Raw genomic sequence first — 57,671 nt, 5'->3', positions numbered from 1 at the left:
ATCGAACGGCGGGTTCGGCTTCGTTACGCGTACTGTTGCTTCTGCAATCAATGCATATTGCTCCAATAGGACGGCTGCAATACGTTCTGTCAATGCTTCGACAAGCTGATAGGACTCTTCTTCAACAATCTGCTTCACTGTATTATAGATTTCGGCATAATTGATCGAATGCTCAAGCTGATCAGATTCGCCAGCCGTGCGCAGATCTATTTGCAAGTCAAGATCGACAATCCAGCGCTGACCCAATCTCCGTTCCTCTTCGAATACACCATGCCGCCCGAACAATTCAATCCGATGCAACTGCATACGGTCAGGTTTCGATACTTTCGTATTCACCATGAATATACTCCCCTTCTATTCCAAAATAGGGTAATGTCACACCATTACTTCTCTGCGGCTCCATTTCGTTCTCTTGGATATAGCATAGCATCACACATCCGAACGGTCTGAACGATTTCCGATACATCGTGTACCCGCACAATTTGGCAGCCTTGGGCTACTCCCAACACAACCGTAGCGGCCGTCCCTTGAATAAGAGCATCTACTGGAAGCTGCAGTGTCTCACGGATGAACCGCTTGCGTGAAGTTCCCAGCAATACCGGGTACCCAAGCTCAACAAGCTCATCCAAATGATGCATGAGTTCCAAGTTATCCTCGTAGTCCTTGGCAAAACCAATCCCCGGATCCAGCCAAATATTTCGTTCTTCGACACCTGATGCCTTGGCAATCGCCACACTCTCCAGCAAATCCCGCTTCACATCATCCACATACTGCTCATAAATCGGTTCAGGACGGTTATGCATTAAAATGATGGGACAGTCATAGGAAGCTGCGACACGTGCCATCTCCGGATCCCGCTTGCAGCCCCAAATATCATTCAAAATATGAGCTCCCGCTTCTAACGCTTGTCTACCGACTTCCGCCTTGTACGTATCGATGGACAATGGGATATGAGGCATTGCCTCATGAAGCGCCTCTATAACGGGAATAACGCGGCGCAGTTCCTCTGCTTCTCCGACCGGTTCATGACCAGGGCGCGTTGACTCTCCGCCTATATCGATAATGTCTACTCCTTGCGCGACCATTTCCTTGGCATGCTCGATTGCACGATCAATCCGATCATAACATCCACCGTCGGAGAAGGAGTCCGGCGTAACATTCAATATCCCTTGCACCAAGGTACGGTTGCCTAGTATTAATTCTGCTTGATTCCATTTATACGTGTGCTTCCAAAATGTTGGCTGCAACATATACGCATCCCCCTCCCTGCCATCGTAGCCGATCCAACTTAAAATTTCTTATACCGTCATTACCTGGCATAACGGAACTTACTATTCGCAAGTTTCATGCACTCTCTAAATCAATCTCGTTAACCTACATCCTGTGAACTGTAGAGGTGCGATACAGATTCAGCAGCTCGCGCGTACAAGCACCTATCCGTCCGTCGCCCACCTGTCTCTTCTCACCTTCTGCATCGACAAGAGTCGTCACCGGTACAAGTTCCTGAATGGAGGTTGTCAGGAATACTTCATCTGCCTTCCATAGCTGTCCCCAACCATACTTACCTTCCTCCACATGCATACCTGCCTGGTCGGCCAGCTCCATGACCCACTGCCTTGTAATACCAAGCAGAATGCCGGTCGATACATCTGGTGTGTACAGACAACCATCCTGAACAAAAAACAAATTGCTCACGATGCCTTCGGATAAATGTCCATTGCAATCCAACATGAGCCCCTCAGCTCCTAATGCGGATGAATCCATTTGTGATAACTCCCGCTTAGCGACGATATTATTCATGTATTGTCCCGACTTAAAGCGCACGTCTGCCTCGGGCCCACTCCGCCGTGTACGAAGCAGCTGCAATGGCTTGCCGCATTCATACAGCTCTTCCTGCAATGTAGGCAGCGACTTCACAAGCACTAGCACATTCGGATGTGTATACGCTTCCTGTGGCAGGCCGAATCCATTCTCGCCCGCACTTACGGTGTAACGAATATACGCCTCCATCAGGCCGTTCGCATCCATTACTTCTCGAATATGACGTTCAACCTGCCCCATATCCACTACATAGTCGATACCAAGCACTCTGCAAGCCGATGTCAACCGCTCCATATGCCGCTCTAACAAGAAGGGCTTCCCTCCGTAGGTGCGCATCGTTTCAAACAAGGTCATGCCGTATAAAAAGCCGTGGTCCATGACAGAAACCGCGGCTTGATCAACAGGTACTACCTTCCCATTCCAACCGATAACATCCATTATACGCTCGCCTTCGACTTTAAAAAGTTGCGCAGCATCTGATGCCCGTGATCCGTAATGATCGACTCCGGGTGGAATTGGACACCTTCAATCGGATATTCTCTATGCCGAAGCCCCATAATTTCGCCTTCTTCCGTAGAAGCCGTAATCTCGAGACATTCTGGCAGCGACTCCCGCTCCACCAATAAGGAATGATAGCGAGTTGCTGTAAACGGGCTTGGCAGCTCTTCAAACACCGACTGTCCCTCATGATAGATTGGGGATGTCTTCCCGTGCATCAATCGCTGTGCACGGACAACCTTCCCGCCGAATGCCTGTCCAATTGCCTGATGACCTAAGCATACACCGAAGATAGGGATCTTGCCCTTGAAATGTGCAATGACATCAAGTGTTATTCCTGCTTCGTTCGGGGTGCACGGTCCAGGCGACAGCAGCAGATGATCCGGTTGCAGCTTCTCAATACCTTCAATGTCGATTTCGTCATTGCGGTATACTTCCACCTGCTCCCCAAGCTCCCCTAAATATTGAACCAAGTTATACGTAAAAGAATCATAATTGTCGATAACAAGTATCATGCTAAGCTCATCCTCTCTCGGCTATGCCTGGCGGCATGCCTTACCTAATCTAGTCTCCCCGCTCCATCATGTCGCGGTCGCTCAACTGTACTGCCTTCCACAAAGCCTTCGCCTTGTTCCAGCTCTCCTTATATTCACGCGCTGGATCAGAATCAATAACAATGCCCGCTCCCGCCTGAATATGACCCACACCATCCTTCACGGTCATGGTGCGGATAATTATATTAAATTCCATGTCGCCATTATAGTCAATCCAGCCGAATGATCCCGTATACGGCCCTCTTCGTACTGGCTCCAATTCTTCGATGATTTCCATCGTTCTCACTTTCGGAGCTCCTGTAATCGTCCCTCCAGGGAATGTCGCTCGCAGCACGTCGAAGGCGTCTTTGCCGGCCGCCAGCTTCCCTTTCACCTCAGAAACCAAATGCATAACATGCGAGTAATATTCAATTGTCATTAACTCATCCACCCGCACGGAGCCGTATTCCGATATGCGTCCAACATCATTGCGCTCTAGATCAACGAGCATAATATGCTCGGCCCGCTCCTTCTCATTCGTACGCAGCTCTTCTGCCATGCGGGCATCCTCTTCCGGGGTATGCCCTCTCCGTCTCGTGCCTGCAATCGGACGAGTGCTCACTACCCCATCCTTCAGGCCAACCAGAAGCTCGGGGGAACAAGAAACAAGCTGGAAGTCAGGGAAACGAAGCAGTCCCATGTATGGAGATGGGTTAAGCACCCTCAACCATTCATAGAGCCGTTCCGGAGTTTCACGCAGCGCACGCATCTGTCTCATGGACAGGTTTACTTGAAAGACATCACCTTGACCAATATATTGCTGAATCTGCCGTACAGCCTCCTCAAAATCCTCCTTCGGAAATGCCGTCTGTACACCTTCCAGCACATCCACATCGAGAAGATTGCCTTCCTCCAGACAGCGGCGACGAAGCTCAGCGGCCTGCTTCGCCTCATCTGTACGGCAAGATTCCCACCAGACATCCCAGCGCTTCTTCAACTTATCTGCACGCTGGTGAGCAAGCTCATAGTGGTTAGATACCCATCCCTCATATATGGATTCAGCGGTCTGACTGGAGGACTCATCCTCCTTCATTTGGCGCTTGTACGCCGGTGATGCGCATGGATCAACCTCCGTCATGACCGTACAGTATAGCGCTTGTTCCTCATGATCGACAATCCATAGCTCATTCATTTGCATAAACACATAATCGGGAAGATCCAAATCATCCGCCGCCAATTCGGGGAGCCGCTCAATGGATCTAGCAATGTCATAGCTTATATAGCCGACACATCCCCCAGTGAACTTCGGAAGCCCCTCTATGCGCGGCCCACGGTAAGGTGACATCCATTCCTTCACCATATCTAACGGAGCTCCCTTGCGTACCTGTTCATTTCCGTCTGACAGGACGATGTGTGCAGAATACCCCTTCCCTCTAATCATCGATACGGGGTCTAACCCCACAATCGTATAGCGTCCACCCTTCCCGCTCTCCATTACGAATGTGCTCTGCCCTGCATCTGCCCATGCCGATTCCCAAGAAGGAATGTGCGTACTTTCTTCTCTCAACTCATACTTAACCACGTACGGAAGGATCGTGTATTGATTATCGATATAGCAGCGCCATTGCTCTTGTACGATAAGCGCCTGTCCACTTAGTACTGTTGATTGAACCATATGACCACCTCTTCACCCTAGTCCATCATTCCTACTTACCGATCCCAATTTTCCTTGGATGATAATCATTATCGGATTACTGATTAGTATAAACAATGAGACTACGGATGAAAAGATGAACCACTTACATTTTCTGCATTTTCCTTCATATAAAAATCCCCTCATCTCAGCTATCGTACAGAAGCATTATGCTTCCAAGTACACAGTTGGATGAGGGGATGTATTCAATCCTTAATCTTCAAAATTAAATAACGGTGTGCTTAAATAACGTTCGCCATTGCTTGGTACGACTGCAACAATACGCTTGCCGGCTCCCAATTCCTTCGCAAGCTGCAATGCAGCATAGATCGCTGCCCCCGAGGAGATGCCGACTAAGATGCCTTCTTCCTTCGCAACACGACGCGCTATCTCAAATGCGTCTTCATTCTCAACCGTAATGATTCGATCATAAATCTCACGGTTCAATATATCAGGTACGAAGTTTGCCCCGATCCCTTGGATTTTGTGCGGGCCCGGCTTGCCTCCAGACAATAATGGAGATGAGGCTGGCTCTACTGCTGCAATTTGAATGCCGGGGAAGTTCTCCTTCAGCACTTCACCAGCGCCAGAGATTGTTCCCCCTGTGCCAATGCCAGCAATAAACGCATCTAGCTTGCCATCGAGCGATTGAATTGCTTCGACAATTTCTGGACCTGTCGTCTCCCGATGAATCTTGACGTTCGCTTGGTTCTTGAATTGTTGCGGAATGAAATAAGTAGGGTTCTCTTGTGCCAGCTCTTCAGCCTTGCGAACCGCACCATTCATTCCTTCTGCCCCTGGAGTAAGCACAAGCTCAGCTCCATATGCGCGCAGGAGATTGCGGCGCTCAATGCTCATCGTCTCAGGCATAACCAATATTGCCTTATATCCCTTCGCAGCAGCTACCATTGCAAGTCCAATGCCCGTATTGCCGCTCGTCGGCTCCACAATGGTATCTCCCGGCTTCAATATGCCTTCCTGTTCGGCTACCTCGATCATACTTATTGCGATCCGGTCTTTGACACTGGAGCCCGGATTCTGATATTCCAGCTTCACATAAATTTCGGCGCTATCTTCCGGTACAATTCGATTCAGGCGTACAAGTGGAGTATCCCCGATTAGTTCGGTCACGCTATTGACGATTCTTGGCATAGAGAGCCCTCCCACAGGTTAATAGGAATTGAAATATTTCCGACTAATTCACTAGGTTTTAACTTATATTAGCAAGCCGATAGTCGAATGTCAATAGACCTACTCAAAAATATTCCAAGTTTTCTCGTTCTCTGTCTGAAAAATAACAAAAAGCCCACCCGAATAAATCATCTTATTCGGACGGACTGCTATTCATGTCACCACTTACTGTGATGAAAAGGCTGCATCTGCAATTGACGCGCCGTATTTCTCTCGGAGCGCTTTTCTCCATTGTACTAATGGAGGAGATTTCTCCAGCGCGATTTCTTTGCGAATACGCTCACGCATCTCATCATGTTGTTCAGGCCTTACTTCCTTCTTGCCAGTAAGCTGGATAATCGCATATCCATCCTTAATCTTAACCGGCTTCGAAGTATCGCCTACTTCCATCAAGGACACCTGGTTCAGTTCCGCGTGATCGATGAATGGATCATCCTCATCAATCCACCCTATTCTCCCACCCTGCTGTGAAGAGAAGGAGTCAAGAGAGAACTCACCTGCAAGGAAACCGAAAGATTCTCCTTGCTTAATGCGGCCAATAATTGCTTCCGCGTCAGCGACGTTCGATACTGTGATATGTGCTATTTGATAGGAGTTGATTGGCTCGTATTCACCCTTATGTTCACGCATGTACTCGTCAATATCAGCATCACCGATATCAATGCCGTACGTTGCGATTTTTTCCAATAGGAGTTGATTGCGCATGTCTTGGCTTAATTGTTCCGGACTCATTCCTAGTTGTTCTTTCATCGCTTGGTAATAAGCCTCTTCACTTTCATAACCCTTCATCTGACGCTTAATCTCTCGGGTGACTTCTTCAGAAGTCACCTCAACCCCGAGCGACTTCGCTTCCTGCTCAGCCGCTCGGTTCGTCAGCATCTGCTCCAGTACTAACCCACCGTACTGCTGCTCCAATTCTCTGTTCCACTCTGCACGCGTAATCTTATGCGACCCAACTGACGCAACGACTGATGAGGAATCGGATGAAGCAGGCTCGGGGGGCCCGACCGGAACATCGAGCCGTGAAATAAGTATGCCTGCAAGCACGATCACACAGGCAAACAATACAATAATACAGCCCCATAAGCTCTTGACTTCTCTCGTCATATCGCTTGCTTCCCTTACCTCATATTTCCTTGTAGCACGCCTGTGCTTACACTTACTTTACGATTGCGTCTTCTTCGTCACTGCCGCAGCAGCCAGCTTCTCAAGATCATCACGGTTGAAGGCATACGCCTCGTTGCAGAAATGGCATACAACTTCAGCTTTATGATCCTCATTTATAATCGCTCGCAGCTCTTCCTGTCCCAAGCTAATAAGCGTGCTTTCCACGCGTTCTCTTGAGCATTGGCATTGGAACACAAGCGACATCCGATCCATGATATGGACATCCTTCACGATCCATGTTACCAGCTCATCAAGCTCCATGCCCTGATCAAGCAAGGCTGTTACCGGAGGCAATGTGCTTAACGATTGCTCAATCTCCGTTATTTCCTCATCAGACAAGCCTGGCAGCAATTGAATAATAAATCCACCTGCATGTAGTACAGAATTGTCAGTGTCTACGAGTACGCCAAGCCCAACTGCGGATGGCGTCTGCTCCGACGTTGCAAAGTAATACGTAAAGTCCTCACCCAGTTCTCCCGAAATAATCGGAGAGCTTCCGCGGTAAGGTTCCTTTAAGCCTAGATCCTTCGTAATGTGAATGAAGCCGCTGCGGCCTACTGCTCCCGCAACATCCAGCTTGCCCTCGGCGTTGCTCGCCAAATGAACTTGGGGATGTGTCACATAGCCGCGAATCTCTCCACGCGCGTTGGCATCCGCAACGACCTGACCAATAGGGCCATCACCCTTCACTTGTACCGTAAGCTTCTCTTCGCCCTTCAGCATCGCACCCATCATTGCAGCAGCCGTTACTGTACGCCCTAATGCAGCTGTTGCTGTTGGGTATGTACCGTGGCGACGTTGCAGCTCATTAACCAAGTTAGTCGTGCGCGCAGCAAAAATCCGTACCTTTCCACCTAATCCAGTCCCACGGATAAGCATATCCTGCACGGTATCTTGAGTGATGTTCTGTTGTTGCTTGCTCTCTTCCATGAGTGCCTCCTGTTGCCTTACATATTTTAAAAACGAATGACAGTTTACAACGATTTTCTCTATATTATTGGTTACGATTGTAAATGAGACGCAGCCCCTCAAGGGTCAGCAGTGGATTCGTCGTATCAATTGTACGCGATTCGCTTGCAATGAGCTCCGCCAAGCCACCGGTTGCAACGACCTTAGGTTGTGCGCCTAGTTCTTGGCTTATGCGATCCACGATCCCATCAACTTGTCCAGCGTATCCGAATATGATGCCTGCCTGCATGGAATGAACCGTATTGCGGCCAATAACGGACTTCGGCTTCGTCAGTTCAATACGAGGGAGCTTCGCTGCACGCTGATAGAGCGCCTCAGTAGAGATGCCAATCCCCGGAACGATTGCCCCGCCCAAGTAATTGCCTTGCACATCAATCACATCAAAAGTTGTCGCTGTACCGAAATCGACAACTACAAGCGGCATCTCACCACCGTATTGGTCGATGGCAGCAACTGCGTTCACGATGCGGTCTGCACCAACCTCACGCGGGTTTTCATATCGGATATTCAACCCTGTCTTCACGCCTGGCCCTACGATAAGCGGCGTCTTGTACAAGTATGTCTCACACAAGAGTTCCATCGTAGACATAATCGGTGGAACGACAGATGAGATAATAACTCCATCGATATCCTTAACCGAAAGCCCTGCCAGTGAGAATAAGTTGTGGATCATGACACCATATTCATCCGCTGTCGCTTGACGATTCGTGGACAGCCTCCAAAAATGCTGCAGCGTCTCCTGTTGATATACACCTAGAACAATATTTGTATTTCCTACATCGATAACGAGAATCACAGTTCTATCCCTCTTTCTTCGCATTCAAGTCAAGATTGATGTCGACCGTTATAACCATGGAAACGCTTATACGGAATTGACATCGACACCGATCAACGCTTCGCCGCGAACGGTAGAGCGTGAACTCGCCCGTTGCTTCAATCTTGATGTATTCTTTACGCTCCTAGCAGGTCAGAAGAACACCTGCATGACGCATCATCAACGGTGGCAACGTTGTACGATGACAGGTTATAGTATCGCTCGTACCAACAGAAATTCCATCATTCCATCAGGCACGAGCTCCCACACCCAAGTGAAAAATCTATCATGCAGTACGGCACGAAAACCGTGATAATGATCTGCACGTATGGTCTCCCGCTTGTTGTAGTCATTAACACTTAATTTACACAACGCCTATGGCTGTGTCAATTCACAATCGAGACTGCGCCAATATTTCAATAGCCATAAAAAAAGAGTGCACGCTATGGTGCACTCTTTACAATCGCCAAATCGGCGAATGAGGGCTATTCTATTGGTTCTTGTTCTTGTTGTCATCCGGATTGCCTGTGGCTTCTGTATTCGTCTCGGACTGCTCGGAAGGAGCATCCGGACGTTCAACTGCCTGTGGCTCATTGCTGCGGAAGTCCTCTGGTGAGGTTCCGTTCGGAATGTCGCCTTCCGGCTTAGCATCAGCTGGGGAATCCCACTGCGTAGGGCCAAGCTTCTCTGGCTTGCCAACAAGGTTCACCTTCACATCGCCAGTAGTCTCAATAATTGGCGTACTGGAGGATGTGCCGCCTGTCACCGGTGTACCGGCAGACTCATCTCCATCCGACTTCTTATCGGAGATGTGGCCATTCTCGATCAATTGCTTGATTTGATCAAGTTCGAGTGTCTCCAACTCAAGCAATGTATTGGCGATGAGGTTCATTTCGCGAGTATGCTTCGTCAGCAATGTCTTCGCACGCTCGTAGCACTCGTTCATGATACGCTGCATCTCCTGATCGATTTCGTAAGCAATCGCATCAGAGTAGTTTTGTTCATGACCAAGGTCACGACCGAGGAATACTTCTCCTTGACGGTTGCCGAACTGCATTGGGCCGAGCTTCTCGCTCATGCCGTACTCCATAATCATGCTGCGCACAATTCGTGTTGCTTGCTGGAAGTCACTATAAGCGCCTGTGCCGATTTCGCCGATGAACAATTCCTCAGCAACCCGACCACCAAGCAAACCTGTAACTCTGTCCAGAAGCTCTTGCTTTGTTGTAAGCATACGATCTTCCTTCGGCAGCATGATGACGTATCCGCCAGCACGTCCGCGAGGAATAATCGTAACCTTGTGCACCATATCTGCATGTTCCAAGAAGTATCCGATAATGGTATGACCGGCTTCATGGAACGCGACAATACGTTTTTCTCGATCGCTGATCATGCGGCTGCGCTTCTCTGTACCTACGATAACGCGGTCGATTGCTTCGTCCACATCTGTCATCGTAATGTCTTTATGGTTTTTGCGCGCTGCAAGCAATGCTGCTTCGTTCAGCAAGTTCTCCAAGTCGGCACCAGTAAATCCAGTTGTACGCTTGGCAATTGTATTCAGCTTCACGTCCTTGTTCAGCGGCTTGTTGCGCGCGTGAACCTTCAATACAGCTTCCCGGCCCTTCAAGTCAGGGCGATCCACTGTGATTTGACGGTCGAAACGACCTGGACGGAGCAATGCTGGATCGAGAATATCCGGTCGGTTCGTTGCTGCGACAATGATGATTCCTTCATTGGCGCCGAAACCGTCCATCTCGACGAGCAATTGGTTAAGCGTCTGCTCCCGCTCGTCATGACCGCCGCCAAGACCGGCGCCGCGCTGACGACCAACAGCATCGATTTCATCAATAAAGATAATACAAGGAGCATTTTTCTTCGCATTTTCGAACAGGTCACGCACACGGGATGCACCGACACCGACGAACATTTCAACGAAGTCAGAACCAGAAATGCTGAAGAAAGGAACTCCTGCTTCGCCTGCAACAGCACGTGCAAGCAATGTCTTACCTGTACCTGGAGGACCGTTCAGAAGAACGCCCTTCGGTATGCGTGCGCCGAGTGCTGCGAACTTGCGCGGATCCTTAAGGAATTCGACGACCTCGACCAATTCCTGCTTCTCTTCATCCGCCCCTGCGACATCCTCGAAGGTAACACGCTTCTTCTCTTCATTATACAAGCGAGCACGGCTCTTGCCGAAATTCATGACCTTGCCGCCGCCACCCTGAGCTTGATTAAAGAAGACGAAGAACAGGATGAACATGATCACAAATGGAATGAAGGAAGTCAGAACCGTCAGCCATAGGCTTTGCTCCTCCATCTTCTTCCACGTAAGCTTGAGGGATTGCTGTGCCGTATCGGCCTTCATAATCTCCTCAATAGCTGGTGAGCTATCTGGAATATACGTTACGAACTGCTGAGATTTCTGTCCATCTGGAATTTTCTTATATTTACCGATGACCAAATATGCCCGACCTTCATATTGAATCGTCATTTCGTCTATATTGTTGGCCGCTAACTCTTTGCGAAACTGGTCATATCTCGGGGTTTCCGTGGCTTCTCCGCCGTTGCCAATGAATTGGACAATGCCGACCACGACTAGAAAAAGAATCAGATAAAAACCAGAGTTCTTAAAAAAGCGATTCATCCCCAACCTCCTCTCAAAGACACGAAATTATTGTATCATAGCACGTATTGCCATCACAACTTGACCATCTAAGCGATGAGAATGAATGATTCTACACCTCGTCGGAATAAATCTCACGCTTCAATACGCCAATGTATGGAAGGTTGCGATACTTCTCAGCAAAATCAAGTCCGTACCCAACGATGAACTCATCCGGCAGAACGAAGCCTTTGTAGTCTGCTTCCATATTAGTGGTGCGACGCGCTGGCTTATCGAACAGAGTAACTACACGGATCGAGTTCGCCTTGCGGCCCTGAAGCACCTCAATTAAGTAACTGAGGGTCAGCCCTGTATCAATAATGTCCTCCACAATGAGAACGTCGCGTCCTTCAACCGATACATCCAAATCCTTCATAATGCGCACAACGCCCGAAGACTTCGTCGATGCGCCATAGCTGGATACCGCCATGAAGTCCAATTCCAACGGTACTGTAACATTCTTGACCAAATCGGCCATAAAAATGAACGCGCCCTTGAGCACGCAAATAACGAGCGGACATTTACCAGCGTAATCGCGGCTAATCTGTTCACCCAATTCCTGTACTTTTGCTTGAAGCTGTTCCTCGCTAAATACTACTTTCTCAATGTCGTTATGCAATGATGGGCCCTCCTATTGTGAATACTCAATCTTATGTGAACGTTAATCGTTCCATGCGGCAAGCCAATGACCGGCTATGTGTTCGTTACCTCATGGATGGACAGATCGCTCATGGGCTCCGCCCTCCAGTGCAAAATGAACGACTGCTTGTGTCGAAGGCTGCACATATGCCGCATTAGAACGCCGCACTCCAGGTATCCACACAATGTGTCCGTTCGCGTCCGCAACAAGAGGAATCGTGTCACGCAATGACGGCGCGATTTTCAAGTCAACGAACATATCTTGCACTTTTTTGCTGCCATTTAGTCCTTGCACCCGCATCCGATCTCCTGGCTGCCGAGTACGAACAACAAGCGGCCAACACAGCTCTTCAGCATCGAATGAAGCTTCCCAAGCCTGTCCGTGATGATGTTGACCCGCTGAAAAGCCCTCGCTCCTTCCGGCATCGCTGCCAGCCTTCACTTCTGCCGTAGTCGTCCACCGCAGTGTGCTGTTGTTATTCGGTAATGACAATTGCCCCATTGCATCGGTTCTATGTATCGTAAAGCCAGTCTTGCAGTCTGCACCTTCTGTAGAATCATGGTGTATCCGAAGCCATAGCAAACGCTCATATTCACGCGCAAATACAATGTCTTGAGCAACATCCACCCTCCACGTAGTCGAACACTCGCCTGCTGCCCTCACTCTTGCTGAGTCAACGGCTTCAAAATCAATCTGATCCGAACCTCGTGTAAGATAATTTAATATTAGTTTAATCAACCTGCGTTGTAAAGCAACATGTAATCCTAGAAAGGTGTTCCGATCAAGAATATATCCCGCCTGCACATGCGGAATAAATAATGCGGCATTGCTGTCACCAGACCTACCATCGTTTACCGCCTTTACGTAACGTTGAAACAACCTGCGGGTCTCCGCTTCCATATAATCATCTTCATCACGCAGTGAGTCCGCCATCCTGCAGAGCGCTTCAACAAGTCTCGGATTCTCCTCCTCAAGCTGAGGGATAATATCCAGTCGCATCCGATTGCGAAAATAACTGCGCTTGGTGTTGCTGCTGTCGTTCACATATGGAATGTCCCGCACTGAGCACCAATGGAGCACTTCCATCTTACGCAGCATTAGCAATGGCCGAACAAAGAGCAGCCCTTCTTCTTCGCGGCTCCACGCCATTCCAGCTAGCCCTGTGCTGCCTGATCCTCTTATTAAGCGCATAAGTACGGTCTCGGCTTGGTCATCCGCATGATGAGCAAGCGCAACATGAGTAGCTCCATATTGACTGGCAGTACGGATGAGGAACTCATAACGAAGCAGCCTTGCTGCCGCCTGAGGATTAAGTCCTTCCCGCTTCGCTAAACCAGGAGCATCAACCCGAATCATCTCAAATGGAAGCCCCAATCTTGCCGCTTCCTGCTCGACGAATCTGGCCTCTTCATCTGATTCTTGCCCGCGAAATCCATGATGAACATGGGCAACAATGAGCCTGCCCGGCTTGCAGTCACTTCGTTCGTTCAATGCAGCCAATGCATGTAGAAGCAGCATCGAATCCGGACCGCCTGATACAGCTACTACCATTACAGCACCTGCACCCCAGAGACCTCTCTTACACCAATCGGCTTCCAATCGCTCTATCCATTTGTCCCAAGCATTGAATTGCTCACCGTCCGCTGATTGTCCTGCTGTCATTATTCATCCCCGATTCCCGGCATTCATTCAAGCACCTGCATGCTTCCGCAATAAAGCTCCACGCACGTGCAGGTTCATTTCCCATCTTGCTATGTATGAAGCATACCAAATCGATGAAGCACGTTCAAAATCTGCGTGCTACCAATCGAGCCCGTGAAGCCTGCACTGCATCCATCGGAAGTCGATTGAGTTCACCCGCTGCCATTCTGAAATATCTTCTTAATAAGTATGTATGTATAACTACGTTGTTCCTACGGATAAGATGCATATGATTGTTACCAATATACCACAATTTAGGCTATAAAATTAATAGGGGATTCCTGTCCACCATGCGATACTAATTGCAAACAAAATAACAGATACAGCAAAAAACCACTTCATCCATAGCGGAGTTGGCCGATATGGCCGCATCCCCGATCGATGCAAGCGGCGACTTAATTCATCCCACATCCGGCATGCTTCTTCCGAATTTGCAAATGTCCCCTTTAACGCATGGACTAGCCATGACTCATAATGCCGCAGAACAGGATGAGTATGAACAAGCTCCAGTACTTCCTTTACTTCCCGCGTTTGGGGCAATGCTCGCTTCATGCGCTCACGGAACTCCTTTCCCCCGAGCACTTGAATCGTCAATATGGCAAATGAGAACAGATCATATCCATCATCTGCTGTACGCGAGCCTGCATGCCAATACCCCCGATCATACATTTCAGTGAATTGCTTTACGCTCTTCCCTCTGCTCGTTAATCCTCCATAATCAACAAGCTCAACCTCTCCGCCATTACCTACAATGACATTTTCCGCCTTAAGATCGCCGAATACCCATCCATGCCGATGTACATTATGCAGCTTCGCCAGCAGTTTGCTCCCCACTATACCGTACCACCTGGGGCCCTTCTTCCGGATGTAAGCTTTAATACTTTCACCTGGAACATAGCGCATTACATAAAAGGATATACGCTCCCCATTCATATCTGCATCATCTACATCAACAAGGAAGGGACGATTGTCTTGGTGAGCTGATATTCGGGAGGACGTTCGCCGCTGCTTCTCCAGACTGCCAAGGGCATTCACTTCCGATTGGAGATCAACGGCGTTGGCGCTTATTTTCAACGCAAAGGGGCCTATCGCTCCCCCACGTCCATCATTAGGGGCCGACAGCAGCGTCACCAGATAGACTACCCCATTGGCGCCACTTCCAAGAAGACGCTCAATCCGATAGGCACGGTGATTCCATACCCCATGCAGCACCATGCCTGCCCGCAACTGGTGGTGGGAGTCTCCCTTTTGGGATTTTTGGGATGCTCTATTGAGTTGTCGCCTTTCCTTAAACGATGTAGTCACTCCATACCCCGTCCATTTCCATTCTTTCATGATGATTAATAGGCACCACTTCTGCTTCCTTGTTCACAGTACGAGGTGCCGCACGATAATAATCTATGACTTGCAGCAAAGCCGGGCCAGTCGGTGTTGTCCCACGCATATTCAGTCGCTGGAACAACTTCTTCGCACGCGTGATTTCATCCGTCCACTCCAAGTCCTGTACTGCTTCCTCTCCCCCATATGGGCCAGGAAAATGAAATACACACAGCTCACTCTTGCCGCTTCGAGCTTGCAGGCTAAGCATTAAATCTCGTATCGCTTCCTCGACTGCAGCCAGCTTCGGCTTCATGCTTGCACTAGCATCAATAAGCAGCGCCACCTTGAGCGCTGACTGTTCCGTCATTTCGTCCATGACACGAACCACTTCAGAACGCTTCTCCAGTGGAAGTGCTTGCACGCCATCAGTTGCAGCATCACCCAGAATTAGCTTCAATTCCTTATTCACAGCCTGCTGTATCGTCTGCACTACTGTCTTACGTGTCATCATCTGAATCGTCTGTGACAGCTCATGCGATTGCACGATGCGGCTTACACCACCGCCTGCACTAGCAATCTCCTCAATCTCGCAAGCACCCAATTGTCCAATTGTACCATAATCAACAATGCCGACTACATTGACCGTTATTCCGTTCTCCCTTGCCTCCGCGGCGGCAATGGCGGGCTGAATGCCTACATTGGAGCATCCATCCGTAATGAGAAGAATTTGCTTCATCATCCTTCATTCATCTCCCTATGGTCACTATGAATCTAGTTCTAGTGTGCCCCATAATAGGAGAGTTTAACCATAGTGTGAGTCCTCCCTCTCGGGAGAAGTCTGAGAAGCAAATGAGGAATAATCGTTCATTGTCTGTTCATGGATAATCAACTGACAGGCATCGGCCGTTCGATTCGATCACCCCCACTCCAGTGCAAAGTCGCCCATTGTGGTCGATGTCTCGTTACACGCGTCACAACAATGGTCATATCATCATCAATACGTCCGCCCGAATGCCGGATGACAGTCTCTAGCAGGAGATCAGCAATTTCCTGCGGGTCGTCCGTCTCGAGCTCCTGGATGAGCCGCTTCATCCATAATTCCTTATTAACGGCCGACCCAGGCGCATCAAATACCCCGTCTGTCATCATTACCACGATATCACCCGGTGATAGAGAGGCGTCAACCAGTTCAATTTCAATATCCTGTAATATACCTATCGGCAAATTGTTCGAGGAAACTAAATGAACCTCTTCGCCTCGCTTAATGAAGCTTGGCGTTGAACCACTCTTAATCAACATCGTCTTGGCAGAGAATAAATCAATAATTGCTAAATCTAGTGTAGCGTACACTTCATCAGGAGATCGAAGGGTCAGCACCGAATTGACGGACTTGATCGCCAACTGCTCCTCAATTCCTGCCTGTAGCAGCTGAGCAAGCAAGTGAAGTGCCGTGCTGCTCTCCAAACGCGCCCTCTCTCCATTCCCCATTCCGTCACTTAAGGCAACAGCGAACTTGCCGCTGCCCAGCTCGAGCGCACTAAAGCTATCTCCCGACAGCATTCCACCTCCCTTGGCAGTACCCGCCATCCCTGTATCAACCTCGAAGGCCTTCGCGGTTACGAAGGAGACAACCCCCTGCCCTTCCGATCTGGTAATGGATTCGTCCCGTACGGCAATATGCTCGCCCAATATATCTGACAGCAGCGGGGCAATCAGCTTGCGGCATTCATCATATCCTTCCGTGAAGGAATGCACCATTTCAATCTCCACACGCCCAGGATCCAGTGACATGATATCTACACGGTGAACCGACAATCCTAGATCTTCTACGGCCTGACGGATCTGTTCCTCCTGCATGAACAGTTCTCTGCCCTCGCGCTGAATTTCCTTCGCTAAGTCGTCCATGACCTGCGAAACCCCTGATAATTGCTCAGCTACAAACTGGCGACTGTCCTGCAGCTGCCTGCGCCAATGTTCCTCATGCATGTGCCGAATATGCTGATCTCGCAGCACCGTAAGCATCTGATGCGCCCGCAGGCAATGTGTCTTCCAAGAGTGAGGGAGCGGCTTGTCCTTCCATGCGAACTCCGGGTTCCCCTCCACCTTCACGAGCATTTGCTTCATCATCGTCATCGTCTGGATCGACTTGCGGCCCCAACATGCCTGCCTTCGCGGACATGCCCCGCATGTAACTACGGATGCAGCCTCAATAACTCCATCCGATTTCTCTTCCTCACCTGCCTGCGCAGGTGCATCACCAGCCGTCGTAGGTGCGGCCTGCTTGAAGCTGTGTGACAGCTGATCGAATACCTTGGAGAACTGCTGTACACGCTCTGCCGTCATGTCGCGCATGCGCTTCGCATATTCATGCTGTGAATTCGTATGCTCACTCGTCCCTGGGACATACTTAGCCAATGTGCGGCATATGGATTTGGGAGTAAGCAGAAATAGGGCGGCTGCGGCTATCGTCTCCCATGTCGATACCATGACCTGCTCAGGAGGACCAATATAGACCGATAAGATTGCCGTACCTAGCAGCATACCGAAGGCAACTGCCCAGCGCTTCCCTTCCCGCAGCAGTCCTGCAAGCAGACCAGAGAAGGCTAGTACGCTCATTTGCGATAATGAGCTCGGCTCTGCAAGACCAAGGATTAGTCCTAGCACAACGCCTACTGATGCGCCTAACGGCGCTCCGCCAACTAGGGCAAACAGAAGAACGAAATAGCGTGATAAAATATGATCCAGCTGCATGCCCTGTACACTCCAGCCGACAGCACCTGTCATCATAGAAGCAAGCAGAATCATTAGGCAAATCATTTCATCCACACGAAGCGTATAATTGCGTTTACTCATCGTTAGTACGGGCAGGGCTTGAACAAATACGAGCGTTAAGACGAAGCCAAGCGCCGCATCTGTAACATCCATTGCTAGGGCATACCAAGTAAAAGAGTGTGATAGAAAAGTGACAAACAGCTTCACAATAAGACTCGCTGTAAACACCATCAATGGTGCGATGTTCATATCCGAACGTCTATCATAAGCCTTCCAGCAGCGATACATGAGAACAATGAGCAGCAGCTGCATCCCCATCATTAGCGTAATTTGCTCTGGAGCGAACAAACTTCCGGCTAGTAATGCAGTTCCCACCCACGTAGCCAGCTCCCGGCGTGAAAAATATACAACCGCAAAAAAGGCAGCCGCAAACGGGAATAATTCATTCAAGATCATGGCACGACCAAGAAGGAAGCCGATCAGGACGAACATAATCGTCCATTTGCGCGTACCTAGCATACGTTGGAATCCGTCCAGACGCCATTTGCTAGGCGCATTCATCCATCCGGTTCCTTCTTCCTTGATATCCTGCCAGCCTCTTTTTGGAAATGGAATGATCTTTGTCTTACTCATCATTTGGCACCACCTATTCTATGAATTGTGTGCCTCTCATTATAGAAAAGGTGATAGAAATAGTTTGTCATAAAAAGGAAAGGGGCCAAAAAAACTTTCCGACAAGCGTCGCGAGCGCTTCCCAGTGCGGAATATGTGCGGCGTATCAGGGGTTTGACCGATTTCCATTTAAGCAGCTTTGAAGAGAAGATGTCATATTTTTGTCGTTCATCCGCTAGGGTCGACGGTCATTTGACAATAAAGCATACGGAAAGGCGTAAGAACCTGTCGTACAGGCAGGCCGACACGACAAAAAAAGTTTTTCCAGCAATTGTGCGGCAAGGAAACGACGATCCCGTCAGATCATGGCGTCCGGATGTCTACATGTTTTGCTTATCTGCACACGCAAAAAACCGCAAAGACCGGTTGCCCGGCTTGCGGCTTTAATTACGTTGTCGTCATGGACGATTACATGCGGCGTGCTCCACGGCCTCCACGCTTGGATTCCGTATTCTTCTTCAAAGAAGAAATGCGTTCTTCACTATCCTTAAGGAAGCGCGACATCTTATCCTCAAAAGAAGCGAAACTAGGCGACTTGCGTCCCCCTCGATCCCGGTTCCCGTGTCCATACCTGCTATTGCCCCCGTCTCTTCCTGGAGGACGGTCCGGACGAGGTCCTCTTGGAGGTCTCTGTTCCGTTACAGGTTTATCGACTGCTTGCTTAATAGACAAGCCGATCTTGCCGTCCTTGTCGACGTTAATAACTTTGACCGTGACTGTATCGTCAATCTTCAAATGGTCATTCACGTCCTTGACATAGTTATCGGCAATTTCAGAGATGTGAACCAGTCCCGTGACACCTCCCGACAGATCAACGAACGCTCCAAAATGCGTAATCCCTGTCACCTTGCCTTCTAACTTGGTGCCCACTTCAATTGTCATAGAATAAAATGTTCCTCCCTTAAAATGTTAAACGGAACATTGCTCAAAAGCAAAAAAGCAATGCTTATGTCGTGATTATACTGTAATGGCGCAACATTGGTCAACCGACGGTTGTCCTGATTTTACGCTCTATTCGTCGTGTTTGCGGATGAGGAGTTCGTCCGGAAGCACCATACCTCGGCTTCGCGCCAATTGCAGTATGTATTCCGTTGTATTGAGCCGATCGACCTCTTGACGCAGATCGTTGCGAACCTGTTCGACTTCGCCCTTCTCCTTCTCACGCGCCTTCAAATCTGAGCGAAGCTCTTCCATCGTGTTCAATTGACTGAAGTACGTATACGTGCCCCACCCTATAAACAACGCCATGAAGATCAGCCACATGCGCAATCTGCGCTTGGCTCCCGCTATTTTGTTATCTTGGTTGCGGCTTGGAGTATGTCTTCGGGATTTAGACACCGACATACGTGCACCCCCTTGTATCAGTAGCTCACGATACACCTTACCCGCTAACGCTTGCGTCTAAACAGGTCAAGGAACCGCCTCATCTGGAAACGTACACCAATGAGCCACGCGGAAATGCGCTTGCCGGCTGATATCACCCCTTGCCATATGCCCTTGCACCGTTCCGTCATTCTGAATCGGTTCCATAGCGGCATGACAAGCGGCTTGAACAACCATGCGATGAGCAGCCAGAGCGGTCGTAAACATTGTAGCACAATTTTGAGGAGGAACATAGCAGACGATATGAAAAATAATGTAAGTGCTTTTATTCCTGCCCATATCCCTTTGAACGGCAGTACAATAAGCACATACACACACCGCATTGCGAAGTGCCATATGGCCTTTATGGCGGCAACTACCCATTTCACAATCATAACGGTTATTCTGCTAAGAAAGACAGCATACAGCCATGCGCCTGCTGCTAGACCAAGCAGCACATAAAATCTTAATTCTCCCTGATTGCCCTTCACGAGCATTTGGAACACGAATAGCGTCGCTGCCAGCCAATAGAGTAGATCAAATACAGGCAGCGTCCACCGTGGAAACTTGAATTGGCCTGCGACGACACGGTAGCTGTCGAACACCAGACCAAGCGCAAGTCCGCTCATCATCATGAGCATCACGGTCATCCATTGAGTGTGGAGGTTCACTTGAATAACTTACCGAAAAAGCCCTTCGACTTGTCCTGCGCATTCGCATCCAAATAGGTCAGGGAGTTGACCGTACCTTCGATGGCAACCAAGCCTTGTTCCAGGCTCAAATTTTTAATATGCAAATTGTGGCCGCGTATCGTCAAGAAGCCGCATTCTGTATCAAGCAGGAACTCCTCACTGTCGAAGCTCTCTACCTTGCTCACTCCGCTAATCTCGAGGAGCTTGCGGTTCATCATCTTCACTTCTTGGCGCTTGGCCGCTGGCTTATTGAAATCAACCATGGCATGTACCCCTCCTTCTCAACACTAGCTTATGAAGGAGATTGAAGATTAGAACTGCAACTATAGCAAGGAGAGAGGATTATACTATGAACGTATACTCTCTCTCTTCGCTTGCTCTATTTATTGTGATTGCTCAGTCGTTGCCAGCATCTTATACCTTAGCGGTTGTCTACCTTCTCTGGATACATATCATGGTTCATCAATCGATGAGCAGCCATCTCTTCATATTTCGTTCCCGGCTGGCCATAGTTGCAGTACGGGTCAATCGAGATGCCGCCACGCGGGGTAAATTTGCCCCATACCTCGATATATCTCGGATCAAGCAGTTTAATCAGATCATTCATAATGATGTTCACGCAATCCTCATGGAAGTCGCCATGGTTGCGGAAACTGAACAAATACAGCTTGAGTGACTTGCTCTCCACACATTTCACACCCGGGATATAGCTGATGTAAATGGTCGCAAAGTCTGGCTGTCCCGTAATCGGACATAGACTTGTAAATTCCGGACAATTGAATTTGACGAAATAATCCCGGTTAGGATGTTTGTTGTCGAATGACTCCAAAATGTCTGGTGCATAGTCTGACGGGTACTCCGTCTTTAATCCAAGCTGCTTCAAATGCAATTCTGCTTCATTTCTTCCTGCCATCGTCATTGAATCTCCTTCGGTATCATTTTCGTAGGATAACCTGTAATCCTGCATGAGTTGTACGAGCCATACTTGTATCTAGAACTCCATTCCACCTGTGTAGGTAGAGATAGTCATCGCGCTAGACGCCACGCTTGTTGCCCCACACCAATGTGTGCAGCTGAGGCAGCACGCGTATCTGGTTCAAGCGCGGTTCTGAAGCAACCTTATCTATCAACCATTCATATTGTCGAAGCAGCTTCTGTACCAACTCCTGGTCATCTCCGCTATGGATATCCTCATTCCCCGTCTGCATGACGAATGGAATCCCAGGGTAGCGTTCATGAATTTCTATCGCATACTGCATGTCATCTTCATTGAACACAACGACCTTCAGGCATAGTCCCTTGCGTGCAGACCGATTCCATAGCTTGCCTACGATCTCATCCAAGCGTGTGAAGTTCGTACCCATCTCAGAGCTTGGCGGCTTCGGAGACAGCGTGACATCATCAATATCCAAGAGCCAGTCCTGCCAGCGTGATCCCTGTGTCTCTACAGCCGTGCGAACCCCGCGTTCCCCGAGACGTTGAACCAACTCGCCCATACCTTCCAGCAAGGCTGGGTTGCCGCCAGAGATCGTAACATGCCCATAGCGCCCCTTTGCCAGATGATCCAGCTCTTCAATAACATCATCTGCCGTCAACTGACGGATGTCATCTTTGGCAGAACCATCCCATGTGAAGGCAGAATCGCACCAAGAGCAGCGGTAATCACAGCCGGCTGTACGGACGAACATCGTCTTCTGGCCGACTAGAAGCCCTTCTCCCTGCACAGTAGGGCCAAATATTTCGAGAACAGGAATCGTCATTGCTCCATCCACTCCCGTCGTGCTTCTGCATAGCTGGTCGGAGTCTCATAGAGCCGAACAAATTCTACTCTTCCCCCTTCGCATCGCTCTGCGTAAGGTTCAGTTTGCAATGCAACTTGCATTTGTTCATACAACCACACGACCATGTTCTCTGCCGTTGTATTCATCGGTGGAAGTGTTTCATTCAAGTAACGATGATCGAGATAAGGCTCGATTCTATCCTTCCAAATCTCCTTTATATCTCCAAAATCGAGCGCCAGCCCGATTTCATTTACAAATCCGCTTAACCCAAAAACAACCTTGTACGTATGCCCATGAAGGTTTTTACATTTGCCTTCATAAGCATGTAAATGGTGGGCAGCATCGAAGGTAAACTCTTTGCTCACAAGTACCCGATGACGGTGATAACGCAGCGAATCCTGTGAAATGTCGGCTCCCAGCACTTGCAGCTTATCGACGATACGGAATGGCCCAGGAGTACTCATCGGCTTGCCCCCTCTCCTTGCTTACGTTCCATCAGGTAACGTTCAAGTCCTGCCTTGCGCAGCTTGCAGGACGGGCATTCTCCGCATCCATCTCCCGGAAGTCCGTTGTAGCAAGTTACCGTCTCGGTACGAACGAATTCAAAGGCACCGAGTTCGTCAGCGAGACGCCACGTATCTGCCTTATCCAGCCACATCAGCGGGGTATGCAGTACAAATCCATAATCCATCGCCAGATTCAGCGTAACATTGAGTGATTTGACGAATACGTCGCGGCAGTCTGGATAACCACTGAAGTCCGTCTCACATACACCTGTAACAATATGACGTGCTCCAATCTGCTTCGCATAGACAGCGGCGAAGGAAAAGAACAATAAGTTCCGTCCTTCCACAAAGGTGCTCGGAATTTCGCCTTCTTCCTGTTCAATTGCGATGTCGTCTCGCGTCAACGCATTGGGAGCCAGTTGATTGAGCAAGGACATATCGAGGATCCGGTGCGGTACACCCAACTTGCCGGCAATCGCCTTCGCATGCTCTAGCTCTGACTTATGGCGTTGTCCATAGTCAAAGGTGATCGTCTCGACTTCCTCAAATCGCTGCAGTGCCCAAAAAAGACAGGTTGTGCTGTCTTGCCCGCCACTAAAGACGACGACAGCCTTGCCTTGCTTCCGTCCCGCATGTGCTTGGCTACGGGAATCTGCATTCCAAGCCGCTTCGCCAGCTGAGGAAACGTGGTCGTTGCTTACTTGTTCATTTACTTGCTTCATGTATTCTTCATCCTTTCCTGTCCCCTCACAGCCCTATAGAAGGGTCTCCTAAGACAGAAGGCCTGTGCTTGCTCAGGTTGGCTGTTCGTTGGCTTTAGCCGATATACAGCTCCTGTAAGCACAAAAAAAAGACAGCACTAAGGAAAGATAGCCCTGTAGGATGCTGTCAGCCTTAGTTTTTTATAGAGGGAGATTGCGAACCTCTCCCGTGCTGTAGCACGGAATGTTATGATGTTGAATCCCGCCTCAGTGGGATTACTTATTCCATTATAGCGCGTATGACCTCCACATGATAGCACCATGACCGAATACCCATAATGCTCTATATCAAGGAGAGACCTATATACAGCTGCTCAACACCACTGAATGTTTCCTCGCAAATCAAAAAGAAGCGGTTCCGTCTTCTCAGACGGATAACCGCTTCCTTGCTCGTTGGAATATGCATTTCTATCGCAATGGACTGGCTGTTACCAGTTCAATCCGTTGTCTCTTGGAATTGCTTCTTCCTTCAGCAGCGTATACATGCCCGCCGCCTCTTCCTTCTTCGTCGTCTCTTGGAGACGCTCTACCCGGACGGTGACGAGCTTCTGCCCGAATTGTACCGTAATCTCGTCGCCGACCTTCACTGTCGTGCTCGGCTTCGCTTCACGGCCATTCAGTTCAACACGCCCCTGCTCGGACACATCCTTCGCGACAGTACGCCGCTTGATGAGCCGCGATACTTTCAGGAACTTGTCTAGACGCATTATTTTACAGCTTCTTTAAGCTTGTTGCCCGCTTTGAATGCAGGAACTGTAGATTCAGGAATCTCGATTGTGTTACCTGTTTGCGGGTTGCGACCTGTACGGCCAGCGCGCTTGCGTGTTTCGAATGTGCCGAAGCCGATCAATTGAACTTTGTCGCCACTAGCCAAAGCGTCAGTTACTTCACCAAAGAAGCCGTTCAGTACGGATTCAACGTCCTTCTTAGTCAAACCGCTTTTTGTGGAAATGTTGTTGATCAAATCTGTTTTGTTCATGTGTATTGTCCTCCCAATTCCTCTTTTTCATAGTTGAAATGAATAATGGTCTACAGGCGCTTGCCCGAGCCTTGGAATGTTGATGCTTGTATGTATTCTTGCTTCATCACCAAATTCCTTCCCGGGTGCGGCATTTTTTCATATTTTGACGAAAAATAGAGAGCAGTAGTCCGCTGCACCCCAAGCATTATGGCTCTAAGCGCTTCGCTTCCTGCCACCATTGCTCCATTTCTAGTAAATCAGTTTGGTCAAAAGATTTACCCTTTATACGAAGTTGTTCTTCGATGTATTGAAATCGGCGTACAAATTTACGGTTCGTATATGTTAACGACTCTTCTGGATCGGCGTCAATGAACCGAGATACATTCACGACAGCGAATAATAGATCGCCGAGTTCCTCGCGCGCATGATCCAGCTCTTCATCCTTCACGGCATCGTCTTGATCCGATCCCGCATCTCGTATCGCCTCTCGCAATTCTTGCAATTCTTCGGCCACTTTGTCAAGTACATCCTTGGCATTGTCCCAGTCAAATCCGACTTTAGCCGCCTTTTTCTGCAGCTTATAGGCCTTCATGAGCGCAGGCAAGTCACGCGGCACACCGTCCAGTACGGAAGGTCTCGCGTCCGTAATTCCCTTGATCTGCTGCTCCTCTGCCTTCATCTGTTCCCATGTTCCAAGCGCGGATTCGACATCTTCTGCATGCTGATTACCAAATACATGCGGGTGGCGGAAAATAAGCTTCTCATTCAATGATTGGATGACATCGTATACACTGAATGTACCCACTTCTTCCTCCATTTGGGAGTGCAGCATAATTTGCAACAGCAAATCGCCGAGCTCCTCCTGCATCGCAGTTGGATCATCGTCATCAATCGTTTCGAGTACTTCATACGTCTCCTCGATCAGATTTTTGCGAATCGATTCATGTGTCTGCTCTTGATCCCATGGACATCCTCCAGGGCTTCGCAAGATCGATACAATCTCATGCAGGCGACCGAATGTGCGCTTGCGCACTTCATCACTGTCGGTGCGTGGAACCCAAATTAGGGATAGATTGCCGTAGCCTTCAATGCGATCCAGCTCATACAGCGGAATACGCTGCATATGCTCCATGCCTTCTACGCCAAGCGCATGGCCTACTACGACTTCATAGTCTTCCGGATATACTTCCATCAGTCCCAGCTTCACATCAGACGCTGTAAACGTATCATACACTTGTCCAATCACGGTGTGCAACCTTGGGTTCAAGCCATCAGCCTGCAGTCCGGCCGCATCAAGCAGTTGGAACCCTTCAATCGGATCGAATCCGAAACGTAGGAACGCCTGATCCAGGAAGCTCTCTCCCCCGATAATTCGCAGCTCAATGCCCTGTTCCGAGCATTGATCCCGCAGCAAGCGAACCGTTGACTCTGCGACCATCGGATGCCCAGGAACCGCGTATACAATTGGATTCTCGGGACTGACAGCAGCAGCTGCCATCAATTGGCGAACAATTTCTTTGTACACCGATGGGAAATCGTCTTGCATTTCATATACGGAATCGAATGAGCGAAATGCGACATCATTCTGTTGCAAATATGCGATTACCGGATGGTCAGCCGTGCGTACGTACAATTGCTTTGCCTCGCGCAGCAAGTTCCATACGGCTAACGTCAATTGACTTTCATCGCCGGAGCCGAGCCCGACGACAGTAATGGTTCCAGGCATGAATGAATCTCCCTTCGATTGTTGCATCACTGTGTATTATTCCCCACACTTCTGCTCACAGAATCACATGCGGGGCGAGAATCGCGCAGCGAATGAAGCAAGCTTCGGCCCGATGCGCGGCAGCTCGGCCAGTTCCTGCGGCCGAACTGCACCGAGTGCGATGGCTAGCAGGGCGAATATAGCCGCGCCAAGCGGCACGCCTACGGCTACGGCGAGCACGGCCGCTAAGCGGCCAGAAGCGCCAAGCCATGCCGGAACGGCCGCGGCCAGGCTGACGCCTGCAGCCATGCCGCCAAGCGCCAGCGCAAGGCGCGCGCTGCGAGCGCCCCAGGCGGCGAAGTGCACGCCGCTTGCGACGGCGAGCGCATGCGCGTTCAATGCTGCGGCCAGACCAAGCGAGGCCGCAGCAGAGATGGCTGCCCCGGCAATGCCGTAGGCCGGGATCAGCCATACATTCAGCGCCGCCTTCACGATTGCGGCGCATACAAGATGCACGGCTGGCGCACGCACCGCGCCTATGCCCTGCAGCAGCGCGGCTGACACGGCGTGGAATACGCCGCTTACAGCCGTGGATGCCACCAGCACGAACGTCAGCGTTCCCGCGCTGTCCGTGTATAACGCCACATTGAGCGGCTCCGCCAAGGCGACGAGCCCGACGGTAGCAGCAAGACCAAGCATCCACGACCAGCGAAGAGCTATCTTAATAGTCGGCGCAAGACCGACAGTACCCTCTCTGCGCATGAGCGACGCCACCATCGGGACGACCCCCACAGCAAGTGAGCTCGCCACCATTGTGACAAGTTGCACAAGAGGATACGCCCGGCTGTACACGCCGAACTGTGCGAGTGCCTCTGCCTCACTCCACCCTTGCTGCAGCAGAAACCGAGGCACCGTAAATACATCCACTACATTTACCGCTGGCAGCACAATTGCACCTAAACAAATTGGCAGGGCAGTCCATGTCAGCTTCCGAATCCAGCTCCAGACGGCGCCTGCCTGCTGCCTCATCCCTAATTGCGGTTTTTTCCGCAGTCGACTGTGGCTTCTACGCTTCTCCCTCCAGCGGAAGATCATCATAGTTAGCAACCCGCATAGACCACCCGCAAATGATCCAAACGTAGCTCCTGCAGCGATTGTCTCATCCGCTGCGCCCAGATGACTATAGTACAGCAGAAACCCAATCATGACCGCTACGCGTCCTGTCTGCTCGATAACCTGTGATACAGCTGTTGACGTCATCCGTCCACTGCCCTGATCGTAGCCTCGGAGAGCAGCGGCAAGCGGCATTACAAGCAGCGCATAGGCAGCACTCTGGATAGCGGCCACCGTATGTTGATTGCCAATCCAACTGGCGATCTGTTCTGCGCCAGCCAGCATAGCGAAGAACCCGGCAATCCCAGTAACCGTCATGAGCAGACTGGATGCTAGAAGCACCTGTTCAGAGCCTACCTCATCCCCAGCTGCCTCGCATTCTGCCACGAGCCGTGCTACCGCAACTGGAATACCCGCACTAGCTATCGCTACTAGCAGCACATAGAATGGGTATACCGCGTTATATATGCCGAATACACCGTCTCCCCCGATATTTTGCAGCGGGATTTTCTGCAGTGTTCCGATCACCTTCGACACTATCGTCGCCATGCCTAGCAGTAAAGCGCCGGACATAACTTGCCCCGCAACTCGGGGGGTTCGTTTGTTCAACCGTCATCCCCGCCCATCTCTAACATTCGTAACGTATTATAGCATATCAAGACAGGCCAATTCCTCCTCGCCTGGACAAGCTCCATGCATAGAAGCTGCAGCACCGTCTATGATGTCTGCAATCTCGTATTTTCAGCGCTCCTGCCCAACAAGAAAAAAATACGGCTAATCAATATGCCTCTGCAACGGCGTAGGGATGACTGGATATTAGAGCTCAGAGCACAAAAAAAGCCCCTGCATCGCTCAAGCTACGTATACACGCATCCTGTATGAGCAGGGACTTTCGTTAGCAAATTTCGGATTACTGCTCCATTTGCTTACCAAGGAAGCCAGCAGCCGTTTCCGACATTTTCACTTCCATTTGGCTCATTTTCACGCTGTCGTCTTTGTTAAGCATAACAACTGTACCGATAGGATCTCCACCAGCAACGATTGGAGCAACAACGAAAGAAGAGAAAGCTTCTTGGCTGTCTTTTACGATTTCATAATTGCCTGCGTTCGTTTCGATCATCGTCTTGCGGTTTTCCATACAGTTCTCAAGCAACATCCCGATTTGCTTGTCCATGTATTCTTTCTTCGATCCGCCAGCAACTGCGATTACAGTATCACGGTCAGAGATCATTGTGATATGTCCTGTGCTCTCATACAAGGATTCCGCATATTCCTTAGCGAAGTCGCCCAATTCACCAATTGGGGAATATTTCTTAAGGATAACCTCTCCATCACGATCAACGAAAATTTCAAGAGGATCTCCCTCGCGAATGCGCAAAGTGCGACGAATTTCTTTAGGGATTACAACACGTCCGAGGTCATCGATACGACGTACAATTCCAGTAGCTTTCATTATGAGTTGCCCCGCTTTCAGTAAGTATTTTCGATTTACTGTATTATTGTTAATTAGGAGGGATGCGGAATGGTTTGTAATACTGACCATAGTATTCATCTGCTCCCAAGTTCTTATACATACACATCATACGTAGGTAATGCCATCCAAGTTGCAAAAAAAATCACATTTTTCGACACTAACCGACATTTTTTTAGAACGAATTCTTAAAATTTTCACATTTTACATCAATATACCGGAATTTTTTAGTTTTTTCCTCTGATTTTGTCGAAAAAAAGCTTATCTTTTTCGACATCAATGCGAAATGTTGGATTTGCTTTAGTATCAAACTTCATCATCGTACTTTTGGATTTTACTTCTGTGTACACAGTGAAAAGATAACACCATCCAAATTACGACCGGTAGTAATTTGAATAGCCGCTAACATAGTATGTCTAATTTTCCCCAAGCCATGACAAATGTAAATAAACGTATTTTTAGAGGATGAAACCGGAAATGAAAACTTTTTATTGTTTTTATGGATATTTCATTCCGTTTCCATACCTTCCGCGAAAAATAGCCCCTTCCCCTTGAGGGGAAAGGGCTACGGCACGAGATGATGACATATCATCTCGCGGCATGCCTTTACTTGCCTGATTCTGCTTTTGTATCTTTAGGAGCTTCTGTATTCTGATCTTTTTTCTCGTCCTTCTTCTCTTCCGGCTTTGTCTCCGTCTTAGGAAGGTCGATTTTCTTGATCAGCTTATCCAGATCCTTCTGCATGAAGTTGTTCATCAGCTCAGAAGCTGCACGCGTACGCAATGCTTCCTTCTCTTCTTCTGTCAACTTGCTGTATTCCTTCTCTTTACGATCTTCCACGCGCATAACGTGGTAGCCGTAGTCTGTCTCAACTGGATCGCTCACTTGGTTAAGCGGCAATGTCAAGGCAGCTTCCTTGAATTGCGGTACCCATTGACTTACAGCAGCGTCCTTGTACAGACCACCAGTCTTAGCGGAACCTGGATCCTCAGACGTTGTCTCAGCCAACTTCGCGAAGTCTTCACCCTTCTTCAGACGAGCTTGTACATCCTTAGCCATCTTCAGAGCATCTTCTTTTTTGCGCTCTTTGCCTTCTTTGTCCTTGAATCCAATGAGAATATGACGAACGGAAGCAGTTGTCATATCCTTCTTATTCTTCTCGAACTCAGCCTTGAGCTGATCTTCCGTTACCTTGCCGTTGTAATCCTGTACAACGGTCAAGATGCGCGTCATATACTCCGTAATTTCCTCTTCCGTAAGTTTGCGCTTGTCCAGCATTTCTTTGAACTGCTTGTCTCCGACTTGCTTCTTCATCAAGCCAATTTGTTCTTTGGCTTTATCTTTACCGGTTTGCTTTGCTTTCTCCGGTGCTTTGCCATCCAAATAGCGATACGCGATTTGCTGCTTCACGAAGTAGTCGCGGAATTGATCCATGCTAATGATCTGCTCGTATTCCGGATAGAAGAACAGCATGTTCGAGATTTCTTTGTCGAAATCATTCTGTGTAATCTGTCCTCCCTCATACGTAGCAACGACTTTACTGTTGTCGGTTGCCTTGCCCGCTGACTTCTCGTCTTTGTTGCCGCATCCGGCTAATACGGATATTGCGAGTACCGCAGACAATGCCAGCAACAACCACTTCTTGGAACGCGTCTTGTTATTTTGCAACATTCTGCAATTCTCCCTTCGATTTGATGGCACCCTTAGCTTCCTGCATGAATTGCTCTAGTATCATTAACAGCTGCAGCGCATCAACGCCTCGTGCATTGAACTTCACAGCACCGCAAGCCTCTTGATCGACATTAATCCGTCTGTCGAGTTTAGATGCAACAGCAGCCATCTTCTTGCGGTCTAACCACGGATCCGCCGAAGAATGGACCTTGATCGTGACCACATCTCCACGCTGTACAATTGACTCCCATCCATACTGCTTCGCATGAAGCTTCAGCCTAGCGACAGCGAGTAATTGAAGGACAGCAAGAGGTGGTTCACCAAAGCGGTCGATGAGTTCATCCCGCAGTTCTTCGACTTCATCCAATGTAGCAAGTCCCGCTACCTTTTTATAAATCTCAATCTTCTGAATACTATCATAAATATAATTCGGCGGCAAATACGCATCTACGTTCAGGTCGATGAGGGTTGTAAGCTCCTGCTGATCCTCAATAGCGACACCATCGATCTCCGCCTTGCGCTTGTTCACCTCATCTGCAAGCATCTGCGAGTATAGATCAAATCCAACAGATGCAATAAATCCATGCTGCTCCGCACCTAGCAGATTACCCGCCCCTCGGATGGATAAGTCGCGCATCGCAATTTTGAATCCGGAACCAAGCTCGGTGAACTCCTTAATCGCCTGAAGCCGCTTCTCTGCCACCTCGTTCAGTACCTTGTCGCGCTGATAAGTGAAGTAAGCATAAGCAATCCGGTTCGAGCGGCCCACTCGCCCACGCAACTGATACAGCTGCGACAGACCCATCTTGTCCGCATCATGAACGATGAGCGTGTTCACGTTCGGAATGTCTACGCCTGTCTCTATAATACTGGTGCTGACGAGCACATCGTATTCCCCATCCAAGAAGTCGAGAATTGTCTTCTCCAGCTCTGTCTCGGACATTTGCCCATGGCTTACCGTCACACGGGCATCCGGCACGAGCATTTTAATATGGTCGGCCATCTGATGAATCCCCTGCACTCGGTTGAACAGGAAGTAGACCTGCCCGCCTCTTGCCAGCTCTCGTTCTATTGCCTCGCGAACTAAATTATCGCTGTATTCAAGCACGTAGGTCTGAACAGGGAATCGGTTTTCTGGCGGTGTCTCGATAACCGACAAATCCCGGACACCGAGCATGGACATATGCAGGGTACGCGGAATAGGTGTCGCCGTCAGCGTCAGCACGTCGACATTCATCTTCAGCTTTTTCAGCTTCTCCTTGTGCGTCACGCCAAAACGTTGCTCTTCATCAACAATCAGCAATCCTAAATCTTTGAAAACAACATCCTGAGAGAGCAGGCGGTGAGTGCCGATAATGACGTCGACAACACCCGACTTTAGCCCTTTCATGGATTCGTTCTGTTCCTTGCGGGAACGGAATCGGCTAAGAACCTGAATATTAAATGGATAATCGGCAAATCGCTCACGGAACGTCTCATAGTGCTGCTGTGCCAAGATGGTTGTTGGTACGAGTATCGCCACCTGCTTGCCTTCGATTGCGGCCTTGAAGGCAGCTCGAACCGCAACTTCCGTCTTGCCGTACCCTACGTCACCGCACAATAGACGATCCATCGGACTCGCCTTCTCCATATCCTGCTTAATTTCTTCGATGGCACGCAGTTGATCTCGCGTCTCATCATAGGGGAACATATCCTCGAATTCCCGCTGCTCTGGTGTGTCCTTCTCGAAGGCATAACCACTAGATGCTTGTCTTGCTGCGTACAGCTTGATCAAGTCGTCAGCAATGTCCTTCACGGAGGAACGAACTTTACTCTTAACCTTCGTCCACTCGGTTCCACCCAGCTTATAGATTTTCGGCTCCTTCTCTTCCGAGCTCACATAACGCTGGATGAGATGAAGCTGATCCACTGGGACAGATAGTTTATCCCCACCCGCATACAAAATATGCAGATAGTCCTTATGGATACCGTTAATCTCCAGCGTCCCAATTCCAATATACTTACCAATGCCATGATTCTGATGGACGACATAATCGCCGACCTTCAGTTCCGTATAGCTGCGAATCCGTTCCGCATTGTCCACCTTCGCGTTCAGTTCCGTGCGGCGTGTCTTCCGCTGCTTGCCGGAGAACATCTCACCCTCAGTAATAACTACAAGGTGAATGGACGGGAGCTCAAAGCCTGTCTGCAGGTTGCCCTTTAAAATCGTAGGCTCAGGTATTGCGTAATCCTGAAGCACACGACGCATCCGTTCAATTCGTTCATCACCGTTCGCCAGCATAATGACGTTGGCGCCTGACTTCTTCCACCGTTCCATTTCTGCTTTCAAGACATTCATTTGTCCATGGAAGTTCTGCATGGACCGGCACATGACGTTCACGATATTTTGCGGCTGCGTATGAGGAACCTGTCTGAGGAACAGCGCCATAAATACGGTCTGGAATGGGCGCTTGCCCATTGCGACGTCAGATGTCACTCCTAGAGGAAGCGCTGGCAATGTCTTGCCATTCGACAACAAGTGTGTGCTCCACTCCAGTTCATCTCGTTCAAGCTGTTTGGCTGTCTCCATGACTCTAGCAGGCTCATCTACGACAAGCAGCGTGTCCTTCGGCATATAATCATATAATGTGTGCTTCTCTGGATAGAGCAGCGCCACGTATTTATAGAGCTCTGTAAAATAAACAGAACCTCTCATCCGTTCGATATCATGCCCGATTTCCCGCTCAAGCTTCTCCTTTACTTGGCGATCGGACATCTTGCCCAGCTGTTCTTCAAGACGTGCAAAAGTCGCCTCAGCCGCAGCGGCGAAGCGTGTCTCGTCTGCAATTAAGTCTTTGCAAGGCAGTATTGTCAATTGCTTCAGCTTATCGATAGAACGTTGATCCTGGGTGTCGAATGAGCGAATGGAGTCAATTTCATCATCGAACCATTCAATTCGATACGGATAAGGAGCTGTGATTGGATAAATATCTACAATCCCACCACGGACGCTCATCTCTCCCTTGGCCTCGACACGTTCTGTACGCTCATAGCCGCACGCAACCATTTCTGCCAGGAAGGTTTCCAGTGGAAGCTCATCGCCTAGCGACAGAGATATGCCAGCCTCAGCCATCATCTCGCGGGCAGGCAAAAAGCGCCGCAATCCCGCATACGGCGTTACGATTATCCCACGGAATCCACGTGCACACCGGGTAAGCACTTCGATGCGCTGCGCAATCACTTCTGGACTTGATATCGCTGCTTCTGCAGCTACCAACTCATTGGCCGGGTATAAGAGCACTTGATCCGCCGACAAACATTCCTGCAGGTCATCAGCTACTTTTTGTGCAGAGAACATGTTGTGTGTGACGACGAGTACTGGACGATCCAACTGCATCTGAAGTGCCGCCATCATCACCTGACGAGCTGAACCGGACAAGCCGGATACCAATTGCTCCTTCATTCCTGCACGGACACCCGCAGCAATCGATTCAATATCACGTTCTTCTGATAAAGCTTGCATGAGTGCATTCAACAAAAGATAGGCACCTCTTTCTCACCCACAATAAATACTACAAGGTATAACTAGTAAGGTTATATACGTTACCCTCATCCAAAATAAGCCTCGGCTGACAAGCCAAGGCTGACGCTAACTCCCATTGCCCATCCACCCTCATTGCAAGGGGGAGGAAAGCAAAGACAACTCGGGATGCATCTGAATCGCTTCTGTACAATATTCACATGTCATCCGCACGGTTACATCTCCATTGGAATGAACGACAATATATTGTTGGCGCTCGTCTGGGGTAAGACGGTGGAAGCCGAGGCGTTCCTCATCAATCCCGTTCCCGTCGATGCGCCCAATCATTGTATGACAATGTTTGCACACGTAATTCACAGACATGTATATGCCTCCCATTCTTGGATTATACCGTTCAGTATGTCCAAAAGAAAGGCACATTAGCCCAACATCAGTTTTGATCAGATCATATTATCGATTGAATTTCGCCATCGTCTGCTCGAACGAATGCTTAAGCGAGAATTCGACAGCGTCGCAAGTGCGCTCGACTGTCTGCTTCAAGTCTTCCATACCCGCTTTAGGGAACGTAGACAGCACGTAATCTACAATAGACCGACCAGGCTCCGGACGAGATATCCCCATCCGAACTCGATTGAAGGATTGCGTTCCCAGATGCTGGATGAGCGATTTAATCCCGTTGTGACCACCCGCACTCCCTTGATAGCGCAAGCGAATCTTCCCAAGCTCTGTATCCATATCATCATATAGAACGATAAAATCCTCAATATCCGCCTTATAGTAATCCATATATGCGCGAACAGCCTCTCCAGACAGATTCATATACGTCATGGGTTTGATAAGAACTACCTTCTCTGTTCCAACGCGTCCCTCTCCGATTAACGCCTTGCATTTGCTCTCACGTACCTGAATGCCGAAGCGATCCGCAAGAGAGTCAATTGCCATAAAGCCGATATTGTGGCGGGTTGCGGCATATTCGGTTCCCGGGTTACCTAATCCTACAATCCACTTCAAGAGCGCTACATCCTTCCTTATTGATCATCGATATGATGATTGAACTGCTTTTGGCATGCATCCGCACCTGATTCGCAGACACATTCAAATGCCGATAAGGGTTACTTCTCCGGCGAAGACCGAAGACGTAACCCTTCCGTAACGTGCAGCTCAGGTCACTCGACCCACGCTTTATTCAATCTCAAACAATTTACTGATAGACAATTCTTCGTGAACACGAATAATCGCTTCACCCATTAACGGTGCAACCGACAGTACGTGTAACTTGCTAGATGGGTTTTCATGTGTAATCGGAATTGTATCCGTTACAACAACCTCTTTAAATGGCGATTTCTCCAAACGATCCATCGCAGGTCCGGACAGTACTGGATGCGTACAGCAAGCGTAGACTTCCTTCACCCCTGCTTCAACCAATGCGTTCGCACCAAGCACAATCGTACCAGCCGTGTCGATAATGTCATCGATAATGATCGCTGTCTTGCCTTTAATATCCCCGATAATATTCATAACTTCACTAACGTTCGGCTCTGGACGACGCTTGTCGATAATGGCAAGCGGTGCATTCAGGAAGTCAGCCAATTTGCGCGCACGTACCACACCACCATGGTCAGGCGATACGACAACAACGTTTTCGAGTTGCTTCGAGCGGAAATATTGTGCCAAAATTGGAACACCCAGCATATGATCCACAGGAATATCAAAGAATCCTTGAATTTGTGTGGCATGCAAGTCCATCGTAATAACACGATGAGCTCCTGCTGTCTCGATCAAATTCGCTACAAGCTTCGCCGTAATCGGATCGCGCGAACGCGCTTTACGGTCTTGGCGAGCGTAGCCATAGTAAGGGATAACTACGTTAATGCTCTTTGCCGATGCACGCTTCAATGCGTCCACCATTACAAGCAACTCCATCAAATTGTCATTGACCGGGTCGCATGTCGATTGAACGACGTAAACGTCACAACCGCGTACACTTTCAGACAACTTAACTTGGATTTCTCCATCACTAAAGCTCTTCGTTTCTGCATCTCCCATCGGAATTCCGATGTATTCTGCAATCTTGTTCGCCAAATTAGGATTGGAGTTGCAAGTGAAAATTTTCAACTTGGAATCACAATACGTCATGATATTAAAAACCCTCCGTGCCGGTTCTTGTTCATCGTTGTTTTATACTGTCCGTTAATGGTGCTGCTTAGTCTATCCCTACATGGTCTCAACTAAAAAGGCTCTCAATACCATGCTAAACGATATTGAATGAAAAGTGCAACCTTATCGATCACTTTTCTCGTTCTTTTTTTGCTTTTGCACGGGCGCGAATCTTCTCCGCATACCCTGGCTTGTTTACTTGACGCTCACGAGCGATGGCCAAGTCATTATCTGGTACAGGATGTGTAATCGTTGATCCGGCAACGACGTAAGCGCCAGTGCCTACTTTGATAGGTGCAATCAAGTTGACATTGCTGCCAATGAACGCATCATCGCCAATTTGAGTGAGCGACTTATTGAAGCCGTCATAGTTGACCGTAATCGCGCCACATCCAACATTTACATTCTTCCCTACTTCGGCATCACCAATATAACTGAGATGCGATACTTTCGTTTGATCATCAAGCGACGCATTTTTAATTTCCACGAAGTCGCCGACTTTTACCTGCTTACCAAGACGTGCGCCTGGACGCAAATAAGCGAATGGACCAACTGAACTCTCGTCGCCTACAATCGCTTCACTGAGTACAGATTGCTTAATATGCACTTGATCGCCGATTGTAGAATCAACAATCTCGCTGTTCGGCCCAATAACGCATTCGCCGCCAACCGTCGTGTTGCCACGCAGGCTTGTCCCTGGTTCAATGATCGTATCCGCTCCGATGACAACACCAGACTCAATATACGTATTGGCAGGATCAATAATCGTTACACCATTCAGCATATGGCGCTTGTTGATACGCTCACGCATGAAGCGTTCCGCTTCAGACAACACCAAGCGATCATTAACGCCGATTGCCTCACTGTTATCCGGCGTACAATATGCTTGCACCGTATCTCCTTGTGCCTTCATGATGCCGATTACGTCAGTCAAATAATACTCTTGCTGGGCATTATCATTTCTGATCTGCTCCAGCGCCGCGAACAACTTCACATTGTCGAAGCAATACGTGCCCGTATTGATCTCCTTCACGAGCTGTTCTTCGGTCGTACAATCCTTTTGTTCGACAATTTTCAAGACCGAACCGTCTTCTGCGCGAATGACGCGACCGTAACCTGTCGGATCATTCAGTTCAGCCGTCAAAATCGTCGCTGACGCCTGAGCGCGGTTATGCAGTTCCATCAACTGAGCCAACGTTTCTGGTGTCACTAGCGGTGTATCGCCGCAAATGACAAGTGTCGTTCCTTCCTCACCATCAAGAAGCGCCTTCGCTTGCTTAACCGCATGTCCTGTACCAAGCTGTTCCGCTTGCAAGGCGTACTCGGCACGGTTCCCCAGGAATTGCTGTACTGCTTCTGCTCCATGTCCTACAATGACGACGGTGCGCTCACAATCCACACTTTCGACAGCATCAAGAACATGCCCTACCATTGGTTTCCCGCATACGGGATGAAGCACTTTGTACAATTTTGACTTCATGCGTTTGCCTTGTCCGGCAGCAAGCACAATGGCCATTCTTTTCAAAGCGTCCGACCTCCTGCTCTACCTTTACTCCATAGAAGAATATATCTCATTATGGAGAAAAAGAAAAGAGAGCCCCTATGATTGGCTCTCTTTCTTTGCAACCCCAATTATAAAATCATAAAACTACGCGCCCTCTTCGATAACTTCCTCTTCCGTAGCAGCGCGTTCGTATTCAGCCAATACAGCAGCTTGAATCTTCTCGCGAGTCGCCGAAGAAATCGGATGAGCAATATCGCGGAATTCGCCATCTGGAGTCCGCTTGCTCGGCATCGCTACAAACATGCCATTGTTGCCGTCGATTACACGAATGTCATGAACGACAAACTCGTTATCGATCGTAATCGATGCGATTGCCTTCATTCTCCCCTCTGTGTTGACGCGGCGGAGTCTTACATCAGTAATTTGCACGTGTGTTCACCACCTTTTTCCATCGAGACTTGGTGTATAATTCCACACGCGCATGAAAAATCCTTCTTAAATTTGCCAATAATCTAACTTTTTTTAAAAATTTATGCCTGTCTTTAACGGATTCGACAAGCTTCGATTTATATCGCTGCGATCAGTTCAATTTCGACAAGTACGTCCTTCGGGAGTCTCGCTACCTCTACACAGGAGCGTGCAGGCTTGTGATTACCGAAGTACGATTCATAGATAGCATTGATTTGAGCAAATTGATTCATGTCCTTGATAAAAACAGTAGCCTTAATTACCTTATCGAAAGAAGTACCTGCTTCTGCAAGCACAGCCCTCAAGTTGGAGAACACTTGGTGTGTCTGCTCCTCAATTCCGCCTTCCACGAGCACACCTTGTGCAGTCAACGGAATTTGACCCGAAGTGAACAAGAGGTTGCCCAGCTTCATTGCTTGTGAGTATGGGCCAATGGCCGCAGGCGCTTGATTCGTTGCAATTGCTTCTAATTCATGAGACATTTGAATACCCTCCCGAATCAATGTTGTTCTCTATCGCTTATTCCTTATCGAAGTAGTTCCCCGGCTTCACCATAATATGACGAGTCCGCGCATCTACAGTCCCAACGCGAATGAGGGACACATAATCTGTCAACAGCCGTTCTTCGTTCGATACATCCTCCGATTCTACCAATACACCAACACCCGCTACAGTGGCATCGAATTCCTTCAGGAGATCCATCATGCCGTGAATCGTTCCACCAGCACGCATGAAGTCGTCCACGATTAATACACGTGAGCGCTCCTTCAAGGCACGCCGTGCGAGTGTCATCGTATGGATGCTCTTCTGCGATCCTGATACATAGTTAATGCTAACGGCCGATCCCTCTGTCACAACATGGTCGCGACGTACTAGCACCACTGGCAGGTTCAGATGAGCAGCAGTCGCATAGGCAATTGGAATCCCCTTCGTCTCTACCGTCATCACGACGTCAATATTGCAGCCTGCAAAGGCAGATGCGAACATTCGACCTACATCGTTCATCAAGGCTGGTTGGCCTAAAATATCAGTAATATAGAAATATCCCCCAGGAAGCACCCGGTCTGGATGCCCCATTGATGCGCATAAAGACTCAATGACAGGAAGTGCGATATCAGGCGTGCATTTCGGAATAAACTTCACTCCGCCTGCAGCACCAGCCAGCGTCAGTAAATCTCCCGTCCCTTCGCTCTCGAACACCTCTTTAATAATAGCCAAATCCTCGCTAATGGAAGACTTGGCTGCACCGTAACGTTCTGCAAATGTCGTGAGCGGTATGAGCGTATGCGGCTTAGACATCAGATATTGGGTCATCTCAACCAGACGGGCGCTTCGCTTCAATTTTTTCATGATTACTCCTCGCTCAAAACCGAATATTATATTGTAGATATTACATGAATGTACGCTATTTAGCAAGATGATGGCCGCTTGTCAAGTCAAACAATCCTTGAATTGTAACCATTTCGCCTTCTTAGTACACGTTAATCTATCTAAGCCTGTTATCCCAACAAGCGTACCGCGTACACTTCCTTGCAAAAACCGCGCAGTCCATTATAGATCCTTGCGATCTTAGATTCTTTAGACACGAGGCCGAATACCGTCGGACCGCTGCCCGACATCAGCACCCCTTCAGCCCCGAGCCGAAGCATAGCATCCTTCAACTGCTGCACCTCCGGATGGAGCGGCAGCGTGACATCCTCCAGCACATTGCCAAGCGATTCACACACCCCTTGGAAGCTTTGGGCCTGTATCGCTCTGCGCATTTGATCCAGCGATGGATGCTCCGTAATCTGACTCGCTCTAAGGCGCCCATAGACATCAGCCGTCGATACATTAATCGGCGGCTTGGCAAGCACAACCCAGCATTGAGGTGGCTGCTCAATCATCTCAAGTGCCTCTCCGCGGCCGCGAGCTATTGCAGTCCCTCCCGTCACGCAGAACGGGACGTCTGACCCAAGTTCCGCACCAAGCACCTGCAGCTCTTCATCAGGAATCCCTAACTTCCATAATCGATTCAAGCCTCGCAGTGTAGCAGCAGCATCGCTGCTTCCACCGGCTAGTCCGGCAGCTACTGGTATTTTTTTATCTAAATGAATATATACGCCTTGCTTCACTTCATAATGTTCTTTAATTAGTTTTGCCGCTTGGAACGCCAAGTTCTTCTCATCTAACGGTATGTAACCTGCTTGGCTGGAGATGATAATCGTATCTCGAGGAAGTTCCTCCATCTCGAGACGGTCCGCTAAGTCTACCATCGTCATGACCATTTCGACGTCATGATACCCATCCTCGCGCTTACGCAGCACATCCAACAGCAAATTTATTTTGGCAGGCGCCTTCTCGTACACTTTCACTCGCGTTCACCCTTCTTTATCCTACGGATCGCTTACGTTATTATAACAGACTCTATGGTGCAAGTCATATGTGTACGTATACAGGCAATGAACATGATTTCGTTAATAAAAAAAGCGAACAGAGCGGAATAGATCCGATGCTCGCTGGATAGAAGGTTCATGACTCGTTATTTTTTCGAGGCTGCCTCTTCGGCAAGTTGAATGGCCCGCTTGACCATATCGCCAGCATCCTTCGCACGGATAGCACCCCATCCATATTTGGACACCGTATCGTAGAAGCCAAGATCTTTAGCCAATTCCACCTTCAGATCTTCAGACATGAAGCTGCGCTTTCTTCGGCTCATCACTGCACCTCCCACGCTTACCTTAAAGTTCATATCATCAGCAAGCACGACATAATCATCGGCCTACCGTTAATGTAAGTAGAAGCCACCTCCATTATACGTTCACTCCTGTTCCGATTTATGGGGGAGCATCTGGGAGAACCATGACCGTGCGTGCTCATGTCATTCCTTCAAAACAAACAAAAGGCAGCCCTCACAGGCTGCCGTCATGTCGCTTAACCGCGAACATATTCAATCTTCAACTCGCCGTTATCGGCGCATACGGTCACTTGGACCGATTCTGTTAATATATCTGCATAGCTATAGGATACCCGCTTAAACGCGTTCTGATCCTGGTCCAACTTAACAATAAATACAGAAGGGTAGGTTTCTTCCAACACGCCCGTACGCTCAATCGTTTTCCGACGACCGCCATTGGCGCGGAGCAGAATCTTCTGACCGACATGTGCTTCAAGACAACGACGAATTTCAAACAGCGCGTTTTTCGCCATTACAGCTACCACCTCTTTCCTTGTCCATTATAACCAATTCAAGAGGTGTTGTCAAATAAACGAATAATTATAACAATAACACCGTTTTCGTGTCAATGTGTTTTTTTGCCCAAATTTATTAAAATGGTTCTTTTTTCTGTATTTTATACATAGGCCGCTTATATTACGGTTGGTGTAACATTCAATGTCGATAAATCCTTCAACTTCGGCATGCCGACGCGATAACTTCCCTTTGTCTCAATGCCTCCCACCCCGTCAATGCCACTGACCATATGAGGCGCAATATCCCCAATCTGTACGGTATCACGAATTGAGGTATATGAGGCCTTAACCGCTACGTAAGCTGGATCAAGGGCATGAATCATAATTCGGCCCGGCGAACTTGCAAAGTTGGCTCCTGCTTGCAGAAGCGCCTCGAAGTGAGATTGGCATGCCCCGGCAATTACAGTCAATAAATCAAGATGGCGCTCATACTGCCTTGCCGTCTGTACTGCATTAACGAAGTTCTGGGAGTTCTTATAATTCTGCAAATTTAACAGATCACGGTACCTGCCGTTCTTCAATACACCATCATGTCCCGTAATGACGATTATATTCGGCTTCACTCGCGGCAGCAGCCGATACAACGTATCTGCCATATTGCGTTCATTCACATAATGGCCTTCTGCCGGCACGTTGAGCTGATTATATATCGCCATGCTCTTCTGTAAATACCCGGGATCCCCATCCAGATGGAGTACCGTTCCCGGCATATCAAAGGTTGAAATGGAATTCGGCATCTCTGCAAATGGAAGCTCCGTCCGCCTGCGCTCATGCAGCTGCCTACGCTGCTGTTCAAGCACCTCGACAGACTCCAACATCTTGATATGAGCCTGTTCCGTGCGGCGCGCAATCGTTGCCTTCGGTACACTAACTAAATCTTCAACATGGGAATCCGCCAGTAAGCGGTAATCCGTCCCCTTAATAATCGCCGTCTGTCGGAAGATCTCCTCCACACGGAATGTAATATCGCCACCGTACGACTTGCGTACGACCAAATCTCCCTGCTTCACTTGTTCGTTCATAGGATCAATCACCTCTCCGACTATCCTATGGGCAAACGCATAAATTGGTGATGCCTAAGCCTTAAAATTATGTTACTCCGCTTGATCCTCTTCTTCTGCACGTGCAATGGCTTGGCCGATCGCATGGGACAGAGCAGCGAACTCCTCAATCGAGAGTGTTTCCCCTCGGCGATTCGGTTCAATATGTGCTGAAGCAAGCGCTTCTGTCAGCCTGTCTGTACCACACTTGCTGGCATAGCGAGCCTTCAGGTTATTCCAAATCGTCTTGCGACGCTGAGCGAACGAAGCCTGTACAACATCGAATAACAGCGGCTCATCCTTCACCTGCACAGGTGGAGTCTGTCTCACACGTAGACGGATTACTGCAGACTCTACATTTGGCTGCGGGATGAACACCGTATGCGGCACGGTGCATACAAGCTCCGGCTCTGCAAAATATTGAACAGCCACACTTAAGCTGCCGTAATCCTTGCCTCCTGGCTTCGCTGCCATTCGCTCTGCAACTTCCTTCTGAATCATGACGACGATGTTCTTGAGCGGCAGACGCTCCTCCAGAAGCTTCATCATAATCGGGGTCGTCACATAATACGGCAAGTTAGCCACAACACTTACCCGATCGACATCCTGGAACTGTTCGCGGAACAATTCATGCAAATCCACCTTCAATACATCCCCATGTACAACATGGACATGTTCATAAGGCTCCAGCACTTCCCCTAATATCGGAAGCAAGCGCTGATCGATCTCGACTGCTGTTACACGACGAGCGCGCTTAGCGAGCTGCTCCGTAAGCGCACCAATCCCAGGCCCAATCTCCAGGGCACCTGTCACATCATCCAGCTCTGCAGCATCCACAATACGGCGCAAAATGTTCATATCAATTAGGAAGTTCTGTCCTAAGCTTTTCTTAAATGAAAACCCATGCTTGCGTATAATGTCTTTCGTGCGGTTCGGTGTTGCAATATCTATTCTCGTCTGCGTCATTCCATCTATTCTCCTTCTGCACATTGTTCCTGCTCGAATTGGTTCAGCTTCCGCAAGGCGTTCTCAAATTCCTCTCGTCCGATCTGAAACACACCGCAGCGCTTGAGCATCTGCTTCGCGTTGCAGTATCCAATGCCCAATATTTCACCTAACTGCCGTCTGCGTTCTGCAGAGCCTGCATGCGTCGTTAATCCCGCTTCGACGAGATCCGTCCACGTCAGCTCTGACGTCATGCTTGGCATCTCCGAGCGAACCTGCTCTAAGGCACGGCGAATCGCTTCTGGCTTTGCATTCTCCACACCAAGATCCCCTTTGGCTATCGCCTCATGTCTAGGCAGGAAAGCGTGCTTGCACCCAGGTACACGTTCTGCTATCGTCTTCCGAATTTTCTCTCCCGCATGATCTGGATCCGTGAAAATAATAACCCCTCGACGCTCTTGGGCCAATGCGATGCGTTTTATCGTTGTATCATTAATCGCCGATCCACCTGTCTCAATTGTATCCGCCTCAACGGCACGGTGAATGGCAACGGTATCATCTTTGCCTTCTACAACTATCACTTCACGTATCAATATGCTTGCTCCTCTCACCACAAGGCTGCTTCCTAATTCCGCATCCTTCTCATGCTCTCCATTCATAAATAAACAACAAAAGAAGAGGGTGTCCCCTCTTCTTAGCATGACATAAATCATTATTCATTACTATATCCTAATTACACATGGCTGCATACCTTGTGCGTTAGTTCGATTCCGGCTTGACTGGGCCAACCACGTATACGGTGTACCCCTTCTTGCGTCCGAATTTGCTGACCGCCTTCTTGCTGTCGAAGTATACATCGATAATTTTCCCCTTGACCGCGCCACCTGTATCTTCAGCACGTCTGAATCCAATCCCTTCGATATATACCCACCAGCCGAGCGGAATGACCTTCGGATCAACCGCGATAGTACGACCTTCTGATACTATTGCGCCAGATGCCGTCTTCGCACCAGCCGATCCCTCAGATTCCGTATACGCCGTCAGTTGAACGTTCTTCAGCACTTTTTTATAGTTAAAATCTTTGTCGCCACTGGAAACATTGTCAGAATCGTCTTCCTGCGCGTTCACTGACAGAACAGCAACTTCCGGTTCCTTCTTCGTTCCATAGGCTATCACTTGATTCACTTGTTTTGTATGAACGGATTTGTCGACCATCTGCGCATATACGAGCTTACCATCCTCGTACGTTTTCTGTACTTTCTGGACAACCAAGCCTTCTTTTCCATCTTGAACCGTCTTGGTCTTCCCCTTAAGGAGAGTAGCATCTGCCTGCTTCACCACTTGATAAGGAACCTTCACTTTACGCTCTTCCATCTTCTTGCTGACACGGACGATACGAATATCCATGTTCTTCGAAATAGAGGCACGCTTAGAAGGGAATACCTTATCTTCAGGGTTCACTTGGATTTGCAGCGAACTCAGTGCATCATGCACCGACTTCTTCGTCGTAAATTGTGTTTCTTTCTTCCCATCCGCTGTAATTTGGATAGGCAAAGCGCGTTCAATAATAACTCGATCTCCATCAGCAATTTCTGCATCAAGCGGCTTCGATACTACATCGTATGCCCCAAGCGCTATCGCATGCTCATCCAAAACATTGCGAAGCGTATCTAGGCGAGTTTCGACTGAACGCTCTTGTCCATCAACGAGCACAGCCACTGTCTTCTTCGTTACATTATACCAAGTCAAGACTGCTATTAATGTGATCACGATTGCTACAGCTGCAATAACGGTGATAACACGCACATTTTCATGCTTCCATCGCAATGCGAGTGACATGCTGGATGATCGGGGTTCATGGGTTTCGTTGTTCACGATCTGTCCCATTTCTCGGTCCTCCTTACATAGTCCCGCCGTCGAGTGCTCTGCATGATTCCATCTGACGCGACTATTTCAAGAATGTTTACGAGAGACTTCACTTGCCATAAACGAGCATGTAATCGTTCAAGACAATGCCGAAATCTCCGTACCAACGTTTCAGTATTGGCTGCTCCCACCTCCTATTTCTTACACCCTATGACGTCTTTATTCTCATTATTCAAAAAAAGAATGTTTGAGAGTAAACAAAAGAAGCCCTTCGTAAGAGGAGACTCTTTCGCGGCTTCCGTAATAGAAACCCAAACGTCAACAGTGCAGGACGCGAGGAACCCTCTCTCGGTACGCTGACGAGGTTAGCTGTCGGGTTCGGGCTTGAGAGTCGCCCTATCGGAACCAACCGGCTCATGGCTCGGTCGTCCCTAATTCACCCCAAGGAATTAATCCGTGTGATTGAACATGTACTCATGTCATGTCGTTCACACTCTGGTTCCCCCGCTCTCCACTTCATGGAGATTAAGCGATACTGAATTAGTTGGAACAATATTGAATTGTGTAATAACATCTGTGAGAAATCATATCGTGTTTGCAATCTTCTTGTAAAGACAGTAGCAATTCCGTTTTTCGCGAAAAATGGTTAAAAAAATGTAACTAAATCCGTTTTTCATAATGAAATCCACTTATTTTATGGCCAATGTCTTTTTTTCACTTGTTTTTGGCCCGTTTTCACGCGATGTCAAAACATGTCATTGCATTTTGAGTCGTCATTCTGCAAAATTCTTCAAATTCCATACCTTTCAGCTCTGCTGCAACCTCTGCAACAAGACGAACATATGCGGACTCATTGCGCTTGCCTCGGAACGGATGAGGAGTCAAATAGGGAGAATCCGTCTCCACAAGCAGTCGATCATTCGGAACCTTAACAAGTACTTCTTTCGGCTGTTTTGCATTTTTGAAAGTAACAGGTCCTCCAAATGAAAGGTAGAAGCCCATATCCAGGCACATCTTCGCTGTTTCCCAGCTACCTGAGAAGGAGTGCATGATGCCCCCTACTTCGTGAGCCTTCTCCTCGCGCAAGATGCGGATTACATCTTCGTGCGCTTCACGATTATGAATAATGATCGGCATCTTCAATTCTCGCGCCAACCCAATTTGCTCGCGGAATACACGGTGCTGAACATCCTTCGGAGACGTATCCCAGTGATAGTCCAGTCCGATCTCGCCAATCGCCACAACCTTTTCATGCTCCGTTAGCTTGGCGATCCAGTCTATATCCTCCGGCTTCATCGTTATCGCATCTACCGGATGCCAGCCCACGGCTGCATAGATAAAATCATATTTCTCTGCCAACGCCATCGTCGTCGGGATCGTCTCTCGATTGAACCCGATGTTAACCATACGGGTCACCCCTTGTTCAATGGCCCGTGCGATAACCTGATCGCGATCCTCGTCAAAATTGCTGCTGTCTAAATGCGTATGTGTATCAAATAACACGTTTATGCGCCCCTTTTTCTTTCTTGTAAATCGATCTAATGATTGCGGCGTATAAACATACGCCTTGTATCTTCCGTAAGGTGATTCGAGACTTCCAGAAGCTTGTCCATTGGGAAATAGATATAGTGTTTTCCACGGCGAATGCCGCTAATGGAACGTACAATATCCGATTTCTTGGACAGCTCTACAATTTGCTGATCCCGCCCCCATAGCATAATATGTTGCTGTGAACGGGCATCTCCCTTTCGATATACATCATAGGGCTTGTCGAAGGGAGAATCGAACATAAGTTCATAGTTCGGATCAAGCCCAATCTGCGACCACTCTGCCCGCAATCGTTCCTGTAAATCTTCATCCATCTGTTCGACTTCAATATATTTATATAGTTTACGCTCCATGAATCGTTGGCACAAGTCAACGAGACGTTCATCCTTCTCCCTTGTCCACTGCATAAATGCGGTCTGTACAAATGCCTCATCCATTTGGATATATTGTTCTGTCGTAATCGTTCCTTCAAATAAAGCATCTAGAGGAGAGAGGAAATATTGAAAAGTGTATCCACCCAAATATAATTCTTTGGCTCGTTTGAAAATCAGGCGAAGTAACATCTCCGAGCTTCGGGTTACCGGATGGAAGTAAACTTGCCAATACATCTCATATCGAGCTAGTAAGTAATGCTCTACTGCGTGCATGCCGCTCTCTTTGACTACAATCCGATCCTTAAGCGGTCGCAGCACCCTTAGAATACGATCAATATCGAATGTACCGTAATTAACACCGGTAAAGTATGCATCTCGCAGCAAATAGTCCATACGATCCGCATCAAGGGAGCCGGATACCAAATTCACGACAATCGGCCGCTCATATGTCCTGCGAATCACTGATGCCACCTTGGTTGGGAGCTGGGGGTCTACTTGTCTCAGCACGCGATTGATATCGGTATCTTCTATTATAATGCGGTATGTCCAATCTTCATGAAACATATCGAAGGCCTCTTCAATGGAATGAGAGAATGGTCCATGGCCCACATCATGAAGCAGTGCAGCACATAAGGCAACCAGCCTCTCTTCTTGCGGCCAGTCCTCGTATTGGTTTCGTTCAAATTGAGAAATAATCCGCCGAGTAATCTCGTATACGCCCAGAGAATGAGAAAAGCGGCTATGCTCTGCCCCATGGAATGTTAAATAGGAAGTTCCTAATTGGCGAATGCGGCGGAGCCGCTGGAATTCCCTTGTGTTAATCAAATCCCAAATTGTTCGATCTTGAACATGCACATAATTGTGAACCGGATCCTTGAACACTTTTTCCTCTAATAACATTGAAAATCACTCCTTTCGATTCGAACCTTTTCGACATAGTCTGCCTTATTGTCGAAAAGATTTGGTTTATTCTTGTTTCTGTTTATTTTTGCATAAAAAATACCATACGAGTGTAAAAGTGTACGCTACGTCGTTAAAAACAGCTTAATATAAGCTAAAAAAAACCTAAAATCCATAAATTAGCACGCCAAGTATACATTTTTTAGGTTGACTAATTTGGGAATGGTTGGTACGATAAGAATCAGCCAAAAAGAATTTTGTCGAAATATGACATTTCATGCTAAAGCAAAGAGGAGAGCGTTGAACTATGATGAAGTCCACTGGTATCGTCCGTAAAGTAGATGAACTAGGTCGTGTCGTCATTCCGATCGAGCTTCGCCGCACCCTTGGTATCGGTGAAAAGGATGCGCTAGAAATTTACGTTGACGGAGAGCGCATCATGCTTAAGAAATATGAGCCAGCATGCATCTTCTGCGGCAATGCAGAGAACGTTACATACTTTAAAGGAAAAATTGTTTGTCACGAATGTATATCAGAAATACCACAACCTGTGACAAAATAAAAAAAATAGGTTATAATAGCTCTAATCACATATGTTAATTCTAACCTTTTTATATCTTCCTTGATGCCTCCATGGTTTTGAACCCAACCATGGAGGTCTTTTTTTTGTTTTACAGCAAGGGTTTTCCTCTATATTCTGCATGTTTCGCTTATGATCCATTGTATCCATTCTTGTTCTATAACAATGCCTGATAGATATCCCGTTTGGATACACCACGATCCTTGGCTGCCAGTTTCATTGCATCCTTGCGTGATACTCCCTGTTCACGTTCATAATGCGCAACATGCTCTTCTTCCGTCAGTTCCTGCCACCATGCTTGTCCCGCATCTTGAGAAGTTCCATTCTCATCAGCGCCCTCGACGACGATACAACATTCTCCTAATGGAGGATGCTCGCTTACAAAGGCAATGCATTCACCAACCGTACCCCGGATGAAGTGTTCGTAACGCTTCGTCAGTTCGCGGGCAATCGTAATCCGGCGGCTGTCTCCGTATGCGGAAGCAAGCCGATCGAGCGTCTTCGCAATACGATGTGGTGACTCATAGAATAACAGCGTTCCCGCTTCCACTCGGAGTGAGGTAAGCACCGCATCTGCATGCTTCTTCTCCCGCGGAAGGAAACCTACGAATGTGAAACGATTCGTTGGCAGCCCAGACGCAATTAAGGCAGATAAAGCCGCATTTGGTCCAGGAATCGGAATAACAGGAATGCCCGCTTCTACAGCCAGTTGAACAAGATCTGCACCCGGATCTGATATCGCGGGTAACCCGGCGTCGCTCACAAGGGCGATACGCTTGCCTTCTTCCATGATACGCACAAGTTCAGGTCCGCTTGCCTGCTTGTTATGCTCATGATAGCTGTACAGCGTCTTCCCTGTAATTTCGAAATGACTCAACAGCTTCCTTGTCTCACGTGTATCTTCCGCTGCAATAATATCAGCTTCCCGCAGTATGCGTACAGCCCGGAATGTCATATCTTCCAGATTTCCAATCGGCGTCCCTACAAGATATAATGCCCCTACATTTTCCTTGTTTTGTTGCTGGTAGCTATATTGTTCCGTCAATTGCATATTACCCATCCTTCAGCTGCGAGGCTTTCCCATAATAGATATCCATTAATTCCTCACGATATTCATTTCCATCATTATATACGATAAGCGGCGGCAATAGCCGTACATCCGGCTTGCCGTCTCGCGCGGCCTCAATCAGTACCATATTGGCCTCTACTTCCTCGCGTGGATGAACGAAGCGAATGCGCTTCGGCTCCAATCGATATGTCCGCATAAGCGCTATGATATCAGTTAATCGGGTAGGACGGTGAACCATGGCAAGCTTCCCGCCCGTTCGCAGCAGCTTAGCACTCGTGCGAATCACATCCTCCAATGTGCAGGCGACCTCACTGCGAGCTAGTGCATAATGCTCGTTCTCTTTCACATCACCCGCCGTCAACGGCATATAGGGAGGATTTACTGTAATCATTTCGTAAAAGGGACGCTCTGCATCTGGTGTAAATGCCTTCAAATCCCCTTCGATAATGCGTATTCGCTCTTCCAAGCCATTTAGCCGAACGCTGCGGCTGGCCATATCCGCAAGTCTTGGCTGTATTTCCAATCCATCGATTTGCGCATTAGTCCGTGTGGACAGCAGCAGTGGGATTACCCCATTGCCTGTACACAGATCCATAATCCGGCCACGCGTTGGCACGGAAGCGAATCGAGCCAGCAGGACAGCATCCATGGAGAAGCTGAACACCTCTGAGCTCTGTATGATTCGTAATTGATGAGTGAGCAAATCGTCGAGCCTCTCAGATGGATGCAGCCCGATCACATCGTTTCTATTCTCCATAACGCCCCTGCCTTTATCATCTTCATTTAAGTACTACTTACACCTATATCTTTAACGTTTCATAAGGGGCTTCCTCATCAGCTATGCTGTAAATTGCCCCTAATATGATGAAAAGCCGTAGGTGGGGAACCCTCTTATCGGTTCCCACTGACCTACGGCCGCGGTTATTTATTGAGGAAGGACAGACAGAACAAACAGTCACCTTCCGTCCGCAAATGTCCATAATACACGTTGCAAATGTGAAACCCTTCATGATACAGCCGCGCCAAATTATCATACCCTTCGCCAACCACGTTCTCTTTGGAATCTCCATTTGGATCAGGATTTACTGCGGGTGCCGAGTCTCCCTTCACCTCAGGTTCAACTTCCAAGTGCTCGTGATGCTCGTGGTGCAGTACTTTGCGCAGCTGCTGATTCTCCATCCACAAGCGTTGATTCTCTTCCAGCAGCTCTTTGACGACGAGTTTCAGCGCACCAAGCTCTTGATGAAGGTCTCCCATATGCGTTTCCAATTCATGAATCTGCGCAAAAATGTCTTTCTTCTCCAAGTTCCCACCCCAGAGCGTGAAAATGTCCGCTATTTATTTTACGACAACGTCGTCGAAAGCAAAATCTTTCACCTTGCCGATATCCGCTAATTGGACGTGCACTTTACGTTCACCGGCATTAATACCGACGACCTTGCCCTCTCCTATCGAGGTAACAACCCACTTGCCGACTGTAGGAAGCTCTTCTTTCACGCTTTCATAATTGTCATGCTCGTATTTCAGGCAGCACATCAAGCGACCGCACAAACCGGATATTTTCGTAGGATTCAGCGATAAGTTCTGGTCTTTTGCCATTTTAATAGATACCGGTTCAAAATCACCTAACCATGAGGAACAGCATAACACGCGCCCGCAAGGCCCAATGCCGCCAAGCATCTTCGCCTCGTCCCGTACACCAATCTGCCGGAGCTCAATCCGTGTCCGGAATACGCTGGCCAAGTCTTTCACCAGCTCGCGGAAGTCCACGCGCCCTTCTGCCGTAAAGTAAAAGATGATTTTGTTCCGATCAAACGTATATTCAACATCTACAAGCTTCATCTTCAATTGATGCGCCTTAATCTTGTCCATACAGGTTGCGAACGCATCCTTCGCAGCTTGCCGGTTCGCATCCACCAATGTAGCGTCAGCTTCATTAGCGATGCGAATGACTTTCTTCAAGGGAAGCACCACATCGTTCTCACCGACGGTCTTCGGACCAATCACGACTTTGCCGTACTCAATGCCGCGCGCCGTTTCGACGATCACATGCTGGTCCCTCTGGACCGGCCATTCGACCGGGTCGAAATAGTATATTTTGCCCGCTCTCTTAAAACGGACGCCGACTACATTATACAATCAAGTACCTCCTTGGATTCCAACCAGAAACTGCTCGCAAGCAAGTTGCGGGCTTACATTGGCGCGCACCCGCTTCTGCGCCTCCGTCGCCGCATCCATGCACCGAATCCATCCTTCAGCCGACTTCGTCCAGGCCAGCTTGCTGATTGTATCAAGCTGATCGATAAAGACGAGACTCTCCTGCCGGTTGTATTGGTAATTCAACATATCTCGAAACCAGAGATGGAACAAACGGAACAACATGTCCGTATGTTCAGCAAGCTCGGTCTTAAACAACTTCTGCTGTGCGGTTAGAAGTGCGGAAGGAAGTCTTGCTTCGCACTCCTTTCCTAATTGTAACATTACGTTTCTCACTTCTGCAAACCAATTCTGTCCACATAGCTCACGCCCAGCTTCTAGGCCGTTTACAAGATAGACAGCTGCACGAGCTAATATAGCAGGACTACCCTCTGCTACTAACGTTTGACAGATAAGGTTCGGATCCTGCGGTGTAAATGGCACCATCTGTGAACGGGATTGAATGGTTGGCAGCATCGCTTGTCCATTCTCTGTAATCAGAATAGCCACTACAGGGCTTGTTGGCTCCTCCAAAAATTTAAGCAGGCTGTTGGCCGCTTGCACGGTCATCTTCTCCGCCTGCTCCATAATGTACACTTTCCGGCCTGTAGCTTGGGTTCGGTAGGAAAATTCGCGCTGCAGCTCGCGAATTTGATCGATCTTAATCGACTGTCCCTCTGGTACAATAATATGCACATCAGGATGGTTGCCGTGCTCAATTTTCCGACAAGAAAGACATTCCCCACAAGCATCATCTGTCATGCGTTCACAGAATAACGCCTTGGTGAAGGTTAGCGCAGCAGCCATCCGGCCCGTACCCTTCGGTCCACTGAATAAGTAGGCATGGGATACCTTGTCTGTGCGCAGACCATTTTGCAATATTTTCTTAGCTCGATCCTGTCCGAGAATTTGTTCAAACGACATGTTATGCGTATTCCTTCCATATATATAACCAGAATGCGATACGGAGCAAGAAGCTCTGCTCTAGTCATCGGATATGGGGAAATTCCCCTAGCTTGACTAGAAGCACAGGTTAATCAGCATCCCGCGAATTTCCCCTACTTTATGAAGCAGATCAATTTTACCTTGCTCCGTCTCCAGCAGATGATCCGCTAATTCAATGAGAGCACTGTCAATTTCATCGACAATCTGATATCGCTTGCTTCTGCCGCGTCGATCCCATCCACGCGTTTCCCGAATTTTCAGGTTCCGCCGTACTGTATCCTCCAAAAAACGCTTCACCATCATTCGGTACATGCGAAGCTCACGAATCGTCATGGACTTCGACAGTCGTTCCCCTTGCTGATAAATATCCTGCAGCCTCTGCTGCAGCTCATCATTGCTCGCTTGATCATGACGATTGTTCATCATGTCCGCAAAAGACTTGTGCTGGACAGGCTTGGTTACAGATTCACCCATACGCACATCTGTGCCGAAGGGGCGAAATCCAGGGTTAATTTTCACTCCATATCACCTGCAATCGTTCGCTTCATAGTATAATTCGATTGAAATCCATCCATCTGCGGATTACTTCTATTATATCGTAATATTACGGACGAAATGTTAAAAATGCTCGAACCGCTCTACTGGGAGCACAAACACGGTTGCTCCCCCTACCTGTACTTCGACAGGCAGCGGCATATAAGAATCCGAAGTACCACTGAGCGGAGTCACTGGGGTGACAAGCTGATCTCTCACCTTACAGTTGCTGCGGATGACATTCAGGACGGTGCTCACTTGATCATCCTCCACACCTATCATGAACGTCGTATTGCCTGCACGCAAAAATCCACCCGTACTCGCCAGCTTGGTCGCTCTAAAATTCGCCTTTACTAATGCACCGGAAAGCCGATTGCTGTCTTTGTCTTGTACAATAGCCACAACCATCTTCATGCCTGGTCATCCTCCTTAAAATAAAGTTCTTGGCATCCCTATTTGGAATGATGTTACTTATTTATACATCCGGCCTGCAAAATCCTGCGTTCGCTCACATAAAATGTCGAACATTTGCCCACTTATTTGTGTTAGCGACTGTGTAGCATCCAATTGCACAATCCGTTCCGGCTCCTGCTTAGCAATTCGTTCGTACCCTTCGCGCACTGCTTCGTGGAATGCAAGCTTCTCTTTATCGAGTCGGTTCACTTCACGAGCCTGATTAGCCGCAATCCGGTCCAATCCAGCCTGTGGATCAATATCTAACCAGAACGTAATATCCGGCATTGTATCGTGAATCGCGAATCGATTGATTTCCCATACATCTTCCATCCCGAGTCCTCGTGCGTAGCCTTGGTAGGCAAGCGAGCTGTCAACAAATCGGTCACATAAGACGATTGCTCCCTGCTCTAAGGCTGGAATAACAACTTCCACAAGATGCTGTCTGCGGGCAGCTGCATAAAGCAACGCTTCTGTTCGAGCATCCATCTCTGTATGCTCAGGATCGAGGATAATGCTGCGAATCTTCTCGGCAATGCGGACTCCTCCCGGCTCCCGAGTGACTACGACGTTCACTCCTTGCTGCCGCAACTTATCCGTCAGCAGTTCAATCGCGGATGACTTGCCTGCTCCTTCTCCACCTTCCAGTGTAATGAACCACCCGGGACGTTCTGCTCGTTGCTGCTTACTCATATCTATTCCTCAATTCCCTTCTCTTCTTCAGTATCCACAATACGAATCGTTCGCAAGGATTCATCTTCTGCGTCATGGCACTTAGCTCCGGCATATGCAAGCATGATCAGCTGTTGTGCTGCATCCTCTGTAATAATCTCACCCGGATAAAGTAATGGAATGCCCGGCGGATAAGGAATCACCGACTCTGCTGCCTTGTGCCCAATTGCCTCCTGCACAAGTACTTGCTTCGTTCGTACATGCTCTTGTTCATATATCGAGAAGGATACAGGCTCAGAGAACAATCGATGCCCGTCAGCCATCACAATCGGATGTGCAGACGCATCAGTAATCTCCATATAGGTACCCGCCTGTATCTTAGTATATGGAGTGTTGTTGTCCAACGTCACAGCAACCGCTTGCAATGCCCTAATTAATCGCTTCGCATCCTCTAATGTGCTGCCTAGGCTGAATACAAGCACCGTATGCCGCAAATCGGCCATCTCGGCAATACACCCGTGCAGAGCAAGCTGATCTAACAGCTTATAACCGCTGCACAGTCCCTCCCTGCATCGAATCGTCACCTTGAATGGATCAAGACTGCAATAGGCGGACTGTGAATGAGTGCTTTGTATCTCTATAACCTCAAATGCGTCCAGGTTAGCCAGCGCAGCTCGTACGAGCTGCACCACCTTCAGGCCCTCCTCAAACGCCTCTTGCCCGTTTCGCGCTATATAATAGCGGCTGATATCAAGCGATGCCATTAAAGGATAGGAAGGGCTAGAACTTTGCAACATCGTAAGCAGTTTCTTCAGCCTTGCTCGATTAAGCATAGCTCCTTGAACGTGAAGCATCGCACTCATCGTCATGCCGCCAAGCATTTTATGCGTTGACTGGACAACACCGTCCGCACCTGCCTGCAGAGCGGATTCTGGAAATGCGGGATGGAGCCCATAATGTGCTCCGTGTGCCTCATCCACCAGCAGTGGGATATTATAACGATGAGTAATAGCCGCAAGTCGACGGAGATCAATCCCCATCCCATAATAATTTGGATTCGTCACGAATACAGCCTTCGCTTCTGGGTATGCCTGAAGTGCCTGCTCTACCGCTTCACTGGTCGGTGCAGTAGCAAGACTGCTTGCCATATCCATCTGTGGTGTAAGGAATACAGCTCTTGCACCTGCCATCATAAGCCCGTGTAATACAGACTTATGAACGTTGCGCTGTACGAGCACAATATCGTTCGGCTGAATACAACAGCTCATAAGGAGTGCAATATTGCCAACCGTACTGCCCCCTACAAGAAAGTGCGTCTCTTCAGAACCGAACAACTTCGCAGCTAGCTGCTGTGCCTCTGCAATCGCTCCTGTCGGATGATGCAAATCATCTGTACCTTCTACTTCCGTCACATCAATCGATAACAGCTGTGACATCCTCTGAAGCAGCATACTCCATTCTCCCTGCTCAGATAAGGAAAGCCCCGCTTGCTCATACCAATGTCCATCCTTATGACCTGGTACATGGAAAGATGCGTGCCGGTTTCTATTATATTGAAGTAAAGCTTCCACAAGTGGCGCCCGCAGTTGCTCTTGTACATCAAGCGCCAAGTGAGAAGTCCCCTTACGTATATTCATCAAGGTTGCCCCTTTATTATTGCTTCATTTATTGTAACGTAAATTGTGCGCTTCTTCATCTGTTGTTCAATAAAAAGCAAAAAGAGCCCACTGAATCGGGCCCTAACGAGTAAGCAAATCGAGGGGAGCTATCTTACACATTCGTGTGCAGCCATAATCGCTTTAGCTTATGAATGAAGAATGAATATTTCAGATCCTGCACATCGGTCTTAACCATTTCTTGCTCACATGCTGTACAAATAAACTGATTGACGACCATTATGCCGTCATTCGTCGCTTCACCGCACACAATGCAGTGTGTATCCTGACGTTCCATGTCAATCCCACCTTTAGCGGTTATATGATAAGTATGCCCGTAACTCTATGGATATATACCAGTTTCATAGCCGGTTTCAAATGTTTTTATATATGTATGATGGATTGATGGTATTGGTGTTTGTACGGTTTGAACCCTTTTTCAACATTTTTGATCTTCATTAGATTCTTCTTCAATTTCTATCCCTTCTACATTTTCATAGAATAAATACCGATATATAAATTATTGTTCAACTTGAAAAGGAGGGTTCGCTCAATGTCAACCATACGCAATGAACAAATGGAGCGAACATTTTATCATTATCAGCTGCTGAAGAGAGTTCGTCTAGCGAAGCCTTTCATCATTGCCTTTTCCACGTTAGCTGCACTGTGTATCGCAGTCGCACTGTACCAACATAGCCTCCTCGGTATCGGCTATGTCGCTGCTTCTTGTGTACTCATTGCATGGCTCCATTATGTAATAGGCCGATCCATCTTCATCGTAGATCGGTACACATATAAAGGGAGATGGGCTTGGCGGTGGCGTATGCCATGGATTGGTTACTTGCCACTCCCACAGCAATTCATCAGCCTAAGATATCTCACAAAAATTATGCTGCATACGACATCCATTACGTTTTTAGTCATTCTTATTTTATGCCCATGGCTTCCAATGGAGCTCACTTTGTTGAATGTGTTCTGGCACTTATGGCTGCTGTCTCCACGCTGGTATTGCCTATTGACGATGCGCGCTGTCGACTCAAGTGGACTCGTTAAAGTCAACGAAATGGACATATGCCTGTACAAAGCGTAAGCATATAAGAAAAAAGGCCGATTGCTGTTAACCTACATTAGGCGCAAGCATTCGGCTTTTTTACATACCTATATTAGGTATAGATAAAAAAAACCACCGTCGAGATGTCTCAACAGTGGTCTTTAATCGCTTGGCGACGTCCTACTCTCCCGGGACCCTGCGGTCCAAGTACCATCGGCGCTGGAGGGCTTAACGGTCGTGTTCGGGATGGGTACGCGTGGAACCCCTCCGCCATCGCCACCAAACAGCATTGGCTAAAGCCAATATGAAGTTCAAGGTTTGAACCTTGAAAACTGAATGCGAAAGTGTCATGCTCTGAATCAAATAGGATAAGCCCTCGACCGATTAGTATTGGTCAGCTCCACACATTGCTGTGCTTCCACCTCCAACCTATCTACCTCGTCGTCTTCAAGGGGTCTTACTAATTGGGAAATCTCATCTTGAGGGG

General features: G+C 48.5%; 58 protein-coding genes, 2 rRNA genes and 2 riboswitches (1 of these 62 running past the window's edge). Of the genes, 2 read left to right on the top strand and 58 right to left on the bottom strand.

The features are described 5' to 3' along the window. The 46 genes from folB to ABN764_RS28755 all read right to left on the bottom strand — a co-directional run. Window positions 1-339: the 5' portion of a dihydroneopterin aldolase gene (folB, locus tag ABN764_RS28980; RefSeq protein ID WP_446673809.1), read on the bottom strand. It extends 75 nt beyond the left edge of the window; 339 of the gene's 414 nt are visible here — the first part of the coding sequence; it begins with the start codon at window positions 337-339; its stop codon lies off the left edge, out of view. Between the two features lie 44 nt (window positions 340-383). Beyond that, complete coding sequence (gene folP / locus ABN764_RS28975) at window positions 384-1,250, bottom strand: dihydropteroate synthase (protein ID WP_446673808.1); 867 nt, start codon at window positions 1,248-1,250, stop codon at window positions 384-386. 124 nt (window positions 1,251-1,374) lie between these two features. After that, entirely contained in the window at window positions 1,375-2,259 is an 885-nt protein-coding gene (locus ABN764_RS28970) for an aminotransferase class IV (RefSeq protein ID WP_446673807.1), read from the bottom strand. Further along, a complete protein-coding gene (gene pabA, locus ABN764_RS28965; protein WP_021260676.1) occupies window positions 2,259-2,834 on the bottom strand; it encodes an aminodeoxychorismate/anthranilate synthase component II in 576 nt (191 codons plus the stop codon). The genes ABN764_RS28970 and pabA overlap by 1 nt, the downstream gene beginning before the upstream one ends. A 49-nt stretch (window positions 2,835-2,883) precedes the next feature. Further along, window positions 2,884-4,527 (bottom strand): anthranilate synthase component I family protein, encoded by a 1,644-nt coding sequence (locus tag ABN764_RS28960; RefSeq protein ID WP_446673806.1) that lies wholly within the window; start codon window positions 4,525-4,527, stop codon window positions 2,884-2,886. A 231-nt stretch (window positions 4,528-4,758) separates the two neighbouring features. Next, on the bottom strand, window positions 4,759-5,697 hold the full coding sequence (cysK, locus tag ABN764_RS28955) for a cysteine synthase A (RefSeq protein ID WP_021255200.1): 939 nt from the start codon (window positions 5,695-5,697) through the stop codon (window positions 4,759-4,761). Between the two features lie 204 nt (window positions 5,698-5,901). Beyond that, window positions 5,902-6,843, bottom strand: coding sequence for a SurA N-terminal domain-containing protein (locus ABN764_RS28950; RefSeq protein ID WP_174809802.1), 942 nt, complete (start codon window positions 6,841-6,843; stop codon window positions 5,902-5,904). 57 nt (window positions 6,844-6,900) lie between these two features. Continuing rightward, the gene (gene hslO, locus ABN764_RS28945) at window positions 6,901-7,833 is read right to left on the bottom strand and encodes an Hsp33 family molecular chaperone HslO (RefSeq protein WP_072732113.1); all 933 of its coding nucleotides are present in this window, start codon (window positions 7,831-7,833) and stop codon (window positions 6,901-6,903) included. Between the two features lie 64 nt (window positions 7,834-7,897). After that, on the bottom strand, window positions 7,898-8,668 hold the full coding sequence (locus ABN764_RS28940; protein ID WP_021255197.1) for a type III pantothenate kinase: 771 nt from the start codon (window positions 8,666-8,668) through the stop codon (window positions 7,898-7,900). A 508-nt stretch (window positions 8,669-9,176) separates the two neighbouring features. Beyond that, entirely contained in the window at window positions 9,177-11,330 is a 2,154-nt protein-coding gene (gene ftsH / locus ABN764_RS28935; protein ID WP_072732114.1) for an ATP-dependent zinc metalloprotease FtsH, read from the bottom strand. Between the two features lie 91 nt (window positions 11,331-11,421). Continuing rightward, window positions 11,422-11,967, bottom strand: coding sequence for a hypoxanthine phosphoribosyltransferase (gene hpt / locus ABN764_RS28930; protein ID WP_021255195.1), 546 nt, complete (start codon window positions 11,965-11,967; stop codon window positions 11,422-11,424). Window positions 11,968-12,057: 90 nt separating this feature from the next. Then, entirely contained in the window at window positions 12,058-13,650 is a 1,593-nt protein-coding gene (gene tilS / locus ABN764_RS28925) for a tRNA lysidine(34) synthetase TilS (protein WP_268627249.1), read from the bottom strand. Window positions 13,651-13,956: 306 nt separating this feature from the next. Next, window positions 13,957-15,024 (bottom strand): protein kinase domain-containing protein, encoded by a 1,068-nt coding sequence (locus ABN764_RS28920; protein ID WP_446673805.1) that lies wholly within the window; start codon window positions 15,022-15,024, stop codon window positions 13,957-13,959. Then, window positions 14,978-15,745, bottom strand: coding sequence for a vWA domain-containing protein (locus ABN764_RS28915; RefSeq protein ID WP_028532538.1), 768 nt, complete (start codon window positions 15,743-15,745; stop codon window positions 14,978-14,980). Before ABN764_RS28915 ends, ABN764_RS28920 begins: the two co-directional genes overlap by 47 nt. Window positions 15,746-15,894: 149 nt before the next feature. Continuing rightward, window positions 15,895-18,414: a stage II sporulation protein E gene (spoIIE, locus tag ABN764_RS28910; RefSeq protein WP_446673810.1), complete on the bottom strand. Its 2,520-nt coding sequence runs from the start codon at window positions 18,412-18,414 to the stop codon at window positions 15,895-15,897. A 447-nt stretch (window positions 18,415-18,861) separates the two neighbouring features. Continuing rightward, on the bottom strand, window positions 18,862-19,335 hold the full coding sequence (locus ABN764_RS28905; RefSeq protein ID WP_021255190.1) for a S1 domain-containing RNA-binding protein: 474 nt from the start codon (window positions 19,333-19,335) through the stop codon (window positions 18,862-18,864). 129 nt (window positions 19,336-19,464) lie between these two features. After that, window positions 19,465-19,797: an FtsB family cell division protein gene (locus ABN764_RS28900; RefSeq protein ID WP_021255189.1), complete on the bottom strand. Its 333-nt coding sequence runs from the start codon at window positions 19,795-19,797 to the stop codon at window positions 19,465-19,467. 44 nt (window positions 19,798-19,841) lie between these two features. Beyond that, the gene (gene yabQ, locus ABN764_RS28895; RefSeq protein ID WP_446673804.1) at window positions 19,842-20,486 is read right to left on the bottom strand and encodes a spore cortex biosynthesis protein YabQ; all 645 of its coding nucleotides are present in this window, start codon (window positions 20,484-20,486) and stop codon (window positions 19,842-19,844) included. Beyond that, complete coding sequence (gene yabP, locus ABN764_RS28890) at window positions 20,483-20,770, bottom strand: sporulation protein YabP (RefSeq protein ID WP_021255187.1); 288 nt, start codon at window positions 20,768-20,770, stop codon at window positions 20,483-20,485. The genes yabQ and yabP overlap by 4 nt, the downstream gene beginning before the upstream one ends. A 158-nt stretch (window positions 20,771-20,928) precedes the next feature. After that, on the bottom strand, window positions 20,929-21,420 hold the full coding sequence (gene queF, locus ABN764_RS28885) for a preQ(1) synthase (RefSeq protein ID WP_028532541.1): 492 nt from the start codon (window positions 21,418-21,420) through the stop codon (window positions 20,929-20,931). 121 nt (window positions 21,421-21,541) lie between these two features. Then, window positions 21,542-22,267 (bottom strand): 7-carboxy-7-deazaguanine synthase QueE, encoded by a 726-nt coding sequence (gene queE / locus ABN764_RS28880; protein WP_446673803.1) that lies wholly within the window; start codon window positions 22,265-22,267, stop codon window positions 21,542-21,544. After that, entirely contained in the window at window positions 22,264-22,752 is a 489-nt protein-coding gene (gene queD, locus ABN764_RS28875; protein ID WP_174809751.1) for a 6-carboxytetrahydropterin synthase QueD, read from the bottom strand. The genes queE and queD overlap by 4 nt, the downstream gene beginning before the upstream one ends. Beyond that, window positions 22,749-23,516 carry a 7-cyano-7-deazaguanine synthase QueC gene (queC, locus tag ABN764_RS28870; RefSeq protein ID WP_174809752.1) on the bottom strand — a complete coding sequence of 256 codons (768 nt, stop codon included), beginning with the start codon at window positions 23,514-23,516 and terminating at the stop codon, window positions 22,749-22,751. Before queC ends, queD begins: the two co-directional genes overlap by 4 nt. A gap of 166 nt (window positions 23,517-23,682) precedes the next feature. Further along, window positions 23,683-23,726, bottom strand: a riboswitch (PreQ1 riboswitch). A 257-nt stretch (window positions 23,727-23,983) separates the two neighbouring features. Continuing rightward, on the bottom strand, window positions 23,984-24,262 hold the full coding sequence (locus tag ABN764_RS28865; RefSeq protein WP_005545548.1) for an RNA-binding S4 domain-containing protein: 279 nt from the start codon (window positions 24,260-24,262) through the stop codon (window positions 23,984-23,986). Continuing rightward, window positions 24,262-24,534, bottom strand: coding sequence for an HU family DNA-binding protein (locus ABN764_RS28860; RefSeq protein WP_021255231.1), 273 nt, complete (start codon window positions 24,532-24,534; stop codon window positions 24,262-24,264). The genes ABN764_RS28865 and ABN764_RS28860 overlap by 1 nt, the downstream gene beginning before the upstream one ends. Before the next feature lie 187 nt (window positions 24,535-24,721). Further along, complete coding sequence (gene yabN, locus ABN764_RS28855; protein WP_174809753.1) at window positions 24,722-26,242, bottom strand: bifunctional methyltransferase/pyrophosphohydrolase YabN; 1,521 nt, start codon at window positions 26,240-26,242, stop codon at window positions 24,722-24,724. A gap of 63 nt (window positions 26,243-26,305) precedes the next feature. Further along, on the bottom strand, window positions 26,306-27,943 hold the full coding sequence (locus ABN764_RS28850; RefSeq protein ID WP_446673802.1) for a putative polysaccharide biosynthesis protein: 1,638 nt from the start codon (window positions 27,941-27,943) through the stop codon (window positions 26,306-26,308). A gap of 301 nt (window positions 27,944-28,244) precedes the next feature. Then, window positions 28,245-28,787: a stage V sporulation protein T gene (spoVT, locus tag ABN764_RS28845; RefSeq protein WP_021255234.1), complete on the bottom strand. Its 543-nt coding sequence runs from the start codon at window positions 28,785-28,787 to the stop codon at window positions 28,245-28,247. A 624-nt stretch (window positions 28,788-29,411) separates the two neighbouring features. Beyond that, the gene (locus ABN764_RS28840; RefSeq protein WP_268627258.1) at window positions 29,412-30,476 is read right to left on the bottom strand and encodes a peptidylprolyl isomerase; all 1,065 of its coding nucleotides are present in this window, start codon (window positions 30,474-30,476) and stop codon (window positions 29,412-29,414) included. Further along, window positions 30,463-33,993: a transcription-repair coupling factor gene (gene mfd / locus ABN764_RS28835; protein WP_021255236.1), complete on the bottom strand. Its 3,531-nt coding sequence runs from the start codon at window positions 33,991-33,993 to the stop codon at window positions 30,463-30,465. The genes ABN764_RS28840 and mfd overlap by 14 nt, the downstream gene beginning before the upstream one ends. A 135-nt stretch (window positions 33,994-34,128) precedes the next feature. Next, window positions 34,129-34,359, bottom strand: a complete 231-nt coding sequence (locus ABN764_RS28830) for an anti-sigma-F factor Fin (protein ID WP_021255237.1) — start codon at window positions 34,357-34,359, stop codon at window positions 34,129-34,131. Between the two features lie 87 nt (window positions 34,360-34,446). Further along, complete coding sequence (pth, locus tag ABN764_RS28825) at window positions 34,447-35,007, bottom strand: aminoacyl-tRNA hydrolase (protein WP_446673801.1); 561 nt, start codon at window positions 35,005-35,007, stop codon at window positions 34,447-34,449. Window positions 35,008-35,178: 171 nt separating this feature from the next. After that, window positions 35,179-36,132, bottom strand: a complete 954-nt coding sequence (locus tag ABN764_RS28820) for a ribose-phosphate diphosphokinase (RefSeq protein ID WP_005545532.1) — start codon at window positions 36,130-36,132, stop codon at window positions 35,179-35,181. Between the two features lie 151 nt (window positions 36,133-36,283). Next, on the bottom strand, window positions 36,284-37,678 hold the full coding sequence (gene glmU, locus ABN764_RS28815; RefSeq protein ID WP_446673800.1) for a bifunctional UDP-N-acetylglucosamine diphosphorylase/glucosamine-1-phosphate N-acetyltransferase GlmU: 1,395 nt from the start codon (window positions 37,676-37,678) through the stop codon (window positions 36,284-36,286). A 123-nt stretch (window positions 37,679-37,801) separates the two neighbouring features. After that, on the bottom strand, window positions 37,802-38,086 hold the full coding sequence (gene spoVG / locus ABN764_RS28810) for a septation regulator SpoVG (RefSeq protein ID WP_005545528.1): 285 nt from the start codon (window positions 38,084-38,086) through the stop codon (window positions 37,802-37,804). A 137-nt stretch (window positions 38,087-38,223) separates the two neighbouring features. Beyond that, window positions 38,224-38,607: a RidA family protein gene (locus ABN764_RS28805; RefSeq protein ID WP_021255240.1), complete on the bottom strand. Its 384-nt coding sequence runs from the start codon at window positions 38,605-38,607 to the stop codon at window positions 38,224-38,226. 37 nt (window positions 38,608-38,644) lie between these two features. After that, a complete protein-coding gene (gene purR, locus ABN764_RS28800; protein ID WP_065292159.1) occupies window positions 38,645-39,475 on the bottom strand; it encodes a pur operon repressor in 831 nt (276 codons plus the stop codon). 149 nt (window positions 39,476-39,624) lie between these two features. Continuing rightward, the gene (ispE, locus tag ABN764_RS28795; RefSeq protein WP_446673799.1) at window positions 39,625-40,479 is read right to left on the bottom strand and encodes a 4-(cytidine 5'-diphospho)-2-C-methyl-D-erythritol kinase; all 855 of its coding nucleotides are present in this window, start codon (window positions 40,477-40,479) and stop codon (window positions 39,625-39,627) included. Between the two features lie 167 nt (window positions 40,480-40,646). Next, the gene (locus ABN764_RS28790) at window positions 40,647-40,823 is read right to left on the bottom strand and encodes a small acid-soluble spore protein (alpha/beta-type sasp) (RefSeq protein WP_021255243.1); all 177 of its coding nucleotides are present in this window, start codon (window positions 40,821-40,823) and stop codon (window positions 40,647-40,649) included. Window positions 40,824-41,038: 215 nt separating this feature from the next. After that, a complete protein-coding gene (gene veg / locus ABN764_RS28785) occupies window positions 41,039-41,314 on the bottom strand; it encodes a biofilm formation stimulator Veg (protein WP_021255244.1) in 276 nt (91 codons plus the stop codon). 158 nt (window positions 41,315-41,472) lie between these two features. Beyond that, window positions 41,473-42,378 (bottom strand): sporulation peptidase YabG, encoded by a 906-nt coding sequence (yabG, locus tag ABN764_RS28780; protein WP_021255245.1) that lies wholly within the window; start codon window positions 42,376-42,378, stop codon window positions 41,473-41,475. A 72-nt stretch (window positions 42,379-42,450) separates the two neighbouring features. After that, window positions 42,451-43,362, bottom strand: a complete 912-nt coding sequence (gene rsmA / locus ABN764_RS28775) for a 16S rRNA (adenine(1518)-N(6)/adenine(1519)-N(6))-dimethyltransferase RsmA (protein WP_446673798.1) — start codon at window positions 43,360-43,362, stop codon at window positions 42,451-42,453. Window positions 43,363-43,367: 5 nt separating this feature from the next. Next, window positions 43,368-43,934, bottom strand: a complete 567-nt coding sequence (gene rnmV, locus ABN764_RS28770; RefSeq protein WP_028532547.1) for a ribonuclease M5 — start codon at window positions 43,932-43,934, stop codon at window positions 43,368-43,370. 166 nt (window positions 43,935-44,100) lie between these two features. Next, entirely contained in the window at window positions 44,101-45,228 is a 1,128-nt protein-coding gene (locus ABN764_RS28765; protein ID WP_021255248.1) for a resuscitation-promoting factor, read from the bottom strand. 317 nt (window positions 45,229-45,545) lie between these two features. Continuing rightward, window positions 45,546-45,749: riboswitch (cyclic di-AMP (ydaO/yuaA leader) on the bottom strand. Window positions 45,750-45,942: 193 nt separating this feature from the next. Next, entirely contained in the window at window positions 45,943-46,710 is a 768-nt protein-coding gene (locus ABN764_RS28760) for a TatD family hydrolase (protein ID WP_268627263.1), read from the bottom strand. Between the two features lie 35 nt (window positions 46,711-46,745). Then, window positions 46,746-48,029 (bottom strand): HD domain-containing protein, encoded by a 1,284-nt coding sequence (locus ABN764_RS28755; RefSeq protein WP_021255901.1) that lies wholly within the window; start codon window positions 48,027-48,029, stop codon window positions 46,746-46,748. A 307-nt stretch (window positions 48,030-48,336) separates the two neighbouring features. Here ABN764_RS28755 and ABN764_RS28750 point away from each other — a divergent pair, with 307 nt between their 5' ends. Continuing rightward, complete coding sequence (locus ABN764_RS28750) at window positions 48,337-48,591, top strand: AbrB/MazE/SpoVT family DNA-binding domain-containing protein (protein ID WP_005545514.1); 255 nt, start codon at window positions 48,337-48,339, stop codon at window positions 48,589-48,591. A gap of 175 nt (window positions 48,592-48,766) precedes the next feature. Here ABN764_RS28750 and rsmI read toward each other — a convergent pair whose 3' ends face one another. From rsmI to ABN764_RS28700, 10 genes are all read right to left on the bottom strand, one after another. Continuing rightward, entirely contained in the window at window positions 48,767-49,660 is an 894-nt protein-coding gene (gene rsmI / locus ABN764_RS28745; protein WP_446673797.1) for a 16S rRNA (cytidine(1402)-2'-O)-methyltransferase, read from the bottom strand. A gap of 1 nt (window position 49,661) precedes the next feature. Beyond that, a complete protein-coding gene (locus tag ABN764_RS28740; RefSeq protein WP_268627265.1) occupies window positions 49,662-50,435 on the bottom strand; it encodes a tRNA1(Val) (adenine(37)-N6)-methyltransferase in 774 nt (257 codons plus the stop codon). A 164-nt stretch (window positions 50,436-50,599) separates the two neighbouring features. Then, the gene (gene yabA, locus ABN764_RS28735) at window positions 50,600-50,983 is read right to left on the bottom strand and encodes a DNA replication initiation control protein YabA (protein ID WP_021255898.1); all 384 of its coding nucleotides are present in this window, start codon (window positions 50,981-50,983) and stop codon (window positions 50,600-50,602) included. Between the two features lie 33 nt (window positions 50,984-51,016). Further along, window positions 51,017-51,817, bottom strand: a complete 801-nt coding sequence (locus tag ABN764_RS28730; protein WP_021255897.1) for a PSP1 domain-containing protein — start codon at window positions 51,815-51,817, stop codon at window positions 51,017-51,019. Continuing rightward, window positions 51,818-52,798 (bottom strand): DNA polymerase III subunit delta', encoded by a 981-nt coding sequence (gene holB / locus ABN764_RS28725; protein ID WP_174808857.1) that lies wholly within the window; start codon window positions 52,796-52,798, stop codon window positions 51,818-51,820. A 96-nt stretch (window positions 52,799-52,894) separates the two neighbouring features. Next, window positions 52,895-53,338: a YaaR family protein gene (locus ABN764_RS28720; RefSeq protein WP_021255895.1), complete on the bottom strand. Its 444-nt coding sequence runs from the start codon at window positions 53,336-53,338 to the stop codon at window positions 52,895-52,897. A 99-nt stretch (window positions 53,339-53,437) separates the two neighbouring features. After that, window positions 53,438-53,767, bottom strand: a complete 330-nt coding sequence (gene darA, locus ABN764_RS28715; RefSeq protein ID WP_021255894.1) for a cyclic di-AMP receptor DarA — start codon at window positions 53,765-53,767, stop codon at window positions 53,438-53,440. Between the two features lie 57 nt (window positions 53,768-53,824). After that, window positions 53,825-54,499: a dTMP kinase gene (gene tmk / locus ABN764_RS28710; protein ID WP_174808858.1), complete on the bottom strand. Its 675-nt coding sequence runs from the start codon at window positions 54,497-54,499 to the stop codon at window positions 53,825-53,827. 2 nt (window positions 54,500-54,501) lie between these two features. Beyond that, the gene (locus tag ABN764_RS28705) at window positions 54,502-56,115 is read right to left on the bottom strand and encodes an aminotransferase class I/II-fold pyridoxal phosphate-dependent enzyme (protein WP_268627268.1); all 1,614 of its coding nucleotides are present in this window, start codon (window positions 56,113-56,115) and stop codon (window positions 54,502-54,504) included. A 133-nt stretch (window positions 56,116-56,248) separates the two neighbouring features. Beyond that, window positions 56,249-56,431 (bottom strand): sigma factor G inhibitor Gin, encoded by a 183-nt coding sequence (locus ABN764_RS28700; RefSeq protein ID WP_021260716.1) that lies wholly within the window; start codon window positions 56,429-56,431, stop codon window positions 56,249-56,251. 255 nt (window positions 56,432-56,686) lie between these two features. Between ABN764_RS28700 and ABN764_RS28695 the strand changes: the two genes are divergently transcribed. Continuing rightward, a complete protein-coding gene (locus ABN764_RS28695) occupies window positions 56,687-57,223 on the top strand; it encodes a hypothetical protein (RefSeq protein WP_174808860.1) in 537 nt (178 codons plus the stop codon). A gap of 128 nt (window positions 57,224-57,351) precedes the next feature. Here ABN764_RS28695 and rrf read toward each other — a convergent pair. Next, a 5S ribosomal RNA gene (gene rrf, locus ABN764_RS28690) occupies window positions 57,352-57,468 on the bottom strand. An 80-nt stretch (window positions 57,469-57,548) separates the two neighbouring features. Next, window positions 57,549-57,671: ribosomal RNA gene (locus ABN764_RS28685) — 23S ribosomal RNA — on the bottom strand; the annotation flags it as partial.

Origin of the sequence: Paenibacillus wuxiensis (assembly GCF_040195695.1) — a bacterium.
GTDB classification, from domain to species: Bacteria; Bacillota; Bacilli; order Paenibacillales; family Paenibacillaceae; genus Paenibacillus_B; species Paenibacillus_B suaedae.
This window is presented reverse-complemented; position numbering and strand designations above follow the sequence as displayed.

What these genes read in the sequence shown, in the direction of transcription:
- ABN764_RS28820 (WP_005545532.1), bottom strand. Translation starts at nt 36,132, where the DNA reads ATGACGTATTGTGATTCCAAGTTGAAAATTTTCACTTGCAACTCCAAT.
- ftsH (WP_072732114.1), bottom strand. Translation starts at nt 11,330, where the DNA reads ATGAATCGCTTTTTTAAGAACTCTGGTTTTTATCTGATTCTTTTTCTA.
- cysK (WP_021255200.1), bottom strand. Translation starts at nt 5,697, where the DNA reads ATGCCAAGAATCGTCAATAGCGTGACCGAACTAATCGGGGATACTCCA.
- queF (WP_028532541.1), bottom strand. Translation starts at nt 21,420, where the DNA reads ATGGCAGGAAGAAATGAAGCAGAATTGCATTTGAAGCAGCTTGGATTA.
- holB (WP_174808857.1), bottom strand. Translation starts at nt 52,798, where the DNA reads ATGTCGTTTGAACAAATTCTCGGACAGGATCGAGCTAAGAAAATATTG.
- rsmA (WP_446673798.1), bottom strand. Translation starts at nt 43,362, where the DNA reads ATGACGCAGACGAGAATAGATATTGCAACACCGAACCGCACGAAAGAC.
- spoIIE (WP_446673810.1), bottom strand. Translation starts at nt 18,414, where the DNA reads ATGAGTAAGACAAAGATCATTCCATTTCCAAAAAGAGGCTGGCAGGAT.
- ABN764_RS28865 (WP_005545548.1), bottom strand. Translation starts at nt 24,262, where the DNA reads ATGCGTCTAGACAAGTTCCTGAAAGTATCGCGGCTCATCAAGCGGCGT.
- queC (WP_174809752.1), bottom strand. Translation starts at nt 23,516, where the DNA reads ATGAAGCAAGTAAATGAACAAGTAAGCAACGACCACGTTTCCTCAGCT.
- pabA (WP_021260676.1), bottom strand. Translation starts at nt 2,834, where the DNA reads ATGATACTTGTTATCGACAATTATGATTCTTTTACGTATAACTTGGTT.
- ABN764_RS28915 (WP_028532538.1), bottom strand. Translation starts at nt 15,745, where the DNA reads ATGAAGCAAATTCTTCTCATTACGGATGGATGCTCCAATGTAGGCATT.
- yabG (WP_021255245.1), bottom strand. Translation starts at nt 42,378, where the DNA reads ATGAACGAACAAGTGAAGCAGGGAGATTTGGTCGTACGCAAGTCGTAC.
- ABN764_RS28950 (WP_174809802.1), bottom strand. Translation starts at nt 6,843, where the DNA reads ATGACGAGAGAAGTCAAGAGCTTATGGGGCTGTATTATTGTATTGTTT.
- darA (WP_021255894.1), bottom strand. Translation starts at nt 53,767, where the DNA reads ATGAAGATGGTTGTGGCTATTGTACAAGACAAAGACAGCAATCGGCTT.
- rsmI (WP_446673797.1), bottom strand. Translation starts at nt 49,660, where the DNA reads ATGCAATTGACGGAACAATATAGCTACCAGCAACAAAACAAGGAAAAT.
- ABN764_RS28755 (WP_021255901.1), bottom strand. Translation starts at nt 48,029, where the DNA reads ATGTTATTAGAGGAAAAAGTGTTCAAGGATCCGGTTCACAATTATGTG.
- yabP (WP_021255187.1), bottom strand. Translation starts at nt 20,770, where the DNA reads ATGGTTGATTTCAATAAGCCAGCGGCCAAGCGCCAAGAAGTGAAGATG.
- folP (WP_446673808.1), bottom strand. Translation starts at nt 1,250, where the DNA reads ATGTTGCAGCCAACATTTTGGAAGCACACGTATAAATGGAATCAAGCA.
- yabN (WP_174809753.1), bottom strand. Translation starts at nt 26,242, where the DNA reads ATGCCTGGAACCATTACTGTCGTCGGGCTCGGCTCCGGCGATGAAAGT.
- ABN764_RS28960 (WP_446673806.1), bottom strand. Translation starts at nt 4,527, where the DNA reads ATGGTTCAATCAACAGTACTAAGTGGACAGGCGCTTATCGTACAAGAG.
- ABN764_RS28920 (WP_446673805.1), bottom strand. Translation starts at nt 15,024, where the DNA reads ATGAAAGAATGGAAATGGACGGGGTATGGAGTGACTACATCGTTTAAG.
- purR (WP_065292159.1), bottom strand. Translation starts at nt 39,475, where the DNA reads ATGAAAAAATTGAAGCGAAGCGCCCGTCTGGTTGAGATGACCCAATAT.
- ABN764_RS28705 (WP_268627268.1), bottom strand. Translation starts at nt 56,115, where the DNA reads ATGAATATACGTAAGGGGACTTCTCACTTGGCGCTTGATGTACAAGAG.
- ABN764_RS28700 (WP_021260716.1), bottom strand. Translation starts at nt 56,431, where the DNA reads ATGGAACGTCAGGATACACACTGCATTGTGTGCGGTGAAGCGACGAAT.
- ABN764_RS28840 (WP_268627258.1), bottom strand. Translation starts at nt 30,476, where the DNA reads ATGTTGCAAAATAACAAGACGCGTTCCAAGAAGTGGTTGTTGCTGGCA.
- tilS (WP_268627249.1), bottom strand. Translation starts at nt 13,650, where the DNA reads ATGACAGCAGGACAATCAGCGGACGGTGAGCAATTCAATGCTTGGGAC.
- queE (WP_446673803.1), bottom strand. Translation starts at nt 22,267, where the DNA reads ATGACGATTCCTGTTCTCGAAATATTTGGCCCTACTGTGCAGGGAGAA.
- veg (WP_021255244.1), bottom strand. Translation starts at nt 41,314, where the DNA reads ATGGCGAAAAACGCGCTGTTTGAAATTCGTCGTTGTCTTGAAGCACAT.
- ABN764_RS28740 (WP_268627265.1), bottom strand. Translation starts at nt 50,435, where the DNA reads ATGGAGAATAGAAACGATGTGATCGGGCTGCATCCATCTGAGAGGCTC.
- spoVT (WP_021255234.1), bottom strand. Translation starts at nt 28,787, where the DNA reads ATGAAAGCTACTGGAATTGTACGTCGTATCGATGACCTCGGACGTGTT.
- ABN764_RS28695 (WP_174808860.1), top strand. Translation starts at nt 56,687, where the DNA reads ATGTCAACCATACGCAATGAACAAATGGAGCGAACATTTTATCATTAT.
- ABN764_RS28970 (WP_446673807.1), bottom strand. Translation starts at nt 2,259, where the DNA reads ATGGATGTTATCGGTTGGAATGGGAAGGTAGTACCTGTTGATCAAGCC.
- ABN764_RS28900 (WP_021255189.1), bottom strand. Translation starts at nt 19,797, where the DNA reads ATGTCGGTGTCTAAATCCCGAAGACATACTCCAAGCCGCAACCAAGAT.
- ABN764_RS28805 (WP_021255240.1), bottom strand. Translation starts at nt 38,607, where the DNA reads ATGTCTCATGAATTAGAAGCAATTGCAACGAATCAAGCGCCTGCGGCC.
- ABN764_RS28765 (WP_021255248.1), bottom strand. Translation starts at nt 45,228, where the DNA reads ATGGGACAGATCGTGAACAACGAAACCCATGAACCCCGATCATCCAGC.
- ABN764_RS28750 (WP_005545514.1), top strand. Translation starts at nt 48,337, where the DNA reads ATGATGAAGTCCACTGGTATCGTCCGTAAAGTAGATGAACTAGGTCGT.
- ABN764_RS28905 (WP_021255190.1), bottom strand. Translation starts at nt 19,335, where the DNA reads ATGACAATTGAAGTGGGCACCAAGTTAGAAGGCAAGGTGACAGGGATT.
- ABN764_RS28860 (WP_021255231.1), bottom strand. Translation starts at nt 24,534, where the DNA reads ATGAACAAAACAGATTTGATCAACAACATTTCCACAAAAAGCGGTTTG.
- ABN764_RS28830 (WP_021255237.1), bottom strand. Translation starts at nt 34,359, where the DNA reads ATGTCTGTGAATTACGTGTGCAAACATTGTCATACAATGATTGGGCGC.
- queD (WP_174809751.1), bottom strand. Translation starts at nt 22,752, where the DNA reads ATGAGTACTCCTGGGCCATTCCGTATCGTCGATAAGCTGCAAGTGCTG.
- ABN764_RS28790 (WP_021255243.1), bottom strand. Translation starts at nt 40,823, where the DNA reads ATGAGCCGAAGAAAGCGCAGCTTCATGTCTGAAGATCTGAAGGTGGAA.
- tmk (WP_174808858.1), bottom strand. Translation starts at nt 54,499, where the DNA reads ATGAGTAAGCAGCAACGAGCAGAACGTCCCGGGTGGTTCATTACACTG.
- hslO (WP_072732113.1), bottom strand. Translation starts at nt 7,833, where the DNA reads ATGGAAGAGAGCAAGCAACAACAGAACATCACTCAAGATACCGTGCAG.